The following is a 55943-nucleotide window of genomic DNA, read 5'->3' as shown; positions in this document are numbered from 1 at the left end:
TCGGCGAACGAGATAATGTCGCCTTGCCGGACGATGTCAAAATGACCGTGATCACTGGCCGGGAAACTGTGGTCGCCGACCGGCAGACGGTGCTGACCTTCCTTCCCGACGGCAGCGCTTCCGGCATGGACATCGCGCTGCAGCAAAAAGGCCGGACCGCGCGCATCGCGGTCAACTGGCTGACAGGGCTTTCGACATGGCGAACATTGCCATGACCGGGCCATCGTCCCCATCCTCATCCGAAGATGGCTTCTCGATCCTGGAGATGATCGTCGCCATGACGATCCTGGCGCTCGTGCTTGGCGTCGCCAGCCAGTCGATCGTGCTGGCCAGCCGCAGCATTGCCGCCGCCAAGCGCCAGGTCGAAGCGGCCAGAACGGTCCGCGTCATGCTGGCCGACTACGAGGCGCGGGCGCAAACCGTGGCACAGCCCGGCTGGACCCTGAAGACCCGCATGATAGACGTGTCGAAGGCGAGAGTGACCGCCGTTCTCATCGAGAAGCCGGGCGGAGCGTTTCCAAGCGGACCGTTCCTGACCTTCGTGCCCGCGCAAGGCCCGGCTGCGCCATGAGCTGGCTGTTGTCCTGCGCACGGCTGAAAGCCCGCGCCGTTTGCCGTCGTCTTACAGGCGCTGCTTCGTCGGACGGCAAGTCGCGTCCGGAACCCTCGGCATCGCTGGCGGGTTTTGCACTCATCGACGTACTGGTGGGGCTGGCGCTGATCGGCGTCATCTCATCGCTGATGATGGTCTTTCTCGGCCAGGCGCGAACGATGATGCGCATCGAAAAGGCAACCGAGTTCCAGATGGAGGTCGATGCCGCGTCGCGGTTCCTCGAGACCGCGATCAGCCACGCCGAACCCTTGCCTCTGTCGAAATCATCGCCCGACCAGGTGCTTTATCTCAGCGGCGATGGTGCCCGGATCGAATTCAATGCCGTTCAGGCGATCGGCTTCAAATCCTCCGCATTGCGTGAAATCCTCGTTTCGCTTGGCGATGGTGGCCAGTCGGGAGGTGCTCTGGCGATCGTCCAGAAAACGCGGCGCGGCAGCAAACCCGGCGCATCGGTGTCGAGCGAACCGGTGCGGCTGATCGGCGCCGTGAGCGCGATGAAATTCGAATATCTCGACAGCACGCAGGCATCGCCATCGTGGCTGCCGGTCTGGAATGCGCCACGGCGGCTGCCTGCTGCCGTGCGTTTCACCGTCTCGGTTGTGCGCGATGGCGCGGCCTATTCATCGCGAGGTTTTGCCCGCCTCGATCTGGCAAATGCCCAGGTGCCGCGCACGAACTGAGCAGCGCGCCCCTGTCCCAGCCGAATCCGGGCAGCGTCAGTTGGTGACGTCCTGGTCTTCGCCGATTCCGTCGGGTTTGCCGTCCTTGCCAAGGGTGCGGATGACCACGCCGCTGGCATCGGCCTTCACTTCGTAGGTGTAAGGCCTGCCCCATGGATCCTTCAGGCCGGTGTTTCCTTTGAGATACGGCCCGTTCCAGCGCGCCTCGCCGGCAGGCTGCGCGACCAGGGCATTGAGCCCTTCTTCATCGGTCGGGTATTTCGCATTGTCGACATAGTAGAGCTCAAGCGCGCTTTCGATGTTGCGGATCTGCGCCTTGGCCGCATTGGTCCTGGCCGCGCCGAGATAGCGCAGCACCTGCGGTGCCGCGAGCGTCGCGATCAGCGCGATGATGGCGAGCACGACCAGAAGCTCGACCAGCGTGAAGCCGCTTTCGCTATCATCGCGTCTACGGTGGGATCTTTCGGAGGGTTGAAGAAAGCGCATCATCAGAGCAGTCCCATGTCTAGACCTGCAAATTGCTCCAGCGCCCAGCTGGAGCCGAGGCCGATGGCGATAAACGGGCCGAAGGCGACGCGGGCCCGCGCTGCCGCCGGCCCTGTCGCGACCATCTGCCCGCCGACGAACAAAAGAGCGCTGGCGCTGGCGATGAACAGCAGCACCGGCAGGAGCAGCGGGCTGATCCAGCATGAAGCGGCCGCCAGCATCTTGACGTCGCCGAGGCCAAGGCCGATCCGGCCGGTCAGGAGGAAATGGCCGCGCCGCAGCAGCCAGGCAGCGGCGAACGTCACGGCGGCAAACAGCAGGTGCAGCGGCAGACCGGCGGCGTCGGCCGCCTGATAGAACAGGCCGATGCCGGCCAGCGCCAGGTTGAGCCCGTCCGGGATGATCTGCCGGCGGAAATCGGCGATCGCAATGGCGCAGAGAACGGTCATCAGCGCGATCGTCGCAGCCAGCACGAGAGAGGGGTGCGCAGCCATCGTCAATACGCCAGCCTCTTCAGATCCTGCTGCAGCTTGGTGCCGCCGCGCCGCTTCTGGATCGGCGTCTGCAGGCTGATCTTGCCGCGGAATTCGTCCGTCACCTCGCGCGCTTCATTGATATCGCGCACGACATGCGGCCGGATGAAGATGATCAGTTCGGTTCGTCCGATACTGTCGTCTTTCTGCTTGAACGCATTGCCGATGATCGGGATGTCGCCAAGGATCGGCATCTGGGTCCGGTCGACATTGTTGCGCTGCTGGATCAGGCCGCCCAGCGCCAGGCTTTCGCCGTCATTGACCAGCACCCGCGTCTGGATCTTGCGCTGCTGGATGGTCGGCGAATCGATGCCGGAACTGGTCGTCTTCGTCACATTGCTGACCTCCTGCTCGATGTCGAGCATGACCCTGCCGGCAGCATTGATGCGTGGCGTCACCGTCAGGATGACGCCGGTATCCTTCATCTGGATCGAGTTGATGATCGGCGCGTTGCCGGTCGTCGTGTCCTGCTGTTGCTGGGTGGCGATCGGCACCTGGTCGCCGACCTGCAAGACCGCCTTCTGGTTGTTCAGCGCCATGATCGTCGGCGCCGAGATGACATTGACGTCGGTGATGCTGGACAGCGCGTTCAGCGTCACCTGGATGTTGTCGGTCGCATAGCTCCAGCTGAAGCCGGGGAGCGCGGCCGCGGCGGCGCCCTTGGCCACGTCCGACAGCGAGATCTTGGTGCCGCCATTTTCGAAGAACCAGCGCAGGCCGTATTTCAGATCGTCGTTGAGCGTCACCTCGGCGATGACGGCTTCCAGCATGACTTGCGTCGGCAGCACGTCGACCTTGGACAAGATCTGCTCGATGCGCTCATAGTCGCGCGCCGTGGTCTGGATCAGCAGCGCATTGTTCTCGACATCGGCGACCACCGTGGCGTGCGCGGGCGGCTGTCCATCCTGCATTTCGGGCATGGACGGCGAGGGGCCTGTCAATGGCGCCGGCGTGACGCCATCCGACTGCATGGCGATCGGCGTCTGGTTGGGCGACACGTTCGTGCCGCCCGATCCGCCTTCGGTCTTCACCGTGGTGCCGAGAACCGAGCTCAGCACCGCGGCCAGTTCCTTGGCCGGCCGGTTCTGGATCTGGTAGACGAAGAGCTGGCTTTCATTGGTCTCGGCCAGCCTGTCGAGCTTGTTGATCCAGGTCGAGGCGCGCGCCAGATAGGCCGGGCGCGAGGTGATCACCAGCACCGAATTCAGCCGGTCATTGGGGATGAACTGGATGAGCTTGGCGCCAGGCCCGTCCTTGGTGCCGAAGATCGAATCGAGCTCGGCGGCGACCGCTTCCGGCTTGGAGGTCTTCAACGGGTGCAGCGCCACCGACATGCCGCGCATCCAGTCGACATCGAACACCGAAACCGCTTCCCGGATGGCATTGAGGTCGCTGTCGCTGCCGGCGACCGTGATGATGTTGCGGGTGGAATCGACGCGCAGCACCGAGCCCTGGCGGGTGATCGGTTCGAGAATGGTCTTCATCTCGTCGGCGGCGATGAATTGCAGCTGCAGCACCTGCACCTTGACGCCGGGGCCGGAGGGCGAGGTCGACGGCACGCTGACCGGCGGCGTCGAGGCCATGATCTCCGACAGCGGCACGATCTGGTAGGTGCCGCCGCGGCTGGTGATGCCGGCGGCGTTTACAGCCAGCGCCGATTGCAGGATGTCGACCAGCGCATCCTGCGACACCGGCTGCGAGGTCTGCAGCGTCACCGTGCCTTGCACGCGCGGGTCGACGATGTAGTTGAGGTGCAGCGCATCGCCCAGCACCGCCTTGGCCGCGTCGGCAATCGGCGCATTGACCAGATTGAGCTCGAACTTGCCGGCGCCGTCGCTGGTCACCTTGGTGACCGGCGCGCCCGACGACACGAACTGGCCCGAGCCCTGATACTGCGCGCCGTTGAAGCGCTGTGCCGCACTCTGCGCCGAGGTGACGGTGGCCGGCCCTGTATATCCCGCCCGTAACGGCGAGTTCTTGGCATGCAGGCTGTCGATGGTCTCGGTGAAAAAATCCTTGCCCGGCGAAGACGTGCAGCCGGCAACAGCCAGCAGCGTGCACAACACGACGCAATGACTAGGCTTGCTCGACATCCACCCGATTCCCCTAGGCTTTTACTCTAGGGCTTCTTGCAGGCCGATGTCGGGAATGATGGCGGTGTTTGGGGTCTATCCACAGGGTAGGTGGGGTTGCTCAGGCAGGGCGGGAGCGTTGCCGATCTGGATATCGATGGAGGACGCTTGCGCTGCAGCACAGGAGCGCGATCTCGGTCGTGACTGCTTGGGCTATAGAGGCGGCGTGGCCTTGGCCTGGGAGGTCAAGCCGACCTCGCGAGAAAGTGCACTGTCACCGTAATTCCGTAATTGCCGTATGGGCTCATTAATTAATTGGTCGTTTGAATTGCATAAGAATATCTTCGGGCACCGATGAAAGCCCTTTTTCTTCATAACTGCCGCCATATTTTTCTGCGTTTTCACTAAAGACAGCCCACGTTTCGCCCTTAATTTTTAAGCCGACAAAAATTTCAGAATGACTCCAATACACATCAACGTCGTTCTGTTCAAATGGCGCGTCTCCTGAAAATATCCAAATAAATGATATAATCTTATTTCCCTCATTTTTAGTGTTGTCATATAGATAAAAGTACCCAGTCTTTCCATCATATTCAAAAACACCAGCGAGATCCCCACTGCGGCGAACAGAGCTTTCGAAAATCTCACTACTCATTTTTTCTTCCCGAGCCATGGATGATTCTCTGTGTAATTCGGGCCAAGCCGGTGCTCGGTCCGCGTCATTGGAGTTAATCCGCCCTCTGGGGTACCGCTTACATGATGCAGCTCCATAGGGTAACCGTCTTCCCCGATAGGCGCCATCCCAGCCTTCATCCTCTCCAGGTTTTCCGGTGTATACCCTTCTGGATTTGATCGAGCTAAACCCTTCCAGAATGCCGGCCGCTCGGTATTAAACGTATTGCGGTTTATCTTTGAGCTGTATCGTGTCGGTACATCGTTAGACATATGCGATGGACCAAAAAGTGCTTCCTTGAGGTCCTTTATCGCATCGGCCATCAGACCAGTGCCCAATAAAGTCCCCGCGACTGCGGGCGCTGTGGTCACCGGCACTGCCGCGCCATCGGTGACCACATCCGATCCAACCCCGAAACCTATTGAACCGGCAGTGATCACCGCCCCAAGCGTCAACTTTCCGTGCGCAAGGTATGCTTTTCGAGCATTGTTGAAGAGCGACGGGGGGCCGGATGTATCGTCTGGAGGGCCTAATGATTGGGGGTTAGAATTGTCCGTGCCTCCCTGTCTGTCATTGCCTCCTAATAAGCTTCTCGCGGCATTGTAAGCATTAACCGCATCTAGGGCGCCGTGCCCATTTTGATCGCTCTTATTGACCGGATCGTTCTGGGCATAGGCGTATCGATTGGTCCCAACGCCCGGCATCGTCGGATCCCAATCATCGGGCGAGATGAACCGCCCCAGCATCGGATCCATATACCGCGCATTGAGATACAGCAGTCCGATCTCGGCATCGAAGCGCTCGCCAATATAGCCCTTCTGCGTCTGGAAGCCGGTGTTGAGGCTCTCGCCATAGGTGGCATAGGTGGTTCCCTCAACCACGGCGCCCGATATGTCGGTGACCAGGCGCACCGAGGCTAGATGCTCGCGGTGCAGGAAGTATTTGGCCGTGCCCACCACCTTGATGTCGGGATGCGGGTAGCGCGTGTAGATCTCCGCGCCCGGCGTCGCCGGATTGATCTCGACATTGGCGTCGGGATAGAGCGTCGTGGCGAAGCTCGATGTTTTCTTCGACCGCGCTCCGTCAGGGCCATAGGCGAGATTGACGGTGTTGGAGGCAAGGCTGACCGTCTTCAGCCGGTTGGCCTCGTCCCAGCTCAGCGTGCGGCTGCCATCGGAGGTGAGATTGCCGTTGGCGTCATAGGCCATCGCATTGGCGCCGACGCTGACGGGTGCATGCGGACGCGCGGCACTCGCCGCGGGATAGACATAGGTGCCGGCGACACGGGTGCGCGAGACCATGTTGTCGTTGGCGACATAGACGAAGGTCTCGTCGAGCGTGTTGTCGCCGAGATTGTCGGCCGAGATCAGCCGGTCGGCATTGTCATAGACATAGTTCCAGCTGCCGGGCGCTGACGCCCCGACAATGTTGGTGATGCGGCCAAGGGTGTCGCGCGTGTATTGCCGGTCCATCAATGTGGTGGCGCCAAGTGCCGTGGTGATGCGCGTCACCCAGCGCCGTGTCGGCGAGTAGGTGAAGGACGTCTTCACGCCGTTGGCGTAGGTGATCTCCCTGGTCTGGCCATCGGCCTCGTAGATGGTCGAGGTGATGAAGCCGGGCGCCGAGGCAAGCCTGTTGCCGGCGGTGTATTGCAATGGTGCGGCAGACGTGCCGAAGTCGAGCTGCACCGGCAGATATTGTGTCGCCAATGTCTGCCCCGAGGCATCGCTCATCGCCGTTGTGGTGTGGGTGAGCGTGCCGATGGTGGCATCCTGGCGCGCGACCTTGCCGAAGCCATCATATTTGTAGCTCTGCGTGGCAGCCGGGTTGGTCGACGTCGTCAGCTGGCCGACGTTGTAGGAACCAGCGGCGGCTTGGTCATAGGTGTTCTGCGTCAGGACAACCGGGCTGCCGCCGGGAGCCGTTGCTGTCTTCAGCGTCAGCCGGTCCATCTGGTCATAGCTGAGCGTGGTGACCGTACCCCTGGCATCGGTCTGGCTGACCAGCCGGTTGGCGGCGTCATAGACATAGGTCCAGGTGCCGAGATCGGGATCGGATGCCGACAGCCGGTTGCCGAGCAGGTCATAGGTGTAGGACCAATTGGAACCGCCGGGATCGCTGACGCTGATCAAGCGTCCCAACCGGTCGTAGTTGCGTATCTCTCGCAAAAAGAGGCCGGTGGCATCGCTGATGACGACCACAGGGTCGCCATGCACCCAATTATAGATGGATGTCCTGTGGCCGAGTTCGTCCTGCATGAGCACGCCGGAGAAGACCGGGTTTACGCCGACGGTGCCGGGATCGAGAACTTGATTGTAGGTCCGTTGGCTGGCATCCGGATTGACCGTCTTCACCCGCCGGTCGGCCCAGTCGTAGCTGTTGGTGGTCCATTGCGCGGTGTCACCGGCGAACCTTGGGAAAGCGGTGCGCAAAATATTGCCGCGAAGGTCGTAGTCCGTGTCGGCAATGCGGTGGGCACCAGCCGCCGTTTCTCCAGGCGTCTCCACCCGATAGACGCGTCCGAGCCCGTCATAGTAGGACCGGGTAAAGTCTTCTCCGGCGCCATTGGGCAGCGGCGCGTATTTGACCAGCGCCTGGGTTGCCGGATTGCCTTCGTTCTCGAAGCGCGTCTTGGCATAGGCGCCGGTCACACTCTGCGAGACTTGGTAGGGCCGGCAAAACGGATCGTAGGTAAAGGTTCTCACCAGGCCATTGAGGTCGGTCTTGGTCGCCGGCAGGCCGCAGACGGGATTGTAGGTTGCGCTCGAGACGAAGCGCGTGTCGGCACTTTGACCGCCGGTGGCAAAGTACTTCGGCGCCCGCTCGGTTACGGGATAGAGGTGATAGGTGGCGTCGTAATCCCATTCGGTTTTGTGGCCGAGCCCGTTGGCGGCCGAGACCTTGTTGCCATAGGTATCGTAGGCAAAATACTGGTAGGTCGCTTTCGGCGGGGTCGAATAATAGTCGCTGAAGCTCTGCACCTGTGTCAAATTGCCTTTGACCGGCGGCAGCGTATTATCTGTCTGGCCATCGTAGTTTTTGGAAACCACGCTGATCCACGGGAACGAGCCATCGAAGCCGGCCGCCACCGCCTCGGAGCGCGGCAGCGAGACGATATAGGCTGATGTGTTCGGAGCGAACCATCGAGCGGTGCGTGTCTCGTCGCCGCTGACGTCGGTGCGGCCGTAGTCGTCCTGGATGGCGACATTGTTGTAGGCATCGAAAGTGCGCACGACCCGAGTGGCCAGCGAAATGTTGGTGGTCAGTCCCGTGTCGGTCTCGGTCAGCGTCGTATCGGTCGCCGTGTTCTGCACGGTGTAGGGCTTTGTCGCCACATTGACCGCATAGGTCTCGGCCACCTGCTTGTGCACGGTGCCGGCACCATCCTTCCACACCGTCAGCGACGGCAGGCCATAGCTTGCCAGGTCCTGGCGATAGGTGGTCGTCACTGTCGAAGGCGCCGTCTCGCCATTGGCCAGCGGTTTGGTCTCGACGATCGAGGCAAAGCCCAGGAATTTGCGTGCCGCGGGATCGTAGGTGCCGCCGGCATAGGCATACGTGCTCACCGCCGTCTGGCCCCGGCCGTCACCGACCGAAAGCTTCGTCACCGCATGCACCAATTGCGGCAGGTAGTTGTTCGTCCACGTCGATGACGGCGTGTACTCGACCGCAACCGTCCCGCCGAGTTCCGTGGTGATCTGCTTCAGCAGGTTCGGGTTGCCCGTGCCTGCGTTCGAGATGAACATGTTGTTATAGTCGGTGAAATCCGGCAGACCGTCACCGTTGAAATCGCCCACCACCGTGCCGGCGCTCAGCGAAACCGGTAACGTGAACTCGACCGGCGTCATTGCCGTCGACGACGGTCGCAGCGAAAACACCCGCACAGGGCCGGTGCGGTAGGGCTGCGACGTGATGGTCCCACCGATGGTAATGACGGAAGCCTTGCCGCTGTTGTCGAAGTCGCGAAGGACCGAGGTCGGGCCTGGGAGAGATCCAACGCTGTAGCTCTTGAATCCCGTCCCGGTCGACAGCCAAACAGTCGTGCTGCCGTTGGTGCCGTTGTACTGAACAACGTCCGTCGCGCCGTCGCCATTGACGTCGGCCAAAACGCAGCTGCCAGGTGTTCCTGACCCCAAGAAGCACCCGATGGGGAACGAGGTCCCGCCGGGCTGCCAAGTGCCGTTCGAGAGTGCACCCTTCTGCATATATCCGCTTAACTTGAACAGCGGCTGCTGTTTTCCATTGCCGAGGAAATCACCAACGCCGTATACGGGGTAACCAGAGGCGTTGGGGTTCAGGGTGTCGACCCCGTCACCGTTGGAGTCGGCGACGATAGGATCTGGTGGCGGCTGCCGGCTGGCTTGAAATCCGTGGCAGACTGCCTGGTAGTCAGCTGGGGGCGCTGGCCACCCACAGGAAACATTCGTCAGCCCCAGCGAAGCATCCGTCTTGGCGATTGAGGTGGAGCCGCCGTAGATCGTCCGGTTATTATTGCCCCCTGATTCTGTCGTTGTGGTGACTGAACTTGCAAAGTCCAACGTGTTCTTGGCCGAAATAAAGTGGCCGGGCTGCGAAAAAAATGTCGTATTAGCTTGAGTGGCGTCATTTATCGTGTCGGACAATGAAACGGTTGCACTCAGCGCGCCGCTCGAATTGAACTTGTATATGTATTTGGTCCGCGACATGGCAGTGCAAGGACCTTGGTTTGGGTGACAGGGGTCAAACTGTTGAATGAAGTCCCCGAAGATCTCATCCCGGCCGTCGAGGTTCAGATCGCCAACCTGGTTTGGGGCTCCCGGGCGCTTCGCGGGCGCGCCACTCACCGTCGAATACACCCCATCTGTATTCTGATAGGTCATCTGGGCGATGACCTTCGAGGTACCGCCTGATATTGTGCCGTCGGCGGCAATTGTCGCATCGGTGCCGTAGCGAGAGACGGCGGTGAGGCGCGAGGTGTTGGAGAACGGCGCCTGGTCGTAGGTCAGCTTGTAGGCGCTGCGAAGTGTGCCTGAGACCGAAACGCCGACCGCCTTGATGCGCTGGCTGGTCTCCGAGATGTCACGGCCATTGCCCATCAGGATCATGTCCGGACGGGTCTCGTAGTAGAAGGTGATGCTGGCGCCGTTGTAGGAGACGCTTGAGGGATAGCAGACCGGGCTGGCCGGACAGGTGTAGCTGTAGCTGACCGTGTTGCCGTTGGTGTCGGTGACCGACGTCAACAGCCAGCGGTAGCTCATCGCCAGGTCATAGGCCGGCGTGCCGGCGGTGGGATTGAGGTTGGCGACCGCACCCACCGAGCGGAAGGTCGAGACCGTGCCGTCGCGGTCCGTAACCTTCCACTCATTGGTGGTGCTGTTGAGCGCAATGCGACGATAGCTCTCATTCTCGGTCGCATGCGTGCCGCCGGTCGCGCAGGATGGCGAGACCATGCCGGCAACGCAGGCGACCATCGCCTGGCCGTCGAGGAGATAAATGTCATTGGCATCATAGGCCGGCATGCCGTAGCCCGGCGTCGCCCGTTCGATGACATCAAAACCATCGACACCCCAGGCATAGCCGAGCCAGCCCTGATAGAGGCCACCGGTCTTGGTTTTGCGCGACGAATTGTAGTTGAGCGCGATCTGCGGCTCGATGCCGTGGAAGTCCGGCACATCGATGCCAATGGCATAGCCGAGATTGCCGTTGCCGGCTGCCTTGGGCAGATCCACCTTTGGCGTGCCGACAGCCTCCGGATCGGTGTCGGTGCTCGTCGTGGTGGCGGCCGCAGTCGCTGCGGCGGCCTGTGCCTCGGGCGTTTCTGAAGCCGCCTCGGTATCGGTCGTCTTCGCCGCCGCACCAGCCTTGGCGTCGGTGGTCTTGGCATCCGTGCCGTCGGCGGCTTTGGCATCGGCGGGCTTGGCGCCGACCTTGGCCGCCGCATCAGGACTGCCAGTCCCTGATGAACCACCTTCGGTTGATGGCGTCTGCGCCGACGAAGAGCTCGACGGGCTGCCCGCGGCCGGTCCGCCGGCTCCCAGCGCCGCCCCGCCATTGCCGTAGCCTGCAGCGGAGTTTCCGGCGGCCGCCGAAGAGCCCGGGCTCTCCTGCGCAAGTGCTGCCATCCCTGCACTTTGGCTAATATAAGAGACGACAGAAATGTCCGCGCCCACGACACTCGCGGCAAGCACTGCCGCGCCAACAAGCAACCGTTTCATGAATCCCCCGAGCCAGATTGCTTATCGTTACTCGTCTTTCATTTGATGGATACGAAACGCTCCCGTCACAAAGCCAATATTCACAGACTTATTTTTCGGAGAGGCAAAGCAGAACACTGCGCAAGCCCAGCGAATGTTAGCCGGGTCGAGCACAGTTTCGGACGATGCAATCCATCGCGCTGCGGCAAGCGTGGAAAGCAGCGGAGAATTTCATGATCTCGGGCACGGCACTTGGCATGAACTGAGGGCTGAGCACGGACACCCCGTCAGTTGCCCTATCGCCTGCGAGCGGAAATGACCCATGCGCGCGGGCCAAAGAGCACGCGTGCGCGGTCATATGCGCCTCCAACAAATCGCGCAGCCGCCGCAGTGTCTTGTTGGCGCTTCATCGGTTCGAGCTACGGCTGCAGTCCGGGCAACTCGGCAGGTCTAGCCCGGTTCCGTCTCGTCCATCATCTGCTTGACGGCATCGGCCGCCTTGCTCATCCCCGCCTCGTCGATGGCCCAACCCGCGAAGCGTTCCAACAGGAGAGCGAACGTCACTAGGTCCTGTTCATCCCACTGCGCCAGAGTGCCGGCGAAAATCCGCCATTTGGTCTGACGAACCGCCGTCACGAGGCGCTCGCTCCTGGCGGTGAGTTTGAGGCAAATGCGCCGGGCATCGAGTTGCGATGCGACGCGGACGGCGTAGCCGCGCTCGACGAGGTCGGCGGAGATGCGGCTGGCGCGGGAGGGGTCGATCCCCATGCGCTCGGCTATGATGCCGACCGTCACCTCGTCCCGTGCGGTGTCGCCGACGCCGGCGCCGAGTGCGATAATCGCATCGAGATGGCTCACTTCCAGCGAGGGATCGATGCGGGCCAGGATCAAACGGCCGAAGTCCCGGCGCTGGATCGAGCGGCGCACCTTGGTCATCACCGCATCGATGGCGGCAACGGCGTCGGCTGCAGCTTCGGACAGGCCACTGCTGCGCGCCAGATCCGCGAGGTCCTGATCGCCGTGCGTTTGACACAGGGCGGAAAATCGGTCCGGATTGCCTGGCTCGGTATCGTTGCTGCTCATACCCCAGCGCGCTAGCAAAAATATATGCGAATGTCAATTATGTGCTGGCAGCATATATTTGATATTGACATATATCTGCCATGGGCACATAAACCGCGCCCAGTCTACGGAGAACCCAATGACTCTCGACTCGACCCTTCCAGAGGCGGCACCGATAGAGGCCGAAGCCGGACCCGACTTGACGACATTGATCGTCTATTTCGGCGCACTGATTGCCATGTTCATGGCCACCATCGACATGCAGATCGTCGTCACCGCCTTGCCGACCATTGCCGGCGAACTCGGCAATCTGCATCTGTTCGGCTGGGTCGGCGCCGCCTATCTGCTGTCGACGGCCGCGGTCGCGCCGTTCTACGGCAAGCTCGGCGACATGTATGGCCGCAAGAACGTGGTGTTGACGGCGATCACCCTGTTCCTGCTGGGGTCGCTGGTCTGCGGCATGGCATGGTCGATGGAGAGCCTGATCGCGGCGCGTGTCCTGCAAGGTATCGGCGGCGGCGGCCTGATGGTCTCGGCCTTCGCCATGATCGGCGAACTGTTCGGGCCGCGCGACCGCGCCAAATATCAAGGCTACAGTTCGGCGGTGTTCGCGCTGTCGTCGGTCCTCGGTCCGTTGGCCGGAGGCTATATCACCAGCCTGTTCGGCTGGCGCTGGGTGTTCCTGGTCAATCTGCCGATCGGCATCGTCGTGCTGGCGATCCTGGCATTCGCCATGCGCAGCCGGTTCAATGAGAAGAGGCACCGCATCGACTATCTCGGCGGCTTGCTGCTGGCCATCGGCACCACGGCAATCGTCTATTGGGGCTATCATGTGCTCGACCCCGCCGGGCCGGATCTGCTCACCTTCGTGCTGCCGGTCGTCGCGCTGGCGGCAATCGCTTCGTTCATCATGGTCGAGCGGCGGGCCGAGGAGCCGATCGTGCCCTTGCGGCTGTTCGGCATTTCGACGGTCCGCGTCGTCACCGGCGTGTCGGTGGTCGCCGGATCGGTGACGCTGGGCATGTTCTTCTATTTCGCGCTCTACATGCAGACGTTGACCGGGCTCAGCCCGGCCGAAGTCGGCTTCCTGTTCCTGCCGGCTTCCATCACCTCCATGGTCATCTCGATCGTCGCCGGGCGGGTGATTGCCGCAACCGGCCGCTACAAATGGATGCCGGTGGTGGCGATGGGTATTGGCGGGCTGCTGATGATCGGTTTTGTCTTCATCACATCGCACACGCCGATTTGGGTGCTGGCGGTGATGATGGGCCTGTTCGGCATCAGCATGGGTCTGCAATTCCAGGTGCTGATCGTGGCGATCCAAGCCGCGGCGCCGCTGCAGGATATCGGCGCGGTGACCTCGCTGATCACGCAGGCGCGGACGATAGGCGCATCGCTGGGTCTGGCGCTGAACGGCGCGGTGATGACCTGGGCCCTGAACCGGCAGACATCAGAGCTTCCCGCCGATGCCGCCGCCCTGCTGCCGGACGGCCTGACCGGACTGACCCCGCATCTGGCGTCAAGCTTGCCGGCCGCGATCCGCGACGTGGTGCTCGGCCACTATTCCAGTGGTTTCAACGTGATGTTCCTCTGGGTGGCGGCGCTCTACTTCGTCGCCATGGCGCTGACGCTTCTGCTCGAGGATATCCAGATCCCGAAGCGGGGCTGAGGCCAAGCTTCCCGGCGCGGCCTCAAAATCTCCCGCGCCGGGCGCGACATATGTTAGGAGACAGGCGAACCAATCGGTCTCGGCGTGTCGCTTCTTCCGCCGCAGCTTTCGCGCACGATCAGTCTCGGCATGATGAACTCCATTCCGAATTTGACTTCGATCTTGCCCTCGACCAGGCCGATGAGGTGTCTGGTCGCGCTGCTGCCCAGCTCTTCGGTCGGCTGGGCGACCGTCGTCAGCCGCGGGACGGTGTATTGGCCCTCCAGAATGTTGTCATAGGCGACGACCGCAAGGTCTGCCGGAACGCTGAAGCCGAGATCCGCCGCGGCGCGCAAAATGCTGATCCCGGCGAGATCATAGGTGGCGAAGATGGCGCTTGGCCTTTCCGGTGCTGCCAAAATGTGGCGCGCAAGTTCATGGGATGACTGGCGGTCGTACTCCTGGCTGTGATGCAGGACCGGCTTTAGGCCCGCATCGGCCATCGCGTGCGCATATCCTCGCGCGCGCTCGCTTGGCACCCGAACCGGACCGCAAAGCGCTGATATGTCGGTGTGGCCGAGAGAGAGCAGATGGCGGGTCGCGGTGACCGCGCCGGCAAAGCTGTCCGTGGCCAGCAGAAAGGCGTTCGGCGCATAGTTGATGCGGCGGTCGAGCAGGATGAAGGGAACGGCGATTTCCGAAAACAGGGCGGTCAACTCATCGGAGCTGCTGCCGCTGATCAGGAAGAGCCCGTCGACCTGCCGGTCGAGAAAGGTGCGGACATAGCGCAGCTCGCGCTGCGCATCCTGCTCGCTGTTGCCGAGCACAAGCGTATATCCCGAGAGGTCGGCGCAGTTCTCGATCACCCGGGCCAGCTCGGCGTAGAACGGGTTGGAAATGTCGGGGACGATCAGGCCAAGCACACGCGACCGCTGCCCCCGCAAGGCCTGTGCGACGCGGTTCGGGCGGTAGCCGAGCGCGGCGATGGCGTCGAGCACGCGCTGCCTTGTTTCGGCAGCGACTGGCCGCGGCCCGTCATTGACGACATAGCTGACGACGGCTGTCGAGGTCCCGGCGCGCCTTGCAACATCGGATCGAGTGACCATTACACCTGCCTTGCCCCCGAGAAACCGGCCGAATTTTCCGTGCCGTCAAGTCCAGCATTCATGCATGTGGTTCATGACATGCCTCAAGAAGGCGCTTTCCTTGTCGGCATAGGCGCTGATGGCCGTGAAATGATCGCAGCCCTCCTGCGGATGGGCCTGGACCCTGTTGCCCCCAGCCTGCCAGGCCGCGCAGAACGTCTCCGACTGCCGCCAGAATTCTTGGCTCTCGTTGGAGCCCCAGCTGACGAGCAGCGGTATTCCGTTCTGCGGCACATGCAGTATCGGGCTGTTGCGCCTTATCTGCTGGCCGTTGAACTGTATCTTCGGTTGGATCCACGTGTACTGGAAGGGCTCGATATCATAGAGCCCGCTGATCGGGCAGCCCCCCTTGATGACGTCTGCCGACAGCCCGTAGTCGTTGACCCAATCGGTCACCGCCATCATCGCGGTCAGATGGCCGCCGGCGGAATTGCCGGTCACATAGATCCGGTTGCCGTCGGCGCCGAATGTGGCGGCGTTCTTGTAGGTCCAGGCAATCGCGGCCCGGCACTGGCGCACGATCTCGTCGACGGTGACTTTTGGGCAAACGTCGTAGTCGATGATGACGGTGGTTACGTCATTGCCGGTAAAACCCTTGGCCACCCAGATGTAGTTTTCCTTTTTCAGGCGACCGTCGAACCAGTAGCCGCCATGGATGAAGACCACGATCGGCGCGCCGGTCGTGCTGGCGGGATAGATGTCGAGCTTCTCCATGCGGGTTGGTCCGTAATGGACGTCGGGCGTGCGGTTGAGGGTTTTTCTCGCCTCTTCGGCCTCCGCAATGCGGCCGGCGATGATTTTCTCGAACGCTTTGGGGTCGTCTATCCTGAGCTCAGGCCTGTACTCCCAGTCGAGCTGTTCCTGCGTTTCGAACTGACGGTACAGCGGCATTCGACCACCCTTTCCCTCTCATCTGCGCACGCAGCGTGGCGCAGACGTCCTGTCGCGTCCAGCCCGTGGCATGACGCTCTTTTTGCGCCGGCGCTTCGGCCAACTATGCTTGCAAGACCAATTCTACTCGTGTAGATACCATTTAAACGAGGCAATGTCGAGCATCTGGCCAGCCCGCCCATGCGCGCATCAGCCTCCGATACGCGACCGCGACCAAGTCTGGAGAATGCGATGAGTGGCAAGAGGATCCTGATCGTCGGCGAGACCTGGTTCACCACGGCGACGCACACCAAAGGCTTCGATTCCTTCACCACGACATCGTTCGGCGAGGGCTATTCGATCCTCAAGGCCGCGCTCGAGGCCGGCGGTTACCAGGTCGATGTCATCCAGAACCATGCCGCTCCGACGGATTTTCCCGACACTGTCGACGGGTTGCGGAAATACGCGACCGTAATCCTGAGCGATATCGGGGCCAACACGCTGCTGCTCGCGCCAAAAACCTGGCTGCACGCGCAGCGGTCGCCCAACAGGCTGGACGTGATTGCCGATTACGTGAAGGGCGGCGGCGGACTGGTCATGGTCGGCGGCTATCTGACCTTCACCGGCATCGAGGCCAAGGGCTGTTGGAAGGATACGCCGGTCGAGGCCTGTCTTCCCGTTCGCCTGATGGCGACGGACGACCGGCGCGAACATCCCGAAGGCGTTGTCGGCACAATCGTGCGCGATACCCATCCTGTCTTCAATCAGGTGCAAGGGCCGCTGCCGGCATTGCTCGGCTACAATCGCGTGACGCTGGCCGAAGGCGCGGAGCTCCTGGCGACGATCGGCAACGATCCGCTTCTGGCCCTGACCGAGCATGGCCAGGGCCGCACGGCCGCCTTCATGTCGGACTGCAGCCCGCATTGGTGTCCCGCCGAATTCACCAACTGGCCCGGCTACAAGGCCATGTGGTGCAATCTCGTCGCCTGGACGGGTCGCGGTTGACGGCGCCGATGCTTGACCTTCTGCACGACTGCGACCCCGGCAATGACGACGCACTCGCCATCCTGGCCGCGCTGGGACATCCGGCGGTCCGGCTTCTGGCGGTGACCACGGGGGCTGGACATCTTGCGAGCGACCGCACCGCGATCAATGCCGCGATCACCGTCGCCGCGGCGCATCCGCTGATCGCGCCCGTCTGCGAAGGCTCGGCCGGGCCACTGCTTCGCGAGCGCCTGATCGCCCGCATTCTCGATATGGAGAGCGCACTCGACCCCGCTCGCGACGATCTGGCGCGCGTCGAGCTGGACCCGCAGCATTCCGTTGATAGGATCGCGGCCGAGGCTGCCGCGCATCCCGGCCTGACGATTGTCGCCACCGGACCGCTGACCAATCTTGCCCTTGCCTTGCGCCGCTACCCGCAGATCCAGCCGCTGATCGGCAGGATCGTCACGCTCAGCGGTGCGTGGGGCCTGGGGACGAAGACGGCGGCGGCCGAATGGAACATCCTGTGCGACCCCGAGGCGGCGGCGATCGTCTACGGCTCGGGCATTGCGTTGACCATGGTCCCGGTGGACGCCAGTGGCATCGTGCCGATCACGAATGCGCTGATCGATCGCGTCGCGGCACTTCGCACGCCTGCCGCGAAACTGGCCGCGGAATTGCTGGCGTCGCTGCGCGCAACGCACCGGCCGAACATCCTTACGCCGACCGAGGCGCCGCTGCATGATCCCTGCGCCGTGCTCGTGGCGGCGCAGCCTGGGATTGCGAAGACCGTCAGGGCCAGAGTCGACGTCGAGACGTCACCGGGACTGAACTATGGCCGCACCGTCGTCGATTTTCTCGGCAGGTCCGACAAGCCGGCCAACTGCGACGTGGTCATCGAATTCGACGTCGAGGCGACGCAAGAGGCCCTTTTCGCGTCGATCGCATCGATCGCGGCGCTGCAGCGCGGCGATGTCGAAGCAGGCAGCATAATTCCAGCAGCAGCACATCAAACGAAACAACAACAGGGAACACGATGATGATGAGAATCCTTTCGAAGTTACTGGCCGGCGTTGCCGGCGGATTGCTGTCCGTCTCGATCATGGCGGGCGCGGCGAATGCGGCCGACAAGCTCAGCGCCGTCTACGTGATGAGCGACAATCTGGGCGACATGGGTTTCAACGACAATGCCGCAACCGGCTTTGCCCGCGCGGAGGCGGATGGCGTGCGCACGCGCCTGCTGCAGGCCTCGCCGAGCGATCCGCAATTGTGGCGCCAGAAATCTTGAAGCGGTCTCCAACTCCGGCGAATGGAACATCATCTTCACCGGACCGAACATGCACGACAATCTGGCGGCGGTCGCGCCGCAGCATCCCGAACAGAAATATGTCTTCTTCGACGATCAGCTGGATTTGCCGAACGTTCTTTCGGTGAAGTACGCACAGAACGAGGGATCCTATCTCGCCGGAGCGCTCGCGGCGATCGCGGCGACGGACAAGGCGGAGTTCCCGCTTTCCTCCGGTGAGCCGAAGATTGCGGTGGTCGCCGGCATGGATCTGCCGGTCATCCAGGACTTCATCGTCGGCTTCAAGCAGGGCGCCAAGACGGTGGTGCCGAACATCGAAGTGCAGGTGATCTTCATCGGCAATTTCAACGATGCGCAGAAGGCCTACGACCTCACCAAGACCGCCGTCGAGAATGGCGCCAACGTCGTCTACAACGTCGCCGGCCCCGCTGGCCTCGGCATATTGAAAGGCGCCGCCGATGCGAAGAAATATGCAATCGGCGTCGATTCCGACCAGAACGGACTGCACCCCGACAACGTCCTTGCCTCGATGCTGAAGCAGATCGGCAACTCGATCTACGACTCCATCGGGCAGGTCCGCGACGGCAAGGCCGAGTTCGGCAAGCTCAAGATCTACGGTCTCGCCAACAACGGCGTCGGCCTGGTCTACAACGATGCCCTGGTGCCGGCCTCGGTAAAGGCGAAGATCGATGAGGCGAAGGCGAAAGTCGTGAGCGGCGCGCTTAAGGTCGAGACGGCCTTCAAGTAGACTTGGAAGCAGACGGGCGGGTTCGGTCCCGCCCGTCATCTCGTTGGTGGACTTGTGCCATGACCGGCTCGGATGAAATCCTGCACCTTTCGGGGATCGCCAAGACGTTCGGCGAGAAGGTTGCGTTGCGAGACGTCGCGTTGAGCGTCCGGCGCGGCGAAGTCCATGTCATCTGTGGTGAGAATGGCGCGGGCAAATCGACCTTGATGAACATTCTGGCCGGCATCCACCAGCCGAGCGCGGGTGTCATCCAACTCGATGGCAGCAAGGTCGAGATCGCCAGCCCGATCGCCGCGAGCCGGCTCGGCATCGGCATGGTCCACCAGCATTTTACCTTGGTCCCCTCGATGACGGTCGCGGAAAACATTTTCCTCGGCCGGCACCTCACCCGGCTGGCGATCTTCTCCGACCGCAAGGCCATGGTCGCGCGGGCCGCAGCACTCATAGAGCGCTACAATTTCGGACTCGATCCGCATACGCCGGTCCGCGACCTGTCTGTCGGACAGCGTCAGCGTGTCGAGATCCTGAAGGCACTCGCCTTCGACGCGGAACTGCTGATCCTGGATGAGCCAACCGCGGTGCTGACGCCTCCCGAGGTCGATGAACTGATCAACGTCATCGATGGCTTGCGCTCACGCGGCCGGACGATCCTCTTCATCACCCACAAGCTTCGCGAGGTGAAGGCGGTGTCGGACAGGGTGACGGTGCTGCGGCACGGCAAAACCATATCGACGCATCTGACGCGCGACGTCAGCGAGGCGGACATCGCCCGCGACATGGTCGGCCGCGATGTCTTCTCGTCGGCCGTGCCGGCCAGTCGCGCAAGCGCGCCTTCGGCGAGACCAAGCTCAGGCTTCGCCATGTCGCGGTGGCAAATGCCGCCGGCAGGCGGCTGCTCGACGACATTTCACTCGAGGTCCGCTCCGGCGAGATCGTCGGCATCGCCGGTGTTGACGGCAACGGGCAAACCGAGCTGTCCGAAGTCATCGCCGGGTTCACCGATATCCAGGCCGGAACGATCGAATTCGACGGCCGGGACGTCACCACCGTCGACGTGCCGGGTCGCCAGCAAGCCGGCCTCGGCTTCGTCCCGGAAGATAGGCTGGATCGTGGCCTCAGCGTCACCATGAGCGTCGGCGAGAATCTGGCCGCGACCAATTACAGGCTTGCCGGCCTGATCAGGCACGGACTGGTGCGCACCGACAGGGTCGACACGTTCGCGGCGGGCAAGATCGCTGAGTTCGACATTCGTGGCGCACAGCCGTCGACGCCGGTCGGCAGCCTGTCGGGCGGCAACATGCAAAAGGTCGTCATCGCACGGGAGTTGAACCGCGATCCCACGCTTCTGGTGGTCAGCCAGCCGACACGCGGCCTCGACATCGGCGCCGCCGAATTCATCTACGAGCGCATCATGGCGGCGGCCGATCGCGGCCGCGCCGTGCTGCTGATCTCGTCCGAACTGTCGGAGATTTTCGCACTCTCTGACAGGATCGGCGTGATGTATTCAGGAAAGCTCTTGCGGGTCCTCGAGCGCGGCGATGCCGACGAAGTGACAGTCGGTGCGCTGATGAACGGTTCGCTCGGGGCGGTCAACTGATGCGTAGCACTGTCATCGACCTGTTGAAGGCCATCCGCGCGCCGGTCGCCGCGATCGCGCTGACGCTCGCTATCGGTTTCGTGCTGGTTGCCGCCATCACCGACGAGCCGGTCCGTGCCTATCGCGACCTGCTTCTGGCCAATTTCGATTCACTCGGCAATTTCGCCCTGTTCCTCAATCGCGCAACGCCGTTGACGCTGATCGCGCTCGGCGTGATCTTTTCGTTCCGGGCCGGCGTCTTCAATGTCGGCGGCGAAGGCCAGCTCTATGCCGGTGCCATCACGGCGACCATAATCGGCGTCTCCCTTTCCGGCCTTCCGGCGGTGGTGCTCTTTCCGCTCGTGGTCGTCGGGGGCATCCTGGCCGGCGCGTTGCTCGGCTGGATACCCGCGGTCCTCAAGGTCAGGCTTGCCGTCGACGAGGTCGTCACGACGCTGATGTTGAACATCATTGTGCTGTTGTTCACGTCCTATCTTGCCAATCAGGTGATCCGCGATCCGACCAGCTACGGTGCGGTAAGCGCGGTGCTGCCACAAAAGATATGGCTTCCGGCGTTTCCCGGCGTGCCGGGCGCCACCAGCGGCATCATCGTCGCTGCCCTGCTGTCGGTGGTGAGTTGGGTGGTGCTGTTCAGGACGGAATGGGGCGCGCAGCTGCGTGCATCCGGCACCAATCTGCGCTTTGCCAGGACCATCGGCGTTCCCGCCGACAGGCGCATCGTCATGGCCATGCTGCTGGCCGGCGGGTTCGGCGGTCTGGCGGGCACGCTCTATGTGCTGGGGATCGGCCATCGCTTCGAGCAGAATTTCTCGCCCAACTATGGTCTGGTCGGGCTCACATGCGCCCTGCTGGCGCGCATCCATCCGATCGGTGCGCTGGCGACGGCGTTGTTCTATGCCATGATCATCAACGGCGCTGCGTACATGCAGATCTCCACCGACGTGCCGCGTTCGCTGGTCAATCTCCTCACGGGCCTCCTCGTGCTGTTGATGACGGCGCGGCTCAACGCCCGGGCGCGGGGCTAGAGCCGATGGCATACATCTCCTTTCTCGCCTCGGTGCTCGAACAATCCTCGCCGATCGTGCTGGCGGCCTTGGCCGCAATGATCACGCTGCGCGCCAACATCCTCAACGTTGCCGTGGAGGGGATGATGCTGGTGGCCGCGTTCACCGCCATTGCCGTCGGCAATGCATCCGGAAGTGCGGCACTTGCGCTTTTGTGTGCGCTGGTTGCGTCGATCCTGATGTCCCAGCTTCTGGCGCTGATGACCTTGCGGTTTTCCGCGGATTTCATCGTCGCCGGCCTTGGCATCAACCTTCTGGCCGCCGGCGGCAGCCTGTTTGCGCTGGAGTGGTTTTACCGGAGCCCGGGTGGCTTGCGTCCGATCATCTTCCCCGATCTCTGGCACATTCCGGCTGGTGCGCTTTCCCTGTTGCCGCTGCTCGGTCCGGCGCTGGAGGGGCAGAGCGTCATCGTTGTCCTGGCATTCCTGGCCGTGCCGGCCTGTTTTATCTTCCTCTACAAGACGCCGGTCGGCTCCTATTTGCGCGCCGCGGGCGAAGACGAGCATGCGGCGCGCTCCGCCGGTATCGATGTCGCGCGCATGAAGGCGCTGGCGCTTGCCATCAGCGGCCTCCTGGCGGGTCTCGCCGGCGCTCAGATCTCGATGGACAAGCTGCACTTCTTCCTCCCGGAGATGACCAGCGGCCGTGGCTTCATCGGCCTTGCCGCGACGCTGTTCAGCGGTGGCTTGCCCTGGACAACGGCTGCCGCTGCGGTGCTGTTCGGCTTCTTCGGAGCGTTGGGTGACCGCCTTCAGGCGCTCGCCATCCCCTCGCAGTTCGTCCTGATGTTGCCCTATCTCGCGGCCATTCTTGGGCTGACATTCGCGCGCTGGCGGCTTCACCTGCGCAACCGTCCGGCCAGGATTCTCGAACCAGCACCGGCAGGCGGGTCATCCGATCCGCAACGTTCAAACCTTTGACCACCATGACGCAAGGGCCAACCCATGCAGCGAGAAGATGACTTCGTGTTTCATTTCGGCGGCCATGCACCTCGCAGGACCGTGCGTCCCGGGGAGGTCTTCACCGTTTTCACCGAGGACTGCTTCTCCGGCAGGTTGACCGATGTCGACGGCCGGCCGCGTGAGGTTGCGCCGTACCCGAAGGTCAATCCGCTGACCGGGCCGATTGCCGTCGACGGCGTTGTGGCCGGAGACATTCTCGCCATCCGCCTGATCGCGCTGGAGCCCGCGCGCGACTGGGGCGTCGCGACGATTTCGCCGGATTTCGGCCTGCTCTCGGGCACGCGTGCCAATCCCAACCTCCAGCAGCCGCAGGACGAACGCGTCTGGATCTGGACCTTCGACGCAGACCGCACTTCGCTGGCGACGCCGACGCGTTCCGGGGCTCGGCTGCAAGTCCCTTTCCGGCCATTTCATGGCACTCTGGGGGTGGCGCCGGCGCATGGCGAAGTCCGCCTCGGCGTCGTCCCGGGTGACTTCGGCGGCAATCTCGACATTCCGGATCTCGGCCCCGGCGCCACGCTCTACATCAGGGCCAATGTCGATGGCGGGCATGTCTATATCGGCGACGGGCACTATTCGCAGGGCGACGGCGAGATCGCGGGCACCGCGATCGAAGGCGCCTTCAACACGACATTGTCGATCGACCGGCTTGCGCCCGAAGACGGGTTCGATTGGCCGAGGCTGGAGACCGAGAGCCACATCGGCGTCATCGGCTGCGCACGGCCTGTCGACGACGCCGTCCGGATCGCCGCATCCGGCCTTGTCAGGTGGGTCGCTCGGCGGACGAAACTGGATCTGATGGACGCGCACCAGCTTGTCAGCCAATGCTGCAAATTGCGCGTCGGAAACCTGGTCAATCCGTCCTTCAGCGTCCTTTGTTCGATTCCAAGGAGCGCTTTGCCCTGAGCGGCGGTTCAGGGCGTCCCAGTGGCGCGGCACATTCAGACGACAGTATAAGGGATCGACGTCGCGCGAGAATCTCGGCCCGATAGCGCCAACCGCTCTTCGCGTGGAATGCCGTTCGAAGGGAGTATCCAATGTCGACTGAGACGAACAGCCGCATCGTGCTGGCGGCACGACCGCAAGGCCGGCCGAAGCCGGGCGATTTCCGCGTCGAGTCCGTGGCGATCGCCGAGCCGGGCGAGGGCGAACTGCTGCTCCAGATCCTCTATCTGTCGCTTGATCCCTATATGCGCGGCCGCATGAACGCCGCCAAATCCTATGCCAAGCCGGTCGAGATCGACGGCGTGATGGAAGGCGGCACCGTCGCGCGTGTCGTCAGATCCCGCCATGCCGATTTCGCTGAAGGCGATATCGTGCTGTCCCACTCGGGATGGCAGAGTTTTGCTCTGTCGGACGGTGTCGGGCTGCGCAAGCTCGATCTCGCGGCGGCGGCAACCGTCACGACCGCACTTGGCGTGCTTGGCATGCCGGGTTTCGCCGCCTATGCCGGCCTGCTGACGATCGGACAGTCAAAGGCCGGCGAGACTGTGGTCGTGGCGGCGGCCAGCAGCGCGGTCGGCTCGGCCGTCGGCCAGATCGCGCGCATCAAGGGCGCGCGCGCCGTTGGCATCGCCGGCGGCGCCGACAAATGCGCCTTCGTGCGGCAGGAACTCGGCTTTGACGCGGTCGTCGATCACCGGGCCGAGAATTTCGCCGAGCAGTTGAAGGCGGCCTGCCCGGATGGCATCGACGTCTATTTCGAGAATGTCGGCGGCCCTGTCTGGGATGCGGTGTTTCCCCTGCTGAACGAGTTTGCGCGTGTGCCGGTCTGCGGGTTGATCGCGCAATACAACACCATCGCCGCTTCCGGCACCGACCGGCTGCCGACGCTGATGCAGCAAGTGCTCCACCGCAGCCTGACGATCAGGGGTTTCATCCAGCGCGAATTTGTCGACCAGCGTCCGGCCTTCTATCGCGAGATGGCAGGGTGGATCGCGTCCGGGCAGGTCCGCTACCGGGAAGATATCGTGGATGGCCTGGAGAATGCGCCACAGGCTTTCCTCGGCCTTCTCGATGGCAAGAATTTCGGCAAGCTCATCGTGCGGGTCGCGCAATAATTGCGTCTCGCAGTAGAGTCGGGCGTCAAAACAAAGATTAAGGCGCGTCGCGTGAATCCGTTTCGACGCAACGCGCTTTAGTCGGGTTGGCGATCCGCCGCCGGACGGCGCCCGTCGATCCACAGGGCGAGCAATGTGCAGGCAGCACCCGACAGCAGATAGGCACCGGCCGCGATGAGGCCGAAATTGCCGGCCAGCAGCAGGGCTGCCAGCGGCGCGAAGCCGGCGCCGAACATCCACGCCAGATCCGAGGTGATCGCTGAGCCGGTATAGCGATGCTGCCGGGAAAAGCTCGAGGCGACGACGCCCGACGATTGCCCGAAACTCAGCCCCAGCAGGATGAAGCCCAGCACCATGAACAGCGCTTCGCCGACGGTGCCGCCATCCAGAAGCTGCGGGGCAAAGCCGCTGAACGTCGCGATGGCGATCGCCGAACCGCCGAGCAGCGCACGGCGTCCGACACGATCGGCCAGCGGGCCCGATGCGACGATGGCCGCAATACCGAACAGCGCGCTCACAGCCTCGATCGCCAGGAAGCGCGCCGGCCCCTCATTGGTGAACAGGAACACCCAGGAGAGCGGAAACACCGTCACCATGTGGAACAGGGCGAAACTCGCCAGTGGCGCGAAAGCGCCGACGACGACGTTGTGGCCCTCGGCGCGGATCGTGTCCCTTATGCGCGTCGGCTGCAGGTCGCCGCTCTCGTACAGTTTGGAGAATTCGGGCGTGACGACAATGCGCAGCCTGGCGAACAGGGCCACGACATTGATGGCGAAGGCGACGAAGAAGGGATAGCGCCAGCCCCAGGCGAGGAAGTCGTCGGCCGACAGATTGGCGACGAAGAAGGCGAAGAGAGCGCTGGCCACGATGAGGCCGATCGGCGCGCCCAATTGCGGGATCATGGCATAGAAGCCGCGCCGATTCTCAGGTGCATTCAGCGCCAGCAGCGAGGGCAGTCCGTCCCATGTGCCGCCGAGCGCCAGCCCCTGTCCGATGCGGGCAAGCGCCAGCAGCCAGATCGCGATCGCACCGATGTCGCCATAGGCCGGCAGAAACGCGATGGCGACGGTCGAGGTGCCGAGCAGGAACAGCGCGATGGTCAGTTTCGCGCCGCGGCCATAGGCGCGATCGATGGCCATGAACAGCACTGAGCCGAACGGGCGCGCGACGAAGGCCAGCGCGAAGATCGAGAAGGAATAGAGCGTTCCGGCAAGCGGATCATGCGTCGGAAATATGAGCTTGGGGAACACGATGACGGACGCGATCGCATAGACGAAGAAGTCGAAGAATTCCGACGTCCTGCCGACGATCACGCCGACCGCGATATCGCCGGCGCTGACCTGGCCATGATGCGAGCCGATCAGCTCGCTGTTCGTTTCGGCAGTCGAAGTCTGAGCCATCTTATCCGTCGCCACCGCGTGGAATGAAGTGTCCGGGACCCAATTATGGGAATTCCCCAAAGGTTCCATTGTGCACTGCACACTGCGCCAAAGCCATGCCGGCTGGGCATTGGACAAATTGTCCAATGTTGCCGCGCCGCCGCGAGCAGTAGCCCTTGGATCGATACCGCACTGAAGGTTGCCGCGGTCCATCGAGGGCAGCGTTTGATGAAACGATTTGGAGCCTTGCTTCTGTTCCCCCTGGCCGGGCTGTTGAGCGGCTGCGATCTGGTCGTGCTCGCGCCCGCCGGCGATGTCGCGGCCCAGCAGCGCGACCTGCTGGTGGTCTCGACCCTGCTGATGCTGATCATCATCGTGCCGGTCATGGCGCTGACTGTCTTCTTCGCCTGGCGCTACCGGCAATCCAACGCCGCGGCGACCTATGCGCCGGACTGGGATCATTCGACCAAACTGGAACTGGTGATCTGGGCGGCGCCCCTGCTGATCATCATATGCCTTGGCGCCTTGACCTGGCTCGGCACGCATCTGCTCGACCCATACCGCCGGATCGACCGCATCGAACCAGGCCAGCCGGTCACGGAGCTGCACCAGCCGCTGCGCGTCGAGGTCGTGGCCCTCGACTGGAAATGGCTCTTCATCTATCCGGATTACGGCATCGCCTCCATCAACGAACTGGCGGCGCCGGTCGACCAGCCGATCGACTTCCGCATCACCTCGTCGGCGGTGATGAATTCCTTCTACATCCCAGCCCTTGCCGGGCAGATCTATGCCATGCCTGCGATGGAGACGAAGCTGCACGCCGTCATCAACCGGCCGGGCACCTATAGCGGCTTCTCTGCCAATTACAGCGGCGCCGGCTTTTCCGGCATGCGCTTCGCCTTCCACGGCCTGTCCGAGCAGGCTTTCGAGCAATGGGTGGCACAGACCAGGACCGCGTCGGCGGCGCTTAGCCGCGAGACCTATCTCGACCTTGAAAAGCCGAGCGAGAACGAGCCGGTCCACCACTATGCCTCCGTCGATCCCGACCTCTTTGGCGCCATCCTCAACCTGTGCGTCGAGCGCGGCAAGATGTGCATGAACGAGATGATGTCGATCGACGCCAAGGGCGGCCTCGGTCTTGCGGGTGTCCGCAACACGCTGCCGCTGCAATACGACAAGCTCGCCCGGCGCGGCGCGGTGTTCGGCAACGAGCCGTCCTATGTCGCCAGCATCTGCACTGCGGAGGAGGCGGCTGCCGCGACGCGCGCGGCCAGCAATGCCACGCCGACGGATTGGCCGGCGAGGAATCTTCCCCGCTGCGCGGGGCAGGGCTGCTGAGGCCAGGCACCGAGAGCCGTCGCGCTGAGGCGAATACGCCGTCGCTCGGCCTGCTGCGGCGCGATTTGTGAGAGACAGAAGATGCCCGATACGCTGACCAAATTCATCTTCGGCCGTCTCACCTGGGACGCGTTGCCGCTGCACGAGCCGATCGTCGTCGCCACCTTCGCCGCGGTGGCGCTCGGCGGCATCGCCCTTCTCGGCGTCATCACCTATTTCAAGCTCTGGGGTTACCTGTGGCGCGAATGGTTCACCAGCGTTGACCACAAGAAGATCGGCATCATGTACATGGTGCTCGGCCTGGTCATGCTGCTGCGCGGCTTCTCCGACGCCATCATGATGCGCCTGCAGCAGGCCATCGCCTTCAACGGTTCCGAGGGCTACCTCAATTCGCATCACTACGACCAGATCTTCACCGCGCACGGCGTGATCATGATCTTCTTCGTGGCGATGCCCTTCGTCACCGGGCTGATGAACTTCGTCGTGCCGCTGCAGATCGGCGCGCGTGACGTCTCCTTTCCCTTCCTCAACAATTTCAGCTTCTGGATGACCGTCGGCGGCGCCATCCTGGTCATGGCATCGCTGTTCGTCGGCGAATTCGCCCGCACCGGCTGGCTCGCCTATCCGCCGCTCTCCGGCATTGGCTACAGTCCGGATGTCGGCGTCGACTATTACATATGGGCGCTGCAGGTGGCGGGTGTCGGCACGACGCTGTCGGGCATCAACCTGATCTGCACCATCATCAAGATGCGCGCGCCCGGCATGACGATGATGCGCATGCCTGTCTTCACCTGGACGTCGCTGTGCACCAACGTGCTGATCGTCGCGTCCTTCCCGGTGCTGACGGCGGTGCTCTCGCTGCTGGCGCTCGACCGCTATGTCGGCACCAACTTCTTCACCAACGACTTCGGCGGCAATCCGATGATGTATGTGAACCTCATCTGGATATGGGGTCACCCGGAAGTCTACATCCTCATCCTGCCGCTGTTCGGCGTCTTTTCCGAGGTCACCTCGACCTTCTCCGGCAAGCGCCTGTTCGGCTACACCTCGATGGTCTACGCCACGGTGGTCATCACCATCCTGTCGTACCTCGTCTGGCTGCACCACTTCTTCACCATGGGTTCCGGCGCCAGCGTCAATTCCTTCTTCGGCATCACCACGATGATCATCTCGATTCCCACGGGAGCGAAGATCTTCAACTGGCTGTTCACGATGTATCGCGGCCGCATCCGCTTCGAACTGCCGATGATGTGGACGATGGCCTTCATGCTCACCTTCACCGTCGGCGGCATGACCGGCGTGCTGCTTGCCGTGCCGCCGGCGGATTTCGTGCTGCACAACAGCCTGTTCCTGATCGCCCACTTCCACAATGTCATCATCGGCGGCGTGCTGTTCGGCCTGTTTGCCGGCATTGCCTACTGGTGGCCCAAGGCCTTCGGCTTCAAGCTCGACCCGTTCTGGGGCAAGGTGTCGTTCTGGTGCTGGGTGGTCGGCTTCTGGTTCGCCTTCATGCCGCTCTATGTCCTCGGCCTGATGGGCGTGACGCGCCGCATGCGCGTCTTCGACGACCCTTCGCTGCAGATCTGGTTCGTCATCGCCGCCTTCGGCGCGGTGCTGATCGCCTGCGGCATCGCCGCCTTCCTGATCCAGATCTTCGTCTCCATCCGCAAGCGCGAGGCTCTGACCGATCCGACCGGCGATCCCTGGGACGGCCGCACGCTCGAATGGTCGACCTCCTCGCCGCCGCCCGCCTACAACTTCGCCTTCACGCCTGTGGTGCGCGACAACGACGCCTGGTGGGACATGAAGAAGGCCGGCTACATCAGGCCGCTCTCCGGCTTCAAGCCGATCCATATGCCCAGCAACACCGGCACCGGCGTCATCCTGGCCGCCTTCAGCGTGGCGCTCGGCTTCGGCCTGATCTGGTACATCTGGTGGCTGGCGGCGCTGAGCTTCGTCTGCCTGATCGCCACCGCGATCGGCCACACCTTCAACTATATCAGAGACTTCCACATTCCGGCTGCCGAGGTCACGCAGGCGGAGGCGGCGAGGACGATGCTCCTCGCCGCCCAGGGTTAGGGTTTGAGCATGGCTTCGATAGCAACCACGGCCGGCACCGAACCGGTCTTCCACCTGGAAGAAGAGCATGCGCACGCTGAAGGCAGCAGCACCATGCTCGGCTTCTGGCTCTATCTGATGAGCGACTGCCTGATCTTCGCCATGCTGTTCGCGGCCTATGGCGTGCTCGGCGGCAACTACGCGGCGGGACCTGCGCCGAAGGACCTGTTCGATCTCGATCTGGTGGCTGTCAACACCACCATGCTGCTCTTTTCCTCGATCACCTATGGCTTTGCCATGCTGACCATGGACAAGGGTCGCGTAGCGGCGACCCAGGCCTGGCTTGCCGTGACCGGCCTGTTCGGCCTGGCCTTCCTGTCCATCGAGCTCTACGAGTTCTCCCACATGATCCACGAAGGCGCCACGCCGCAGCGCAGCGCCTTCCTGTCGTCCTTCTTCACGCTTGTCGGCACGCACGGCCTGCATGTCACCTTCGGCATCGTCTGGCTGGTGACGCTGATGACGCAGGTCGCCCGGTTCGGCCTTACCGAGGCGAACCGCCGCCGGCTGATGTGCCTCTCGATGTTCTGGCATTTCCTCGACGTCGTCTGGATCGGCGTCTTCACTTTCGTCTACCTGATGGGGATGTTGCGATGAGCGCTCATGATCATGCCGAGGGTCACGGCGACGCCCATGGCGGAGCCGCGCACGGATCGTTCAGGGGCTATCTGATCGGCTTCATCCTGTCGGTGATCCTGACCGCCATTCCGTTCTGGCTGGTCATGAGCGGCGCCATCGACAACAAGCAGGCCACGGCCATCGTCATCATGGCCTTCGCGGTGGTGCAGATCGTCGTCCACATGGTCTTCTTCCTGCATATGAACACCGCTTCGGAGGGCGGATGGTCGATGCTGGCCCTGATCTTCACGCTGATCCTGGTCGTCATCGTGCTGACCGGCTCGCTCTGGGTGATGTACCACCTCAACGCCAACATGATGCCGGGGCTGCACGACATGCGCGAGATGCCATGAGTCCGGCGCCGGGCGCGGGGAGGACCATCGCCGAGGCACGGATCGGGTCGGCCGGCATTGGCTTGCCCGCCGCGCCAGGAAAGGACGCCGGCAGATCGCCCGCGTCGCGGCTCTTCCTCGCACTGCTCGGGCTCCTCGGCGTGCTGGTGTTTCTCGGGCTCGGTATCTGGCAGCTGGAAAGGCGCGTCTGGAAACTCGACCTGATCGCCCGCGTCGACCGGCGCATCCATGCTCCCGTTGTCGATGCGCCAGGTCCGGGGAACTGGGACGGCATGACCGCGGCCGCCAACGAGTACACCCATGTGCGACTGGCCGGGCGGTTTCTGGGCGGCGAGAACACGCTGGTGCAGGCGGTGACGGAGCTTGGCGGTGGCTATTGGGTGCTGACGCCGATGCGAACCGACCGCGGTTTCGTCGTGCTGGTCAACCGCGGCTTCATTCCCCAGGAGCGCAAGGCCGAGTTCGAACAGGAGAACGGCGGCGGCACATCGCCGGCCGTCATTGACGGGCTGTTGCGCATGAGCGAGCCCGGCGGCGGCTTTCTGCGCAACAACGACGTGGCGGGCAATCGCTGGTATTCGCGGGACGTCGCGGCAATCGCCACCACGCACGGCCTGACCGACGCCGCTCCCTATTTCGTCGATGCGGAGGCATCCGGCGACTGGCCGCGCGGCGGCCTGACTGTCGTCAATTTCCGCAACAGCCACCTTGTCTATGCTTTGACCTGGTTCACGCTCGTTGCGATGCTCGCCGCAGCCCTGGCCGCGCCGATCATCGGCCGCCGCTGGCGGCGAGGACCGGCAAGATGAGCGTCCCGACGCAAACCCTTCGCAACGACAAATCCTTCGCGGTATCCCTTGCGGGCAACGGCGCGGTCTCGGATCCCGACGCGGCGAACAGTAAAAACCTGCTCCTGCTCATCCAGCTGCGTTGGCTGGCGGTGGCCGGTCAGGTGCTCACCATTCTGGCGACGGAATACTGGTTCGACATTCCGCTGCCGCTGCCAGAGATGGCCGGCGTCGTGCTTTTCCTGGTCGGGCTGAACATTTTCAGCCTGCTGGCTTCGCGCGGCCGGCGCCCGATCAGCAACGCACAGCTGTTTGTCGCGCTCATTTTCGACATGGCGGCGCTGACGACCCAGCTTTACCTAAGCGGCGGTGCCTCGAACCCGTTCGTGTCGCTCTACCTGCTGCAGATCACGCTGGGCGCCGCGCTGCTGACACCCTGGTCCACCTGGATCCTGGTGGCGGCCGCTTCCGCCTGCTTTGTTTTCCTCACCTTTCAGTTCCAGCCGATCGCCATTCCGCATCACGGCGGCAGCGACCTGCTGGCCCTGCATATCAGGGGCATGTTCATCTGCTTCGTGCTGGCGGCGGGCCTGATCGTCATCTTCATGACGCGCATCAACCGCAATCTGCGCGAACGCGACGCCTATCTCGCTGATCTGCGCCAGCATTCCGCCGAGGAGGACCACATCGTGCGCATGGGCCTGCTCGCCTCGGGTGCCGCGCATGAACTGGGCACGCCGCTTTCGACCATCTCCGTCATCCTCTCCGACTGGCGCCAGACGCGCAGCGTCACCCGCAACCGCGAGCTGGCCGGGGACGTGGCCGAAATGCAGGCGCAGATCGAGCGCTGCAAAAGCATCGTGTCGGGCATCCTCATGTCTTCGGGGCAGGCGCGGGGCGAAGGCACGATCCGCACCAGCATCCGCCATTTCATCGACGATCTTGTCCGGGAGTGGCGCGGCAGCCGCCAGCCGCTCAATCTGGAGTACAGCAACGATTTCGACCCCGACGAGCAGATCGTCTCCGACACGGCGCTGAAGCAGGTCATCTTCAACGTGTTCGACAACGCCCAGGAAGCCTCGCCCGATTGGGTCGGCGTCACTGCCGAGCGGCAGGGCGAGAAACTGGTTATTTCGGTGCGCGACCGTGGGCCGGGTTTCGACGAGGCTATTCTGGCGGCACTGGGCCAGCCCTATATGTCGAGCAAGGGACGGCCGGGCGGCGGCCTTGGCCTTTTCCTCGTCGTCAACGTGGTTCGAAAGCTGGGAGGCGACTTTTCGGCGCGTAACATGGAGCAGGGGGCCTGTGTTACGCTCTCGCTGCCGCTGGCGGCACTGACCGATGGAGATGATCATGAGGCCTGATCGATCCCTGTTTATCGTCGAGGACGACGCCACCTTCGCGAAGACGCTGAAACGCTCCTTCGAAAAGCGCGACTACGACGTTGTGGTCTGCCACGGCAGGGAAGAGTTGGCTCGCGCCCTCGAAACAGCGGTTCCGGCCTACGCCGTCGTCGATCTCAAGCTTGGCGCCGGCGGCTCCGGGCTGGAATGCGTCAAGCTGCTCAGCGCCCGCGATGCTTCGATGAGGATCGTCGTGCTGACCGGCTTCGCCAGCATCGCCACGGCGGTCGAGGCGATCAAGCTCGGCGCATGTCACTATCTGGCCAAGCCCGCCAACACCGACGACATCGAAGCCGCCTTCGGCCGCGCCGAGGGCGATGTTTCCGTGTCGCTGAGCAGCCGTCCCACCTCGATCAAGAACCTCGAATGGGAGCGCATCCACGAGACGCTCGTCGAGACCGGCTTCAACATCTCCGAAACCGCGCGCCGGCTCGGCCTGCACCGGCGCACTTTGGCCCGCAAGCTTGAGAAACGCGTGGTGCGATAGCCGGAAGCGCTGCGCCCACGATCGGGCTAAGACCGATTGGTCCATCGGCCAATTCGAGCGGGAGCATTCAAAGCTTTCCTGCGTGGCCCGGGATGCCTATCTGTGTGCACAGACACCGGAACAGGCAACGGATTTGGCGCAACGATCGGGCAGTGCGGATCTTCCACTTCACGGCGGACGCGTGCCGAAATGGCTGGGTGACCGCATGACGCGCCTTGGCGCCGTCATGTGCGAGGCGATCATCCATCACTATGGCCGCAACGAATTGCTGCGGCGCCTGGCGCATCCGTTCTGGTTCCAGTCCTTCGGCGCAGTCATGGGCATGGACTGGCACTCGTCCGGCATCACGACCAGCGTCGTCGGCGCCCTGAAACGCGGCCTCACGCCGCTGTCGGGCGAACTCGGCATCCATGTCTGCGGCGGCCGTGGCGCGCACTCGCGCAAAACCCCGCATGAACTGGCCGCCATCGGCGAGCGCATCGGCTTCGACGGAGCGCGCCTGGCAACCGTCAGCCGGCTTGTCGCCAAGGTCGACAGCGCCGCCGTTCAGGATGGCTTCGACCTCTATCTGCATGGCTTCATCGTCACCGATGACGGCGACTGGGTGGTGGTGCAGCAAGGCATGAACGGCGACAGCAAGGTGGCGCGCCGCTACCATTGGCTGTCCGAAGGTCTGAAGAGCTTCGTCGATCAGCCGCACGCCGCCATCGAGGGCGCCAACCAGGGCGAGATCGTCAACCTGACCGACCGCCGCGCCGAGGCCTCGCGCCAGGGACAGCTGGATCTGCTCCAGGATCTCGGCCCGGATCGCATCCTGCGGGAATTCGCTGCTTTGCATCCCGATACCGCTTCGGCTCCGGAGCAGCCGCTGCTGCCGCATCTGGTCATGCCGGCTCACCATGATGTGCGCGAAAGCGATGTCGTGATGCGCCGCCTGCATGGAAACATGGCGGCGGCCGCGGAGCGTGGCCCGGCGGATTTCTCCGAGCTTCTGCTGGTTCCCGGCGTGGGCGCGCGCACCGTGCGCGCATTGGCCCTCGTTGCTGAAGTGGTGCATGGCGCGCCGTGCCGTTTTTCCGATCCCGGCCGTTTCTCACTCGCCCATGGCGGCAAGGACAGGCATCCGTTTCCTGTTCCACTCAAGGTCTATGACGAGACGATCGGCGTGCTGAAGTCCGCCGTGCAGAAGGCCAGGCTTGGCCGCGAAGAGGAGATCGGCGCGCTGAAGCGGCTTGACGACCAGTCGCGACAGGTCGAGCACTATGTCACCGGCCCCAGCCTGAAGGAAATTGTCGCCGGCGAATTCGACCAGTCGCATCTGCTTGGCGGCCGCAGTGTCTTTGGTTGGGAACCGGCGCCGGACAAGGCGCCCGCGGAGCTCAACAAGAAGGCGTGACGGGCTGACCCTGCTTCCGCATCATGCCACGCGACGGTAGCTGTAGCGATCGCGGATGAACTCATTGAAGAAGCGGCCTTTCGAGGCAGCCTTCTTGAAAGCCGCATAGGTTGCCGGGGCAACGTCCGCATAGTCATAGCGATGGCCGCTCGGCACGAACCAGACGGAGAGCGTTCTGGTAGCGGGATCGTATTGGGTGTTTCGGATCGCGGTCGATGGCATGCTGGCACCTGACTGCTCAGCCAGATAAATCCGCCAGCCATGGTCCGGTTCCCTGCCGTTACCCAGCGCACTATCTGTCGCGCACCAAGCGTGGCTCCGTATTGCCTTGTGGTCCGGCCCTCACCATCTAGGCGGGATGTCGCCGCTCAAATCGAAAGTCACCGGCCCCGCTCTGGCATTCCAGCACGATCTCTTTGGCGATGCTGAGGAGTTGCCGAAGGTTTCGCCTACCAACCCGGATTGATCACGCCGCAGGAAGAAGCAGAGCTCGCCCGGCATCTCGAAGGATTGCCGTTCGAGGCGTTCGATTTCCATGGCCATCTGGCAAACCGGCGTGTCGTCGGGTTTGGCCTGCGCTACGATTATGACCGGCGTGAAGTCGTCGAGGCGGCGCCGATCCCTGATTTCCTGCTGCCTGTGCGCGAGAAGGTCGCGGCCTTTGCGCGCCGGCCAGCCGAGGCCTTCGCGCAGGTGCTGATCAATGAATACCGGCCTGGCGCCGGTATCGGCTGGCATCGCGACAAGCCGCATTTCGAGGACGTCGCCGGCGTTTCGCTGCTGGCGCCTTGCGGCTTTCGGCTGCGGCGAAAGAGCGGCGACAAATGGGAGCGCCGGACCATCATCGTCGAGCCAAGGTCGGCCTATCTCATGACCGGGTCTTCACGGATCGAATGGGAGCACAGCATCCCGCCGCTTGCCGAACACCGCTATTCGATAACCTTGCGGACACTGCGCTCCCAAAACCCCTGAGCATCGTGCCGGCGGTGAAGGCCATGCCGATCGTCATACGTCTACTTCACGCCGATGCCGGCGGTCAGGCCGCCATCGATCTTGTAGTCGGCGCCGGTGCAGAAGCCGGCCTTGGACGAGCACAGGAAAGCGATGAGCTCCGCGACTTCCTCCGGCTCGCCGATGCGGCCAAGCGGATGCGCCGCGCCGAAGCGCCTGTAGGCCTCTTCGACATCGGCATCGCTGCCATTGTCGCCGCGCGCGGCCTTCTCCAGGATCGGCGTGCGGATCGATCCTGGGCTCACCGAATTCACCCTTATGCCTGATGCCGCGTAGTCGAGCGCCAGCGAGCGGGTCAGCGTATGGATGGCGCCCTTGGTCGTGGCATAAGCGGCGACGTTCTGCTGGCAGGCAAAACCTTGCACTGAGGCGACGTTGACGATGGCGCCGCCGCCGCGCTTGATCATTTCCGGGATGCCGAAATGGGCGGTCAGGTAGATCGATCCGACATTGACCGTCATCGCCCGGTTCCAGGTCTCCCAATCCGTTGTCGTTGCGGTTCCGTAGGGATGGACCGCGGCGGAATTAACGATGACGTCGATGCCGCCGAATTTCGCGACGCCGGCCGCGACCGCATCGCGCACCTGATCGGAAACGGACACGTCCACAGTCTGCACCAGCGCATTCGCTCCGGCTTTGGCAAGGCTGTCCTGCATGGCGGCATTGGCGGCCCGGTCGATGCCGCAGGCGATGATCGCCGCACCGCCTTGCGCCAGCCGTCTTGCGGTGGCGAGCGCGATGCCGGTCGTCCCCGTCACCAATGCCACCTTGCCGTCGAAATCCTTCATCGCGGGAACTCCTTCATGCGCTATCGAAAAACCTGGTTCTGAGTTTGACACTCATCGTCGTCAAACAATAGGTTGCCGGTCTCTCGCAAAAAGGAAAGTGGCAATGGAACAGTGCTGGCGCTGGTATGGTCCGGATGATCCGGTGACACTCGATCATGTCAGACAAGCTGGCGCCACCGGCGTGGTTTCAGCACTTCACCACATCTACGATGGCCGGGCCTGGCCCGAAGCCGATGTGCTCGAGCGCAAACGCATCATCGAGGCCGCCGGCCTGACATGGTCTGTCGTCGAGAGCATCCCGGTCCACAATTCCTTCAAGATCGGCGCGCCCGAACGCGAGCGCTATGCCGGCTACTATCGCGACAGCATCTGCACGCTCGCCCGGGCCGGCATCAAGACGATCTGCTACAATTTCATGCCGGTGGTGGACTGGACGCGCACCGACCTCATGTATCGCCTGCCGACAACCGGCTACGCCTTGCGCTTCGACGCCATCGACTTTGCCGCCTATGATCTCTTCGTGCTGCAGCGCAAGAACGGCGCCGCCAGCTATACGCCGGCGCGTATCGCCGAGGCCGAGACGCGGCTGAAGGCGCTGACATCGGAGCAGGTCGACCAGATCGAGCGAAATCTGATTGCCGGCCTGCCGGCAACCGAGCGCAAATATGACCGCGACAGTTTCCGCGAGGCTTTGGCGGAGTATGATGGGATCGGGCCGAAGGAGTTGCGCGATAACCTTGCCTGGTTTCTGCGCGAGATCATCCCGGTGGCGGAAGAGGAAGGGGTGCGCATGTGCATCCATCCCGACGACCCGCCCTTTTCGCTCTATGGCCTGCCGCGCGTCGTCTCGACCGCGCAAGATGCGCGTTTCATCCTCGACGCCGTCGACAGCCCGGCCAATGGGCTGACCTTCTGCACCGGTTCCTACGGCACGCGCGCCGATAACGACATTGTCGCCATGGTCAAGGAATTCGCCGACCGCATCCATTTTGTCCATCTGCGCAACATCACCATCGAGGAGGACGGCTCGTTCTATGAAGCCGAGCATCTCGAGGGTGGCACCGACATGGCGCATGTCATCCTCGCTCTGATGCAGGAGGAGGCACGCCGCCGCAAGGAGGGCCGTGCCGACTGGCGCATCCCGATGCGGCCGGACCATGGCCATCTGCTCGCCGACGACATCGGCAAGAAGAAGATCAATCCCGGCTACTCGCTGATCGGCCGGCTGAAAGGCCTCGCCGAACTGCGTGGCATCATGCGCGCCGTGGAGAAGTTCGGACTGGCTTGACGCTTAGTGAAGATGCCTGAGCTTGTCGGGGTTGCGCACGACATAGATCGCCGCGATCTTCCCGTCCTCGATGTCGAGTGCGGTGGTCTGGAGTTCGCCATCGGCTTCCAGGGTGACGAACCCCGGCAATCCGTTGATGAAACCGACGCGGACAAGTTTCGAGCCGTGCGTGCGCAACCAGGCCGCCACGCGTTCGTACTGCGTCATCACGGCATCGAAGCCCAGGGCCGGTTCGGTGGCCGCCGGACGCTTGCCGCCGCCGTCGGCATGGGCGATGACATCGGCGCTCAACATGGTGCCAAGCGCCTTCATGTCACCGCTGCGCGACGCCGTGAAAAAAGCCTCGGCGAGTTCGAGGCCATGTTGCCGTTCCACCGCAAAGCGGGGCCGTGCCTCGCGGACATGGCCGCGCGCCCGGGCCGCCAACTGGCGGCAGGCCGCCGGGTCGCGCTCGACGGCGGCCGCGACCTCGTCAAATCCCAGCCCGAACACATCGTGCAGTAGGAAGGCCGCCCGCTCGAGCGGCGACAGGCGCTCCAGCGCCAGCATCAGCGGCAAGGTGACGTCTTCCACCTCGTCCTCTTCCACCACGGGATCGGGAAGCCAGGGGCCGACATAGGTCTCACGTTTGTGCCGCGCGGATTTGAGCTGGTCGAGGCAGAGCCGCGTCACCGTGCGGCGCAGAAATGCCTCGGGTTCGCGCACCGCGGCGCGATCGGCCTTCATCCAGCGGATGAAGGCCTCCTGCACCACATCCTCGGCGTCCGACACCGAGCCGAGCATGCGGTAGGCGACGCGCATGAGCTTCGGGCGTAGCGGGCCGAAGCCCGCTGCCGCATCGTCGGGCGCTGAGCTCGTCATCAGGCTGCGGCCGCCCTGGCAGCCTTGATGGAAGCCGGGTCGGCATACAGGCCGAAACCGACGGCGATACGGTTCCAGGCGTTGATGATGTTGATCGTCAAGGTGAGCTTGATCTGCTCCTCCTCCGTGAAATGCGCCTTCAGCTCTTCATAGGCGCTCGCATGGCCAGCACCTTCCGACAGGCGGGTCAAGGCCTCTGTCCAGTTGAGTGCCGCGCGTTCGCGGTCGCTGTAGCAGGGCGCCTCGCGCCAGGCCGGCAAAAGGTAGATGCGCTGCTCGGTTTCCCCGTTCTCGCGCGCCTCGGTGGCGTGGAGATTGATGCAGTTGGCGCAGCCATTGATCTGCGAGGCACGCAGCTTCACCAGTTCGGTGAGGCTGTGCTCGAGGCTGGCGGCGGCGGAGAGCTCGATCGAGGAGCGCTGCCAGTTCTTCATCAGCACAGGGGCAGCGGCAAAGAGGTCGATTTTTGCGGTCATGGTTGGCTTCCTTCTGTTGGTGCCGACCCCATGACGAGTGAGGACTAGCTGGTGTGACATAGACGCCAAGATTTTTGTCCGCCATGCGCCATTCCCGTCAGTTGCTCCAGCATGCTTCGCGGCGTCGGCCAAGTCACCTTCGACCGTTCGCCGCCGTTGATACGCATCAAGCGGCGGCCCACCATCCGGTTCGAAGCCTGCATAACTTGCGCAACATCTAATATAAGAGCAGAATTAAAGGCGTTTGAAGGAGATCGGCTCATAAGCAAATCGGGAGGAAACCATGAACACCATGAGCCTCACCACGCTTGATCGCGGCAAGACGACAGTCGACGCCGAGGCAATAGAAGCGCTTTCGGCACAATTGCGCGGCATACTGCTTCAGCAGGGAGACGCCGCCTACAACGAAGCCCGCACCGTCTGGAATGCCACGGTCGACCGGCGGCCCAGGCTGATTGTGTGTTGCGTCGGCGCCTCCGACGTCATCCGTGCCGTGAATTTCGCCAGGGAAAACAGGCTTCTCGTCTCCGTGCGCGGCGGCGGCCATAGCATTGCCGGCAGCGCCGTCTGCGATGGCGGTCTGATGATCGATCTGTCGCCGATGAAGTCGGTGCGAGTCGATCCCGCCGCACGGCGGGCATGGGTCGGACCTGGCGCCACGCTCGCCGATGTCGACCGCGAAACGCAGGCCTTTGGGCTGGCGGTGCCGACAGGCATCAATTCGACCACCGGCATATCAGGCCTGACCCTGGGTGGTGGCTTTGGTTGGATCACCCGCAAATTCGGCCTGACCATCGACAACCTTGTCTCCGCCGATGTGGTCACCGCCGACGGCAAGTTGCTGCGCGCCAGCCAGACGGAAAATCCGGACCTGTTCTGGGCGCTGCGTGGCGGCGGCGGCAATTTCGGCATTGTCACGGCATTCGAGTTTCAGCTCCACCAGATGGGTCCTCAGGTTCTGTCGGGACTTGTCGTGCATCCTTTCGCCGATGCCGAGAAGGTACTGGAGGAGTATCGCAAGGCGCTCGAAACGGCTCCCGACGAACTGACCTGCTGGGTGGTCATGCGGCAAGCGCCGCCGCTGCCCTTCCTGCCGGCCGAGTGGCACGGCAAGGATGTTCTGGTGCTGGCCATGTGCTATTGCGGCGATCTCCAGGCAGGTGAAAAGGCGACGAAGAAGCTGCGCGCCATCGGCTCGCCGATTGCCGATGTCGTCGGCCCCAATCCGTTCACCGGTTGGCAGCAGGCATTCGACCCATTGCTTACGCCCGGCGCCCGCAACTACTGGAAAAGCCATGACTTCACCCAGCTTCCCGACAGGGCAGTTGAGATCGTCACCGAAGCGATACGTGAGCTTCCTGGCCCGGAATGCGAGATATTCATCGGCCATGTCGGCGGTGCGGCGGGCCGTGTGGAGCAGAACGCAACGGCGTTTCCACAACGCAGCTCACACTTCGTCATGAATGTTCATGCCCGCTGGCGCGAACCGGCAATGGATAGGGCCTGCATCGGTTGGGCGCGCAGCCTCTATGAGGCGGCCAAACCCTATGCTGCCGGCACAGCCTATGTGAACTTCATGCCTGAGGACGAGGTCGACCGGCTGGAAGCGGCCTATGGCGGCAACTACCAGCGGCTTCTGGAGATCAAGCAGCGCTATGACCCGCTGAACCTGTTCCGCATGAACCAGAATTTGCAGCCCAAACAAGGCCAGCGCGCCGCCTGAAGAGCCCGCATGACAGTGACAAAAAGCCCGCGCCTCCGCTAGGGGCGCGGGCTTTCGCATATCCTGCGAGAGATAGGACCGATCCGCCGGCGCAAATTGATGGAGCGCGCGGCGCCCGTCACCACATCATGAACGACGCGACATCCGCATCCGACACTTTGCCGGCATTCACGTCGGCGATCGCCTGGTCGACGATGGCCACGCCCTCGGCCACTTCGTCTTCGGTCAGCGTCAGCGGCGGCATGAATTCGAGCACATTGGCCTACAGCCCGACATAGGTGAAGGCAGCCCCCAGCTCATAGCCACGATAGATGATCTTGGCCGTGGTCGTGGCAGGCACCGGCTCGCGCGGTCCTTGACCAGGTCGACGCCGATGGCAAGCCCGCGCCCGCGCACATCGCCGATGATCTCGTGTTTGACGCCAAGCGCCCGCAGCGCATCGGAAAAGAGTTTGCCGATCCGCGCGGAGCGTTCGACCAGGCCTACGCTCTCGATCGTCTTCAGCACCGCGTTGCCGGCCGATGTCGCCACCGGATTGCCGGAGGTCGTCTGCAAGGCGAAGGCCGGTGCATGGTCCATGATTGCCTTCGGTCCGACCACGGCCGACAGCGGCAACCGCCGCCGATACCCTTACCGAACACGACAAGGTCCGGCGTCAGCCCTTCATGCTGGAAGCAGTGCATCATGCCGCTGCGCGCGAGCCCGACCTTGACCTCGTCGAGCACGATCCTGATGCCGTGCTTGCGGCAACGCTCCTGCAGCGCTTTCAGGAATCCCGGCGGCGGCACGATCAGACCGCCGTCCGACATCAGCGGCTCGATGAACACGGCCGCGACCTGGTGCGGCGGGCAGGTGGTCTCGAACTGGTAGTCGAGCAGGGCAAGCACATCCTCGCCGCTGAAATTCGGCCGGAACGGATCGGGGTAGGGCAGCAGCACCACGCCCGGCCGCGGCAGCGTATGCGTCATGGCGGTGTGGCCACTGATGCCCATCGAGCCGGAAAGGTTGCCGTGATAGGAGCCGATGAAGGAGATGAAGCGCGACCGGCCGGTGGCTGCCTGCAGCACGCGCACCGCGCAGTCATTGGCGTCCGACCCGGAATGGCCGAACCAGACGCGTCGTTCGCCTTCTCCAGGCGTGATCGCGAGCAACCGTTCGGCCAGCGAGACCGCAGGCTCATTGGGATAGAGCAACAGACTGGCGCCCGCCATGTTGCGGATCGAGGCCTCGACTGCCTCGACGATGGCCGGATGACCATAGCCAAGCACGGCCGGGCCGGCCGATCCCGACAGGTCGAGCAGCGAGCGGCCGCCTTCCTCGATCAACCGGTTGCCCTTGCCCCCGACGACGCTGAGCGGTGAGAAGCGCAGCTTGCCGATCTGCGCGATGGTCACGGCATCGCGCTCGCGCAGGCTGAGATTGCTCATGAGACCGTTTCCGTCCGTGCCGGCAGCGCCGCCGCCAGCCGATCCGTCCATTCCTCGATGCCGGACCTTGTCGACAAAAGGTCCTGCCGGATCTCGACGAGGACGGCGGGGATGCCGCGATCGTCGCCATGAATGGGCACGGCATAATCGGCGTCGCGGCTGATCACATAGGGCACGTTGGCCGCGACGTTGAGTGCCGTGTCCGTGCGCAGGCCAGAAAGGATCGCTTCGGCGAGATCGGCTGCATGCGCATGCAGCACGCCCGCATGCCACGGCCTGGCGACACCCAGGAAGACCGGCGTGAAGGAGTGGATCGTCACGATCAGCGTTGGCCGGCCTTCGGCCATCCGGCGATCGAGATGTGCGGCGACCCGCTCATGGAACGGTGAAAACATGATTTCCGCGCGTCGGTCCCGTTCCGCTGTATCGACGCCGACATTGCCGGGAATGTCGGTGTCTTCCGACAGCACCGGAATGCTGCCCGGGGTGCCCAGTGGCCGGTTGAGGTCGATCAGCAGCCGTGAATAGCCGCTGAGGAAGGCCGCTGCATCGAGCCGTGCCGACAACAGGCGCGTCACCTCCGCGGCGCCGATATCCCAGGCGATGTGGCGTTGCAGATGGCTGGCATCGAGCCCGAGCTGCCGATACTCAGTCGGCATGTGGTTGGACGCATGCTCGCACAACAGGACGATATCGCTACGTCCGCGCTCGTTGAGAATCTCGACCGCGTCGGGCCAATCTTTTTGAGGCAACAAGTCTTTTTCAGTCCGCGCAGTCATCAATAAAGCGTCCGGTAGAGATCGCAGATGGCAGCCGGATCGAGGCCGGCCAGCCGCTCGGCCTCATGTCGCTTCAGCCCGACGAAGGTCTCGATGAAGACAGGCGCGAACCATCCGGTGACGGTCTTGTCGGCGAGAAGCGCGTCCAGCGCGGCGAGCAGCGTCTCGGGCAGCCGCACCAGGCCAAGGTTTGCCCGTTCCGCCTCGCTCATCAGCGTCGGGTCGCCGGTGACCAGCGGCGGCGATGGCAGATCTGCCTTCAGCCCTTCAAGGCCGGCGCGGATGATCGCCGCCAGCGACAGATAGGGATTGCCGGTGGCGTCGGCGGCCCGGTATTCGACATTGTATTGCCGTGCCGGATCGCGCCCGCCGATCGTCACCGTCGGACAAATGCGCAGCGATGCTTCACGGTCGCGGTCGGCAAGCCAGGTGTAGGACGAACTCCAGCTATGCGGCTTCAGCCGGTAGAAGGACGACACGCTCGACGCTGTCATGGCAGTTATCGCCGGCAGATGGCGCAGCACGCCGGCACAGAAGGCTCCGGCCTTGGCGGAAAGGCCGCCAGGTTGCGTCGCATCGTAGGTCACCGGCTTGCCGGCCTCGTCGACGAAGCTGAAATGGATGTGCACGCCGTTGCCGACGGCATTGGGGGCGATCTTCGGCGCGAAGCTCGCGCGCCAGCCGGCATTGCGCGCCATTTCGCGCGTGATCTCGCGGATGGCGACGGCGCGATCCGCCGCCGTCAGCGCGTCGGCAGGCTCGTGCGTCACTTCGAACTGCTCGTCGCCGAATTCGGCGATGACCACTTCGGGTCCGACATCAGCCTCCTCAAGTGCCGCCATTAAATTGGGGGCGAACGGATCGGTGCGGCGCAGGGCGGCGAAGGACATCGAATGCGCCGGCGCGAAGCTGCCGCCGGCGATGTGGAATTCATGCTCGAAGGCGGCGATGACGGAAAGACCGGTTGCGGCCTTCAGTTCCGCCAGCGCGTCCCTGAGCATGGTCCGTGTGCAGCCGAGCCATGGGCTGCCGTCGAGCTCGACAATGTCGCCGGCCACCATGTCGAAAGGCGTCGGCGATCCGGTCCGTTCGGTGCGGAAGCGCGCCTTGAGATCGGGGATCAGCCGCAGGTCGCCCGACGAGCCCCAGGGATTGGGATCGACGATCGAATTGAAAGGCGTCATCGATAGATTGGCCTGCAGCCAGCCGACACCGGTCGTGGCGGTTTTCTGCAGTCTGCTTTCGACAACGAAGCGGCCCCGCGTGATGGCGGAGAGATCCGTGGTGACGACGGCAACGAGAGGCTCGACGGTCGATGTCATGCAGTTTTTCCCAGAGCGTTGAAACGGTCGACGACAGTGTCGGTGTCGGCGACCCAGCAATAGCCGCCGAAGGCTTTGAGCGCGATGTCGTGGCGCTCCTGGGTGATGGTGGCACAGGCGTCCGCGACACAGGTGACGAGATAGCCGCGGTCGGCGCCGTCGCGCACGGTCATGTCGACGCATTGGTCGGTGAGCACGCCGACCACGACGAGATAGCGGATGCCGAGGTTCTTCAGGAGATAGTCGACATTGGTCGAGTTGAAGATGCCGGACGAGGTCTTCGGCAGCATGATCTCGTCGCCGACCGGCGCCAGCGATGCAACCGGCAGGCCCTCGGGGAGGCTCGGCGGGACATGGATCGGTGTCAGCTTGTGGTCGAGCGAGCGGTCGCGGCCGTCTTCGGTCAGGCTCTGGATGATGGTGTGCAGCACTTCGACGCCATTGGCCCGCGCCGCCGCCAGCAGGCGTTCCTGGTTGGGGATCGTCTGCGAAGATGTCTGGCGGTAGAAATAATGGTCGGGGCCGCGCTCGGGATGCGAGGGATCGGCGCCCGGCTCCAGCCAGATGCGCTGCATGTCGACGAGCAGCAGCGCGGTCTCGCCGGCACGGAAGGCTTCGTCTCGCTTGGGTAGGGCCTGTTTGGATAAGGCTTGGGTCATGCTTTGTCGTCCTGCTTTGCTGATTTGGGTCCGGGTGTCTTGCGTGGCTCGGATGTCTTTCCTGGCCCAGTCTGGCGCTTGCCGTTCTCTTGCGGGTCGCTGTCGAGCGTCACCGCATTGGCGTGCCGCACTTTCTCGATCCTCTCGATGCGCGCCCGGGCGTCGTCGCCCAGCGTCGAAACGATGTGGGCGGTAAGCGCCTCCATCTGGGCGATCGCCGGCGCCAGCGTGTCGTAGGGCGAGGCGACCTCAAGCGGGCTGACGATGGTGACCTCGGCGAGATCTGATATCGGCGACAGCCATTGGTCGGTGAAAAGCAGGATGCGCACATCGAGCGCCGCCGCCTGGCTTGCATAGGCCATCACGTCGAGCTGGTAGCGGCGATAATCGAAGACGACGAGCACGTCGCGGCGGCCGAGGTCGGCCAGCGTGTCGAATGCCTGGGGAGAAAGCACGCCAAGATCGCGGACCCCGGAGCGGAACTGCCCGAGATATCCAGCCAGCATGCCGGCGATGTGGCGGCTGAACCGGCCGCCGACAAGCACGATCTCGCCCTTGGCTTCCATCAGCAGGCGGGCGGCCCGTTCGTAGGTCTGCACCGGCGTCGCGGCGGTGGCTTTCTGCAGCGCGGCGGTGACGGAATCGAGATAGGCAAGCACGGCGCTGTCGCTGGAGCCGCTTTGCCGCTTCGCCTCCATCATCAACAAAGGCGAATGCAGCCTGGCTTCGACCTCGGCCAGCAGCTTGGCCTGGAAATCCGGAAAGCCTTCATAGCCGAGCTTGACGACCAGCCTGACCACGGTCGGATCGCTGACGCCGGCACGCCGGGCAAGCGACGAAGCGGTGCCGAGGCCGGAGGTCGGATAGTCCGTCAACAGCAGTCGGACGATCTTCTCTTCCGACGGCGTTAGCGCCAGATCCCCGCGCATCAGAACATCGCGTATCGCCATTGGCCTCCCCCGAAATACCTGGTCTCTTGTTTTGTAGAGTTTATTACAAAAATTTGTATTTCTGTCAATAATGAAGAGATGATTACATTGCCCGATCGCTGGCTTTACCGCGTTGGAAAGCAGCCAGCCGGCACCCCCGGCATGGCGTTGATCGGCAACGGCGCCATTGAGGGACTTTCGGCGCTGGGCTATTTCAGGAATCAGGTGAAGTCGACCGGCCTTTGCCGGGAGTTCGACATTCTGGCCGACCCGGACGAGGCGTGCGACCTGCTGCTCAGAGCCGGTCCCTCGAAAAAGCCGCTCGTTTGAGCCTCGGCAAGCAGACCTTGCAGATTCTCGGGCTATCGCAAATCATGGCGGAAGTCCGCCCGACCTGCGAGCACACAGGATGCAATCGCCGAACGCCGGCCGATATTCAGCTTCGCGAAGATTCGCCTGATATGCTCGCGTACGGTGTAGCCGCTGATGCCGAGCTGCCGGGCGATCTCTTTGTCCAGCTTGCCGTCAGCGATCAGTAATGCGATCTGGAGTTCGCGCCGGGTCAGTATTTCGGCGGCCGAAGGCGGAAGGTCGGTGGCAACGTCCGGCATGTAGACGGCGTCATAGATCAGGTAGTGCGTGCCGGCGCACACGATGCGTCCCACCGGCTGGCGCTGATCGGTATGACCGTTTGGATCCCCGCGATCGTCGTCTGCGTAACGGATGGCGACCAGCGAATGGCCGTTCACGACAAAGTTCGATGTATCCGGTTCCGGATCGCACTTTCTCCGTGACGCGGAAATCTCATCAGCGAAGTCGGAAAGTCTCTGCAAGTTCTCGGCACGTGCAACCATGGCCGAACGCCCCAGTTGGCAGGAAACTCAGTACAATCACAAGCCCTGGCGCACCAACAAAACTGCCACGCCGCCGATCCCCGGCGCAACCAGTATGAAAGCTGCATAGATGGTTTCGACTATAACACCTTCCGAAATATTAGCATTCCAAAAATCATCATTGGGCCGCCAATTTTCACCTTTCAGCGCCTGAATCCGGCGTGGATCGAGCGCAAGAGGTCAGGGGTAAGCCTGACGCCTCGGTTGAACAGGCCGGCCGGGGCGAGCGGCACCCCGGGCCGGCACCCCCAGGCACCACCCGAATGTGGACGTGGACCGGCGGTGTGAACCGCGATCACGACCGGTGGGCCGGCCTGCTGGCGATGGATCCAGACCGGAGCGCCGCTATGTCCCGGACAGGTATCGACGCTGTAGAAAAGCTGCCGTTCCGTGATCCGGTCCAGGCGCTCGGAATGCTCCCATTGCGTGCCGTCCGGCTTGTCGGCCGGATAGCCCGAAATGTGAAGGAGCCGGGAGCTGCGAAGCCTCACGAGATCCTGGCGGTTCGGCGACCAGAGCCGGAAGTGCCCGGGCGATGGCGAAAACGGCCGCTCAAGCTCGATCAGCCCGACATCGTGCAGGCCAGACGGACGGCGGCGGTATGGCGGGTTGACGTGCCATTGCTTGGCCCACTGCCAGCCGAACGGCCGCGCCTCGCGCGAGGCTCGACCCGGCGTGACACGGATGCGCACGGCGAGATTGGGCAGGCCGAGCCGTTGCCGGATCGGACTGGTGATGCAGTGCGCCGCGGTCAACAGCCGCGTCGGCGAAATCAGGAAGGCGGTACAGCCGGTCATCCTGCCGTCGCCGAAATCGCGCTCGATGTGGCAGACCGCGCTGTGTGGAAAGCGGTTGGTGTGCGTGACCCTGGCGCGCCCGTCGGTCGGCCCGACCACCGCATAGTCCGCTTCGTCGGCTAGCCGGTCGAGTTCGAAGGGGGTGGGCGAAAACAGCATCATGTGTCTTGCTCGCGTTCGGACTCCGCCGGCGCGGCATCCACGGGCATGGCCCCCGGTTGCGCCGGATCATCGATCCCAGCCTCATCCGCGGGCTCTTGCGACGCCTCAGCCTGATCCGCGCCCGCACTTGCAGTCAGGCCGAGCAAGCCTCGCAGTCGCTCCATCAGGAGACGGGCCTCTTCGCCGCGACCTTCGAGATAGGCCATTGTGCGATCCATGAACTCGTCGTCGGAACTGAATGGCGTTTCAGCCGGGCGCGGCTGTGGGGAACGCAGAGCCCTGACCTCCTGAAGAACGATGGCGTCGAGGTCGGCCCATACCGACCTTGCATGAGGTGCGACTTGCCCGTGCATGGGAATCTCCCTGGTTCAATTGTTGCGCATCAGTGCCATTTCATCGAATGTCGTGCTGTTGGGGTCGTAGAGCAGCGGGCGCTCCCGGTCCTGCAGCCAGCCTTCGTAGTTCCTGGCCCGCCTTGGATGCATGGCCTGGCGGGTGAGCCGGGCTGCCTGGACCAGGATCTGGCCCGGCTGCAGGTTGCGGATCGCGGTGTTTACCCGAGGGTCGGCTCGGCTCGGCTGCCGGTAGTGTTCGATAATTCTCTGCGCGATCGAATTGTTGCCCTTGGTCATGCCGATGCTGAGCGGACGGTCGCGGTCGATGCCGGCGCGGGTGATGCGATAGACCTGCGGCCCCGGCGCCAGGAACGGCCGCAACAAAGCATCGACGTGTTCGCCCCGGCTCGCGGCGGTGCGCGCCGCGTCGATCGCAGCCAGCGAGACCGGCGGCGTCCAGCCGCGCCAGCCCGGCAGTTGTGACCCGCGCGCCCGCACCGACGTCTGGCCACGCGCTGAACGCAGGGCTCGACCGCGCCGTATGGCTGTCTCGTCGAAGGAAGAGGCATCGCCGCAACTGCCGCAGCCACAGCTCGGAAAATGCCGGCGCCTGACCTCGACGGCGCGAAAGCCCTGCTGTCGGCGACAGCGCGGGCAGCCGCATGGCGAGCGGTGAGCGACGGTTTGCGCGGCCTCGTTGACCAGCGCGTCGAGTTGTTCGTCGAGATATGACATGCCGATCCCTTTCTCGTAAATCGTTTCTCCGCCCGGGCTCGGATCTAGCCGGATCCGGCCACCATGCTTGGGTCCGATGCCGTCGCCCGCCGACGCAGCCTTGCCACGGTTCGTTCCCTTTGCTCGACGGTTGGCAAGGGAACCGATGGCCGTGCCGGTCGGGGTGGGCGAATGTCCAGATAGCGCGCGATGTTGGCGTCCGGGCTGAGCTCCAGCTGAAGCACCGAGGCCGGCGCCGAAAGCAGTGAGACAACGCCCGGACCATGACCCGCGACGGTGCTGTCGCTGTGCACGATGACGCCCACCGACACATGCCCTCCCAGCCGCGACCGGCCATAGCGGTTGTCGGCATCCATGATCCCGACAATGTCGCCGAAACGCAGCGAGCCGAGCTTGTAGCGCCGCACCATGCCGGGATCGGACATCTGGATGTCGTAGTCGCCGCGCAGCACATTGTTGCGGCCGAGGCCCGAGCCCATGACGCGGGCGGGGATGCGGTGCGTAACCTTGACGTGGATCCTGCCGTTGCGCTCGACCGGCCGCCAGCGGGCGAGCAGCCGCGGCGAGCAGTTCCAGATCGCGACGTCGGGATAGTCGGTCAGGCGCAGGCCAAGCCCATAGGCCCAGACCTGGATGCGGTCGCCGATCGCCATCTGCCGCATCGCCGGCAGCGGAAAGTCGATCAGCACGGTGTCGACGCCGCCATGTTTGCCGGTCACCACGCCGCGCGCGCCGGCGGCGCGGCCTGTGGTGACGATGGCGTGGTTGCCGACGCAGGAATAGCTCTGCAGCGCCTGGTTGGCGGCGTCCGGGCTGCCGCCGGCGGCGCGCGCCTCGTTGCGGATCGACACGGCCGGTTCGACATGGTCGCCGGCCAGGCCGACACAGGGGTCGCCGACACGATGGTTGAGCACGATACCGCCGGTGCCCGGCAGCGAGCGTGGTCGGCCATCATAGCCGATACGCCATGGCGTCCCCCTCTCGGTCGGCGAGGCGACCTGTCCCGCGACGCTGATCATCACCAGGTCGCGCGCATTGGTGCGCAGGCCATGGACCGGGTGGATGCGAGGCGGTTTCATGCCGCAGCCTCCTTCGGCACCAGCTCGTACCAGAGCGCGCAGGCATTGCGCCAAGGATCGTCCGGCGTCCCGTCATCGTGGTCGGCCGGATCTTCCAGCGCCCAGTCGGTCTCGCTCCAGCCGTCGGGCAGCGCCAGGATGACCGGGGCGACCACCTGCACGATCGCGGCATTGCGGCCGCTCGCGGCGATTGGAGCAGCAGCGGGCCAGAGCGCCGGGCCGGACCATCCGGGGATTGCTCCAGGATGGCGTTTGGTGGGAAATGCCAGCCGTTCGAGATAGTCGCACAATGGCGGCCTGGCGCCGTCATTGCCGGCGATGGTGAGAACATAGGTGCTGTCGGGCTGAAGCGCGGCGGAGAGCGCGACCACGTCGCGCGCGCACTCGTCGAGCGGAGCTGCGGTGCCGGCCACATCGCCGAAACGTGTTTCGAGCGCGGCGCAGCAACCTTCAAAGCGCGGCAACAGGGCTGTTTCCTCACGCTCGGGCAGCGCGCTTTCATACTGGGCGTCACCAATCCAGTGCACCCGGGATGACAGGCGGCCGTTCTGCCACGCCCGGCGCCATGGTTCGAGCTCCAGCGTCAATTCCTTGAGGATGACATCGCGCGTGCCGGGGGCGAGCCAACCGCCTCCCATCTGATCGGGCCGACGCCGATAGTATTCGTCGTTGTCGAGCAAGGTGTAGAAGCTGCGCGGCAGCCACACCCGCGCTGATTGCGAAAGCGTTACCGTCACAAGCAGCCCCATCGGTGACAACGCCAGCGGGGCGTCGATGACGATGTTCGGCGGCTTGGCCGCGAAACGCCCCGCAAGAGCAAGTTGGTGGTCCATCGCTGACACCCTTCAGGCCCGGCGAACGGTTCAGGCGGCTATTCGCGACGCGGTGTTGCGGTTCAGCCCATATGACCAATGCACGCGATCGCCGTCGAGGCCAGGGAAGCGCCGCCCTTCGCGTGTCAGCCGGTAGGCGGCCAGCCATGCGTCGGCCTGCGCGCCCATCTTCTTGGCGTCCGCGTCGAACTCCGCCGGCGTGATCGTCGTGCGGAAATCGTTTTCGGCGATGTATTGCAGGATTCGCCGCCCCGCATCGGCCATCTTGGCGCGTTCCGACATCTCGGTGGCGCCGCCCAGATGACGGTTGGCGACGGCTTCGATAACGTCCCATTTGGTGTTGGCGTCGAAGGATTTCTTGATGTCCGGTGCATCGAACAACTCGAAAATCTGCTGCACATACTGTCCGGTTTCACGGGTCAGAGCCAGGATGTTGCCATAGCTCGAACGGTCTAGGTGATAGCGCAGATCGGTGCCGACGCGCTGCACCGTGGCCAGCGCTGCGAAAGGCCGGTCGTTGATGGTGGAGCTGCCGCGAATAACCTGGCCGATCGTCAGATCCTGGAAGTACTGCGACATCGCATTCATGAAGGCGACCAGCTGGAAGTGGAAGCTGCGGTTGACGATGGCTCCGGCGGGCACCGGTGCGCGGCCATAATTGAAGACGCGGCGATAGGCGATCAGCCGGTCGCGGCGCTTGTAGCGGATTGGCCGCCATTTCTCGAGGATGTAGAGCCCGCGTGCGCCGGGGCCACGCTGGATGCGGATCTGGCCGTTCTGGAACAGCCGGCGCAATACATCGACCACCTGGAACAGCTTCATGCGGTCCATCTGGTAGATGTAATAGAGTTCGGCCGAGGCCTGCAACTGCGGTGGGATGATCGATTCATCGAAATCGTTGCGCAGCAGCGGCATCTGCAACGAATCGAACGGCTTGATCGGCCCGTCGCCGAAGCCGACCAGATCCGCGAAGCTGGTTGTTGTCTTGCTGGACGAGCGGTCGAGCAACTCTCCGTAGCGACCCTCGAATTCGCTCTCGAAAGCGGCGCGGTCCGCCGGCGACAATCCCGACAACTCGTCCCTGAAGAAGCGCTGGAACAGCCGCTGGATGACCTGGTTGGATTCACTAGCCATAATCAGACCTCATCTTGCTCGAATTGGCGGCTCATAGTTCTCAGGTAGTTGGGTTCTCAGGCACTTGGCGGCTGTTGCCCGCCGGACGCCGGGTCCTGGCTGGCGGCAATCGCATTCATCACTGCTGGCGCGAGGTCGAAGAAGCGCACCAGTTCGCTATCGGTGACGACCGAGGGCAGGCCGCTGCTGAACGTGTTGGCATCGCGAAGGCGCTTGAGGAACTCGTTGCGGCGATTTTCCTGCGGCTTGCCCTTCTGGAATGTCACGATGTCCTGCAACGACATGAATTTCGCGTGGTTGAACCAGAGCCCGGCGTTCGTCCGGCCGACAATGTCGCCCGACGTGTCGACAGCGGCGGCATAAAGCGCCGTGACATTGTCTTTGTCGCGCAGGCCAAGCGACTGCACCGTTTCATCCAGCCTGTCGATCGCTTTGCCGATCTCGCCAAGCTTCTTGTCGATGGTGTCGCCATTGGGCTGGTTCTTCAGCGCGGAGGCTATGGTTTCGATCGCGACGGTCAAGCGGTCTAAGGTCTTCGATTGTTCACCATCGGAGTACCCCTTGATTGCCTTGGCAACGTCGCCGATGGCCTTCTGGGTCCCCTTGCTGCCGCTGTCGACCTTGTCGGTCAACAGATCGATCGACTGCGGCGTCTCGGCCTCCACTTCGAAGCGGGCTTTGACTCCGGCGTGGAACTTGTTGGCCGGGTGGTAGGGGAACGGAATCTTCGCAGCCATTGTCGTGCTCCTCTCCTGCCCGCTCAGGCCGACCAGTAGTCGGGACGGTTCTGACCCATGCTCGCCATCGAGCTTGCGATCGGCGACGGCATCTGGACCGGGCTCGGCAGATTGGTGCCAAGACCGAACGTATCCTGGAGGATCGCGCGGATCATCCAGCGGATCAGCGACTGATTGTTGCGGAAATTGAAGACGTTGAAGTCGCATTGCGGCGTCAGCGAACGCACCAGGCGTTCCGTCTGGTCCTCCGCCTGATAGGCGATACGCAGCTCACGCACCATCAGCGACTTCAGGCCGGGGTCCCAGGCCAAGGGGCCGCCGAACGGGTCCAGCAACTCATCACGGATGACACCGAGCTTGTTTTTCAGCTTGTCGCTGAATTCGCACAGCAGCACGCCCGGATTCTTCAACTGGTCGGTCAGATCCAGCACCGCACTGATGGCGAGGCCGACGGCGGTGGCCCGCCTTTCCTGTTCGCCGAGGCCGTCCGGATCGGTGCCGACCGCATAGAGGTCGATCGCCCGGTCGAGCAGGAACAGCATGTAGTCCAAGAGCACCTGGCAGCTGATGTCGTCGTCGTCGCAGCCGCAGCCGGCGAAGCAGTCGACCTGCTCAAGCAGGAAACCGCGCGCGATGGTAAGGTTCATCAGGCGTATGGCCCCCTGGTCGGGTCCGCCGGCGCCGTAGAGGCCGTAGACGATGATCGGCGGGCGCGCGACATAGAGCAGCCGCGAGCTGCCTTTCGAGACGAAGGCGTCGACAAACAGCTGCAGGCTAGAGACGAATGCCACCAGCGGCGGCGATTCCGGCGGGCCAGAAGTAATCGGCACGTCGATCGGAACCGGGATGCTCTGGCCGAACTGGATCAGGCGCTGGAAGCGGTGAACGAGCATCGCGGACGCCGTCGACAACTCACGCAGGCCCTCGACACTTGCTCCTGTCGACAGGTCGACCAGATCGTCCATCGCCTGTGACAGCGCGTTCTCCTCCAGCAGCGCGCGCAGGTCCGCCTGGCCACCGGCTTCCAACTGCTGCACCAGATTGCGGTAGGCTTCGATGCCGCGTGGCCAGTCTTCCTGGCCAAGCGTGCTTTCAACCGAACCGGTCAGGCTGCGCAGCGCCATGATGACGGCGTTGCGGCGTGCCTGCAGCTCTCCGGCCGCCGAACGTACGATCGAGGTGCTGCGGGTGATGCCGTTGGACGCCAGCCCTTCGCCGATGGCGACAAGAATGAGCCCGGCCAGCACATCGCAGCTCTGGGCAAACCGCCTGAACAGGATGGCGCTGCCGTCGGTGAGCGTGCCGACATAGCGCGCCAGGCGCGAATACTCGCCGAGCTGGCGCCGCGCCGACATGGCACGGTCGTGATTGACTGAATCGAGAGCGAGCCTGGCGGCAGCCAGTCCATCATTTGCGAGCTGCCGGATCGAGCGGCCCCAGCCAATCATCTCGATGCGGATGTCCTTCAGTGGCGAGGAGGTCGAAAGCGTCTGCAGGTCGCGTTCGAGATCGTCCTGCGCCTGCGCCATCTCGACGGAGGACGGGCCCGTGTTGCGGGCTTGCGGCACATAGTCGGGCACGCTCGAATAAGGCAGGCCGGCTTGTTCGCGTCGATCCCTGTCTGCTTCCTCGGGATAGAAGTTCAAGAGAGCGGTGGCGATCTGGTCGGGATCGCGCGGGTCACTGACGCGCAGCGTCTTGCGCAGCAGATTGTCCACGGCAACCGTGGCAGGAGACCGAAACTTCGAGACCGGGCTGGCGGCGGCTGTAAATACGTCGACCATGACATCTCACCTCATGCAACGAGTGCGGCTGGGGACGGTTGCGCAGTGGGCCGTCGGTTTGCCTGACGCTGGGCCAGGTTTCTGATGACAAGCTTGGCAATGGCGTCCGGTTCGGCGCCGGCTTCCAGCGCGAAACGGCTGGCCGACACAAGAAAACGTGGCGGCAGGTCGGGCACTTGCCCGGCCGCGATCAGGATTCCGCCACGGCGGATGCGGGCTTCGTCGGACCGCGTGAAAGGGATGGCGTCGGCCAGCGCGTGCTGCCCAAGACCCCGGCGCGGCTGGTAGGCGATCTCATCGACCACCGCCGGAATGAGACGAGGGACCGAAGCAAGCAGGACCGGAGGCAGCCTGTGGCCGCGCGCCGGATTATAAAGGCCACGCCAGACACGTTCGGCGCGCGCCGCCTCGGCGGCAAAGCCCATGCGCCGCAGCATCTGGGTCAGGATCAGAACCCGGATCCAGCCGGTTGGATGCGCCCCGCCGGGGCGGTAGGTGAGGGCACGCGCGCCGGGATGGGCGAGGAACTCCATCATGCCCCAGACCGACGCGGTGCCGCCGAGCAGCAGTGCCGCGAGATCGGCGAAGATTTCCTTATGCCAGCGGCGCAGGATCGTCACCACCAACGGATCGAATCGCATCGAGGCCAGGCGGTTGGCGACGGCTTGCGCGTTCTCCTGCCACAGGCCCATGTCGGCCTGCAGATTGTGGGCGACTTCATGCAGGAAGACCGACTGCCAGGGATTGTCGCGATCCCAGGGAACACGGATGACCGGGAACGGATTGCTGTCGCCGAGCAACCGGGCGAGTGCGACGCCGCGACGCTGCGTCGCCGGCGAATAGCCATGTTCCATATAGGTCAGCGGCTTCAAGAGAGGACCGCCGAAGACGCCAGGCAGGGCAGCGCGGACGACCGTGTAACAATCGAGCGCGATCGCGTCATGTGCTGCGAGCGCCGGCGCAAAGCCTGAGCCGCGCTGCGACATGACCTCGAAGAACATGCCGAAGGTCCGGCGCAGCCGATCGATCCTGCGATCGAGCATGGCCATCTGGGTGAGCGCGGCCTGGGCGGTGGCAGGCGGCCAGCCGCGCTCGATCTCGATGATATGCCGGTTGATGGCGTTGCCGATGCTCGCCAACCGCTTGTTGGCGGCATGGAAGTGAGCCCGCGACGGCGCATAGGGCAGGTCCTCGGGACGAAGCCCGATGCGCCTCGGTGTCAGGCGGTTGAGGCGCTGGGCGCGGGCTTTAAGGGCCCGCAGTTTGGTGTCCAGGAACCGCCTGGTCGAAGAACCCGTGCGCATCGCCACGATCCTTCCGTTGCAAGTCGGGGCTTCAGTTGGACCGGATGGTGATGCTGACCGGACCGCGGATGACGATATGCCGCCGGCGCCCATGATTTGGGCCATGTCCGCCTGTCCAACCGCCTGGCCAACCGCCGGCAGCCCGCCCCACAGCCCGCCCGGCGATACGCGCCAGATTGCGTCCCGGGGCCATGCCGGCGCGAACCGCCGCCGCGGTGCGGCGCACGATCTGGCGCCCTCGCTGCAAGGGCCGCGTCAACTGCCGGCGCAGACCCTGCCCGCGCGCCGCGACACGACGCGCGGTGCGTGCCAATACCAGCGGCCGCACGGA

52 protein-coding genes and 3 pseudogenes (2 of these 55 running past the window's edge) are annotated in these 55943 nt (G+C 63.6%); 26 read left to right on the top strand and 29 right to left on the bottom strand.

All coding sequences use genetic code 11. The features are described 5' to 3' along the window. The 3 genes in view from AC0V7N_RS34015 to AC0V7N_RS34005 are tightly spaced (each overlapping or abutting the next) and all read left to right on the top strand, a layout consistent with a single transcriptional unit that may run on beyond the window. Positions 1-215, top strand: partial view of a GspH/FimT family pseudopilin gene (locus AC0V7N_RS34015; protein WP_475453114.1) — the final stretch only. 256 nt of this gene lie to the left of the window's left edge; 215 of the gene's 471 nt are visible here — the last part of the coding sequence; the start codon falls outside the window, past its left edge; it ends in the stop codon at positions 213-215. Then, positions 197-571, top strand: a complete 375-nt coding sequence (locus tag AC0V7N_RS34010) for a PulJ/GspJ family protein (protein WP_475453112.1) — start codon at positions 197-199, stop codon at positions 569-571. The genes AC0V7N_RS34015 and AC0V7N_RS34010 overlap by 19 nt, the downstream gene beginning before the upstream one ends. Continuing rightward, on the top strand, positions 568-1293 hold the full coding sequence (locus tag AC0V7N_RS34005; RefSeq protein WP_475453110.1) for a hypothetical protein: 726 nt from the start codon (positions 568-570) through the stop codon (positions 1291-1293). The genes AC0V7N_RS34010 and AC0V7N_RS34005 overlap by 4 nt, the downstream gene beginning before the upstream one ends. Positions 1294-1329: 36 nt before the next feature. Here the strand turns inward: AC0V7N_RS34005 and gspG are convergent, their stop codons facing one another. The 6 genes from gspG to AC0V7N_RS33975 all read right to left on the bottom strand — a co-directional run bounded on the left by gspG (position 1330) and on the right by AC0V7N_RS33975 (position 12313). Next, entirely contained in the window at positions 1330-1782 is a 453-nt protein-coding gene (gspG, locus tag AC0V7N_RS34000) for a type II secretion system major pseudopilin GspG (protein ID WP_475453108.1), read from the bottom strand. Then, positions 1782-2273, bottom strand: a complete 492-nt coding sequence (locus AC0V7N_RS33995; protein WP_475453106.1) for a prepilin peptidase — start codon at positions 2271-2273, stop codon at positions 1782-1784. Before AC0V7N_RS33995 ends, gspG begins: the two co-directional genes overlap by 1 nt. A 2-nt stretch (positions 2274-2275) precedes the next feature. Further along, complete coding sequence (gene gspD / locus AC0V7N_RS33990) at positions 2276-4405, bottom strand: type II secretion system secretin GspD (RefSeq protein WP_475453104.1); 2130 nt, start codon at positions 4403-4405, stop codon at positions 2276-2278. Between the two features lie 286 nt (positions 4406-4691). Further along, on the bottom strand, positions 4692-5057 hold the full coding sequence (locus AC0V7N_RS33985; RefSeq protein WP_475453102.1) for a DUF2251 domain-containing protein: 366 nt from the start codon (positions 5055-5057) through the stop codon (positions 4692-4694). Continuing rightward, the gene (locus AC0V7N_RS33980; RefSeq protein ID WP_475453100.1) at positions 5036-11158 is read right to left on the bottom strand and encodes an RHS repeat-associated core domain-containing protein; all 6123 of its coding nucleotides are present in this window, start codon (positions 11156-11158) and stop codon (positions 5036-5038) included. Before AC0V7N_RS33980 ends, AC0V7N_RS33985 begins: the two co-directional genes overlap by 22 nt. 522 nt (positions 11159-11680) lie before the next feature. Further along, entirely contained in the window at positions 11681-12313 is a 633-nt protein-coding gene (locus tag AC0V7N_RS33975) for a MarR family winged helix-turn-helix transcriptional regulator (protein WP_475453098.1), read from the bottom strand. 118 nt (positions 12314-12431) lie between these two features. Here AC0V7N_RS33975 and AC0V7N_RS33970 point away from each other — a divergent pair, with 118 nt between their 5' ends. Then, positions 12432-13961: an MDR family MFS transporter gene (locus tag AC0V7N_RS33970; protein ID WP_475453096.1), complete on the top strand. Its 1530-nt coding sequence runs from the start codon at positions 12432-12434 to the stop codon at positions 13959-13961. A gap of 53 nt (positions 13962-14014) precedes the next feature. Here the strand turns inward: AC0V7N_RS33970 and AC0V7N_RS33965 are convergent, their stop codons facing one another. Both AC0V7N_RS33965 and AC0V7N_RS33960 read right to left on the bottom strand, forming a co-directional pair. Beyond that, positions 14015-15046 (bottom strand): LacI family DNA-binding transcriptional regulator, encoded by a 1032-nt coding sequence (locus AC0V7N_RS33965; protein ID WP_475453094.1) that lies wholly within the window; start codon positions 15044-15046, stop codon positions 14015-14017. A gap of 45 nt (positions 15047-15091) precedes the next feature. Beyond that, a complete protein-coding gene (locus AC0V7N_RS33960) occupies positions 15092-15976 on the bottom strand; it encodes an alpha/beta hydrolase (RefSeq protein ID WP_475453092.1) in 885 nt (294 codons plus the stop codon). 231 nt (positions 15977-16207) lie between these two features. Here AC0V7N_RS33960 and AC0V7N_RS33955 point away from each other — a divergent pair, with 231 nt between their 5' ends. From AC0V7N_RS33955 to curA, 10 genes and pseudogenes are all read left to right on the top strand, one after another. Further along, the gene (locus AC0V7N_RS33955) at positions 16208-16960 is read left to right on the top strand and encodes a glutamine amidotransferase (protein ID WP_475453090.1); all 753 of its coding nucleotides are present in this window, start codon (positions 16208-16210) and stop codon (positions 16958-16960) included. Positions 16961-16968: 8 nt separating this feature from the next. Next, entirely contained in the window at positions 16969-17979 is a 1011-nt protein-coding gene (locus AC0V7N_RS33950; protein WP_475453088.1) for a nucleoside hydrolase, read from the top strand. Continuing rightward, on the top strand, positions 17979-18227 hold the full coding sequence (locus AC0V7N_RS33945) for a hypothetical protein (protein ID WP_475453086.1): 249 nt from the start codon (positions 17979-17981) through the stop codon (positions 18225-18227). Before AC0V7N_RS33950 ends, AC0V7N_RS33945 begins: the two co-directional genes overlap by 1 nt. Before the next feature lie 49 nt (positions 18228-18276). Next, positions 18277-18993 (top strand): BMP family lipoprotein, encoded by a 717-nt coding sequence (locus AC0V7N_RS33940; RefSeq protein ID WP_475453084.1) that lies wholly within the window; start codon positions 18277-18279, stop codon positions 18991-18993. A 59-nt stretch (positions 18994-19052) separates the two neighbouring features. Further along, positions 19053-19511: pseudogene (locus tag AC0V7N_RS33935) on the top strand (ATP-binding cassette domain-containing protein); the annotation flags it as partial. A gap of 350 nt (positions 19512-19861) precedes the next feature. Beyond that, a complete protein-coding gene (locus tag AC0V7N_RS33930; RefSeq protein ID WP_496627587.1) occupies positions 19862-20590 on the top strand; it encodes an ATP-binding cassette domain-containing protein in 729 nt (242 codons plus the stop codon). After that, positions 20590-21615 carry an ABC transporter permease gene (locus AC0V7N_RS33925; RefSeq protein WP_475453080.1) on the top strand — a complete coding sequence of 342 codons (1026 nt, stop codon included), beginning with the start codon at positions 20590-20592 and terminating at the stop codon, positions 21613-21615. The genes AC0V7N_RS33930 and AC0V7N_RS33925 overlap by 1 nt, the downstream gene beginning before the upstream one ends. Before the next feature lie 5 nt (positions 21616-21620). Next, entirely contained in the window at positions 21621-22574 is a 954-nt protein-coding gene (locus AC0V7N_RS33920) for an ABC transporter permease subunit (protein WP_496627586.1), read from the top strand. 24 nt (positions 22575-22598) lie between these two features. After that, a complete protein-coding gene (locus tag AC0V7N_RS33915; RefSeq protein ID WP_475453076.1) occupies positions 22599-23522 on the top strand; it encodes an acetamidase/formamidase family protein in 924 nt (307 codons plus the stop codon). Positions 23523-23653: 131 nt separating this feature from the next. After that, positions 23654-24676, top strand: coding sequence for an NADPH-dependent curcumin/dihydrocurcumin reductase (curA, locus tag AC0V7N_RS33910; protein WP_475453074.1), 1023 nt, complete (start codon positions 23654-23656; stop codon positions 24674-24676). Positions 24677-24753: 77 nt separating this feature from the next. Here the strand turns inward: curA and AC0V7N_RS33905 are convergent, their stop codons facing one another. Further along, positions 24754-26076 (bottom strand): MFS transporter, encoded by a 1323-nt coding sequence (locus AC0V7N_RS33905; protein WP_475453072.1) that lies wholly within the window; start codon positions 26074-26076, stop codon positions 24754-24756. Between the two features lie 207 nt (positions 26077-26283). Between AC0V7N_RS33905 and cyoA the strand changes: the two are divergent. From cyoA to AC0V7N_RS33865, 8 genes and pseudogenes are all read left to right on the top strand, one after another. Further along, positions 26284-27464 (top strand): annotated as a pseudogene (cyoA, locus tag AC0V7N_RS33900) (ubiquinol oxidase subunit II). 10 nt (positions 27465-27474) lie between these two features. Further along, positions 27475-29472, top strand: coding sequence for a cytochrome o ubiquinol oxidase subunit I (cyoB, locus tag AC0V7N_RS33895; protein ID WP_475453068.1), 1998 nt, complete (start codon positions 27475-27477; stop codon positions 29470-29472). Between the two features lie 9 nt (positions 29473-29481). Further along, the gene (gene cyoC, locus AC0V7N_RS33890; protein ID WP_475453066.1) at positions 29482-30108 is read left to right on the top strand and encodes a cytochrome o ubiquinol oxidase subunit III; all 627 of its coding nucleotides are present in this window, start codon (positions 29482-29484) and stop codon (positions 30106-30108) included. Next, positions 30105-30482 (top strand): cytochrome o ubiquinol oxidase subunit IV, encoded by a 378-nt coding sequence (gene cyoD / locus AC0V7N_RS33885; RefSeq protein WP_475453064.1) that lies wholly within the window; start codon positions 30105-30107, stop codon positions 30480-30482. Before cyoC ends, cyoD begins: the two co-directional genes overlap by 4 nt. Continuing rightward, the gene (locus AC0V7N_RS33880; protein ID WP_475453062.1) at positions 30479-31291 is read left to right on the top strand and encodes an SURF1 family protein; all 813 of its coding nucleotides are present in this window, start codon (positions 30479-30481) and stop codon (positions 31289-31291) included. Before cyoD ends, AC0V7N_RS33880 begins: the two co-directional genes overlap by 4 nt. Continuing rightward, positions 31288-32634, top strand: coding sequence for an ATP-binding protein (locus tag AC0V7N_RS33875; RefSeq protein ID WP_475453060.1), 1347 nt, complete (start codon positions 31288-31290; stop codon positions 32632-32634). Before AC0V7N_RS33880 ends, AC0V7N_RS33875 begins: the two co-directional genes overlap by 4 nt. Then, complete coding sequence (locus AC0V7N_RS33870; RefSeq protein WP_258585623.1) at positions 32624-33160, top strand: response regulator transcription factor; 537 nt, start codon at positions 32624-32626, stop codon at positions 33158-33160. Before AC0V7N_RS33875 ends, AC0V7N_RS33870 begins: the two co-directional genes overlap by 11 nt. A 133-nt stretch (positions 33161-33293) precedes the next feature. Continuing rightward, on the top strand, positions 33294-34556 hold the full coding sequence (locus AC0V7N_RS33865; protein ID WP_475453058.1) for a DUF763 domain-containing protein: 1263 nt from the start codon (positions 33294-33296) through the stop codon (positions 34554-34556). 21 nt (positions 34557-34577) lie between these two features. Here AC0V7N_RS33865 and AC0V7N_RS33860 read toward each other — a convergent pair whose 3' ends face one another. Then, the gene (locus AC0V7N_RS33860; RefSeq protein ID WP_258585622.1) at positions 34578-34778 is read right to left on the bottom strand and encodes a KTSC domain-containing protein; all 201 of its coding nucleotides are present in this window, start codon (positions 34776-34778) and stop codon (positions 34578-34580) included. 240 nt (positions 34779-35018) lie between these two features. Here AC0V7N_RS33860 and AC0V7N_RS33855 point away from each other — a divergent pair, with 240 nt between their 5' ends. Continuing rightward, positions 35019-35528 carry an alpha-ketoglutarate-dependent dioxygenase AlkB gene (locus tag AC0V7N_RS33855; RefSeq protein ID WP_496627585.1) on the top strand — a complete coding sequence of 170 codons (510 nt, stop codon included), beginning with the start codon at positions 35019-35021 and terminating at the stop codon, positions 35526-35528. A gap of 41 nt (positions 35529-35569) precedes the next feature. On the opposite strand, the gene AC0V7N_RS33850 is transcribed toward AC0V7N_RS33855, so the two are convergent. Beyond that, on the bottom strand, positions 35570-36355 hold the full coding sequence (locus AC0V7N_RS33850; protein WP_475453054.1) for an SDR family NAD(P)-dependent oxidoreductase: 786 nt from the start codon (positions 36353-36355) through the stop codon (positions 35570-35572). A gap of 103 nt (positions 36356-36458) precedes the next feature. Here AC0V7N_RS33850 and uxuA point away from each other — a divergent pair, with 103 nt between their 5' ends. After that, positions 36459-37643 carry a mannonate dehydratase gene (gene uxuA / locus AC0V7N_RS33845; RefSeq protein WP_475453052.1) on the top strand — a complete coding sequence of 395 codons (1185 nt, stop codon included), beginning with the start codon at positions 36459-36461 and terminating at the stop codon, positions 37641-37643. A 3-nt stretch (positions 37644-37646) separates the two neighbouring features. Here the strand turns inward: uxuA and AC0V7N_RS33840 are convergent, their stop codons facing one another. Continuing rightward, positions 37647-38504 carry a sigma-70 family RNA polymerase sigma factor gene (locus AC0V7N_RS33840; RefSeq protein WP_475453050.1) on the bottom strand — a complete coding sequence of 286 codons (858 nt, stop codon included), beginning with the start codon at positions 38502-38504 and terminating at the stop codon, positions 37647-37649. After that, positions 38504-38980 (bottom strand): carboxymuconolactone decarboxylase family protein, encoded by a 477-nt coding sequence (locus AC0V7N_RS33835; RefSeq protein WP_475453047.1) that lies wholly within the window; start codon positions 38978-38980, stop codon positions 38504-38506. Before AC0V7N_RS33835 ends, AC0V7N_RS33840 begins: the two co-directional genes overlap by 1 nt. A 283-nt stretch (positions 38981-39263) precedes the next feature. On the opposite strand from AC0V7N_RS33835, the gene AC0V7N_RS33830 reads away from it, so the two are divergent. Next, entirely contained in the window at positions 39264-40703 is a 1440-nt protein-coding gene (locus tag AC0V7N_RS33830) for an FAD-binding oxidoreductase (protein ID WP_475453045.1), read from the top strand. 118 nt (positions 40704-40821) lie between these two features. On the opposite strand, the pseudogene AC0V7N_RS33825 reads toward AC0V7N_RS33830, so the two are convergent. From AC0V7N_RS33825 to AC0V7N_RS33805, 5 genes and pseudogenes are all read right to left on the bottom strand, one after another. After that, positions 40822-42130, bottom strand: a pseudogene (locus AC0V7N_RS33825) (aspartate aminotransferase family protein). Beyond that, a complete protein-coding gene (locus AC0V7N_RS33820) occupies positions 42127-42909 on the bottom strand; it encodes an N-formylglutamate amidohydrolase (RefSeq protein ID WP_475453043.1) in 783 nt (260 codons plus the stop codon). Before AC0V7N_RS33820 ends, AC0V7N_RS33825 begins: the two are co-directional and overlap by 4 nt. Continuing rightward, complete coding sequence (locus AC0V7N_RS33815; RefSeq protein WP_475453041.1) at positions 42909-44231, bottom strand: type I glutamate--ammonia ligase; 1323 nt, start codon at positions 44229-44231, stop codon at positions 42909-42911. The genes AC0V7N_RS33820 and AC0V7N_RS33815 overlap by 1 nt, the downstream gene beginning before the upstream one ends. Further along, positions 44228-44890, bottom strand: coding sequence for a cysteine hydrolase family protein (locus AC0V7N_RS33810; protein ID WP_475453039.1), 663 nt, complete (start codon positions 44888-44890; stop codon positions 44228-44230). Before AC0V7N_RS33810 ends, AC0V7N_RS33815 begins: the two co-directional genes overlap by 4 nt. Continuing rightward, complete coding sequence (locus AC0V7N_RS33805; RefSeq protein WP_475453037.1) at positions 44887-45840, bottom strand: MurR/RpiR family transcriptional regulator; 954 nt, start codon at positions 45838-45840, stop codon at positions 44887-44889. The genes AC0V7N_RS33810 and AC0V7N_RS33805 overlap by 4 nt, the downstream gene beginning before the upstream one ends. An 87-nt stretch (positions 45841-45927) precedes the next feature. On the opposite strand from AC0V7N_RS33805, the gene AC0V7N_RS33800 reads away from it, so the two are divergent. After that, positions 45928-46149: a hypothetical protein gene (locus AC0V7N_RS33800; protein WP_475453035.1), complete on the top strand. Its 222-nt coding sequence runs from the start codon at positions 45928-45930 to the stop codon at positions 46147-46149. Positions 46150-46181: 32 nt separating this feature from the next. Here AC0V7N_RS33800 and AC0V7N_RS33795 read toward each other — a convergent pair whose 3' ends face one another. From AC0V7N_RS33795 to AC0V7N_RS33745, 11 genes are all read right to left on the bottom strand, one after another. Then, a complete protein-coding gene (locus AC0V7N_RS33795) occupies positions 46182-46673 on the bottom strand; it encodes a LuxR C-terminal-related transcriptional regulator (protein ID WP_475453033.1) in 492 nt (163 codons plus the stop codon). Positions 46674-46855: 182 nt separating this feature from the next. Continuing rightward, positions 46856-47671: a trypsin-like serine peptidase gene (locus tag AC0V7N_RS33790; RefSeq protein WP_475453031.1), complete on the bottom strand. Its 816-nt coding sequence runs from the start codon at positions 47669-47671 to the stop codon at positions 46856-46858. Further along, positions 47668-48024, bottom strand: coding sequence for a hypothetical protein (locus AC0V7N_RS33785; protein ID WP_475453029.1), 357 nt, complete (start codon positions 48022-48024; stop codon positions 47668-47670). The genes AC0V7N_RS33790 and AC0V7N_RS33785 overlap by 4 nt, the downstream gene beginning before the upstream one ends. 15 nt (positions 48025-48039) lie before the next feature. After that, complete coding sequence (locus AC0V7N_RS33780) at positions 48040-48741, bottom strand: hypothetical protein (protein WP_475453027.1); 702 nt, start codon at positions 48739-48741, stop codon at positions 48040-48042. Positions 48742-48785: 44 nt separating this feature from the next. Next, a complete protein-coding gene (locus AC0V7N_RS33775; protein WP_475453025.1) occupies positions 48786-49820 on the bottom strand; it encodes a DUF4438 domain-containing protein in 1035 nt (344 codons plus the stop codon). Continuing rightward, complete coding sequence (locus AC0V7N_RS33770; RefSeq protein WP_475453023.1) at positions 49817-50653, bottom strand: hypothetical protein; 837 nt, start codon at positions 50651-50653, stop codon at positions 49817-49819. The genes AC0V7N_RS33775 and AC0V7N_RS33770 overlap by 4 nt, the downstream gene beginning before the upstream one ends. Positions 50654-50683: 30 nt before the next feature. After that, the gene (locus tag AC0V7N_RS33765; protein ID WP_475453021.1) at positions 50684-51787 is read right to left on the bottom strand and encodes a hypothetical protein; all 1104 of its coding nucleotides are present in this window, start codon (positions 51785-51787) and stop codon (positions 50684-50686) included. A 56-nt stretch (positions 51788-51843) separates the two neighbouring features. Further along, positions 51844-52524, bottom strand: coding sequence for a hypothetical protein (locus AC0V7N_RS33760; RefSeq protein WP_475453019.1), 681 nt, complete (start codon positions 52522-52524; stop codon positions 51844-51846). Between the two features lie 23 nt (positions 52525-52547). Further along, entirely contained in the window at positions 52548-54308 is a 1761-nt protein-coding gene (locus AC0V7N_RS33755) for a hypothetical protein (RefSeq protein WP_475453017.1), read from the bottom strand. 11 nt (positions 54309-54319) lie between these two features. Next, a complete protein-coding gene (locus AC0V7N_RS33750; RefSeq protein WP_475453015.1) occupies positions 54320-55612 on the bottom strand; it encodes a hypothetical protein in 1293 nt (430 codons plus the stop codon). 31 nt (positions 55613-55643) lie between these two features. Then, on the bottom strand, positions 55644-55943 hold the end of the coding sequence (locus AC0V7N_RS33745) for a serine/threonine-protein kinase (RefSeq protein ID WP_475453013.1). 750 nt of this gene lie beyond the right edge of the window; the window shows 300 of its 1050 coding nt (coding positions 751-1050); its start codon lies off the right edge, out of view — the gene reads right to left on this strand; the stop codon is at positions 55644-55646.

The sequence above is a fragment of the Mesorhizobium kamtschaticum genome (genome assembly GCF_056174585.1).
Note: the sequence above shows the minus strand (reverse complement) of the source record. Positions and strands in the feature narration are given on the sequence as shown.

What these genes read in the sequence shown, in the direction of transcription:
- AC0V7N_RS33905 (WP_475453072.1), bottom strand. Translation starts at nt 26,076, where the DNA reads ATGGCTCAGACTTCGACTGCCGAAACGAACAGCGAGCTGATCGGCTCG.
- AC0V7N_RS33925 (WP_475453080.1), top strand. Translation starts at nt 20,590, where the DNA reads ATGCGTAGCACTGTCATCGACCTGTTGAAGGCCATCCGCGCGCCGGTC.
- AC0V7N_RS34010 (WP_475453112.1), top strand. Translation starts at nt 197, where the DNA reads ATGGCGAACATTGCCATGACCGGGCCATCGTCCCCATCCTCATCCGAA.
- AC0V7N_RS33960 (WP_475453092.1), bottom strand. Translation starts at nt 15,976, where the DNA reads ATGCCGCTGTACCGTCAGTTCGAAACGCAGGAACAGCTCGACTGGGAG.
- AC0V7N_RS33985 (WP_475453102.1), bottom strand. Translation starts at nt 5,057, where the DNA reads ATGGCTCGGGAAGAAAAAATGAGTAGTGAGATTTTCGAAAGCTCTGTT.
- cyoD (WP_475453064.1), top strand. Translation starts at nt 30,105, where the DNA reads ATGAGCGCTCATGATCATGCCGAGGGTCACGGCGACGCCCATGGCGGA.
- AC0V7N_RS33875 (WP_475453060.1), top strand. Translation starts at nt 31,288, where the DNA reads ATGAGCGTCCCGACGCAAACCCTTCGCAACGACAAATCCTTCGCGGTA.
- curA (WP_475453074.1), top strand. Translation starts at nt 23,654, where the DNA reads ATGTCGACTGAGACGAACAGCCGCATCGTGCTGGCGGCACGACCGCAA.
- AC0V7N_RS33770 (WP_475453023.1), bottom strand. Translation starts at nt 50,653, where the DNA reads ATGGACCACCAACTTGCTCTTGCGGGGCGTTTCGCGGCCAAGCCGCCG.
- AC0V7N_RS33805 (WP_475453037.1), bottom strand. Translation starts at nt 45,840, where the DNA reads ATGGCGATACGCGATGTTCTGATGCGCGGGGATCTGGCGCTAACGCCG.
- AC0V7N_RS33815 (WP_475453041.1), bottom strand. Translation starts at nt 44,231, where the DNA reads ATGACATCGACCGTCGAGCCTCTCGTTGCCGTCGTCACCACGGATCTC.
- AC0V7N_RS33775 (WP_475453025.1), bottom strand. Translation starts at nt 49,820, where the DNA reads ATGAAACCGCCTCGCATCCACCCGGTCCATGGCCTGCGCACCAATGCG.
- AC0V7N_RS33785 (WP_475453029.1), bottom strand. Translation starts at nt 48,024, where the DNA reads ATGCACGGGCAAGTCGCACCTCATGCAAGGTCGGTATGGGCCGACCTC.
- AC0V7N_RS33940 (WP_475453084.1), top strand. Translation starts at nt 18,277, where the DNA reads ATGCACGACAATCTGGCGGCGGTCGCGCCGCAGCATCCCGAACAGAAA.
- AC0V7N_RS34005 (WP_475453110.1), top strand. Translation starts at nt 568, where the DNA reads ATGAGCTGGCTGTTGTCCTGCGCACGGCTGAAAGCCCGCGCCGTTTGC.
- AC0V7N_RS33880 (WP_475453062.1), top strand. Translation starts at nt 30,479, where the DNA reads ATGAGTCCGGCGCCGGGCGCGGGGAGGACCATCGCCGAGGCACGGATC.
- gspG (WP_475453108.1), bottom strand. Translation starts at nt 1,782, where the DNA reads ATGATGCGCTTTCTTCAACCCTCCGAAAGATCCCACCGTAGACGCGAT.
- AC0V7N_RS33810 (WP_475453039.1), bottom strand. Translation starts at nt 44,890, where the DNA reads ATGACCCAAGCCTTATCCAAACAGGCCCTACCCAAGCGAGACGAAGCC.
- AC0V7N_RS33795 (WP_475453033.1), bottom strand. Translation starts at nt 46,673, where the DNA reads ATGGTTGCACGTGCCGAGAACTTGCAGAGACTTTCCGACTTCGCTGAT.
- AC0V7N_RS33965 (WP_475453094.1), bottom strand. Translation starts at nt 15,046, where the DNA reads ATGGTCACTCGATCCGATGTTGCAAGGCGCGCCGGGACCTCGACAGCC.
- AC0V7N_RS33955 (WP_475453090.1), top strand. Translation starts at nt 16,208, where the DNA reads ATGAGTGGCAAGAGGATCCTGATCGTCGGCGAGACCTGGTTCACCACG.
- AC0V7N_RS33835 (WP_475453047.1), bottom strand. Translation starts at nt 38,980, where the DNA reads ATGACCGCAAAAATCGACCTCTTTGCCGCTGCCCCTGTGCTGATGAAG.
- AC0V7N_RS33750 (WP_475453015.1), bottom strand. Translation starts at nt 55,612, where the DNA reads ATGCGCACGGGTTCTTCGACCAGGCGGTTCCTGGACACCAAACTGCGG.
- gspD (WP_475453104.1), bottom strand. Translation starts at nt 4,405, where the DNA reads ATGTCGAGCAAGCCTAGTCATTGCGTCGTGTTGTGCACGCTGCTGGCT.
- AC0V7N_RS33860 (WP_258585622.1), bottom strand. Translation starts at nt 34,778, where the DNA reads ATGCCATCGACCGCGATCCGAAACACCCAATACGATCCCGCTACCAGA.
- AC0V7N_RS33840 (WP_475453050.1), bottom strand. Translation starts at nt 38,504, where the DNA reads ATGACGAGCTCAGCGCCCGACGATGCGGCAGCGGGCTTCGGCCCGCTA.
- AC0V7N_RS33870 (WP_258585623.1), top strand. Translation starts at nt 32,624, where the DNA reads ATGAGGCCTGATCGATCCCTGTTTATCGTCGAGGACGACGCCACCTTC.
- AC0V7N_RS33780 (WP_475453027.1), bottom strand. Translation starts at nt 48,741, where the DNA reads ATGTCATATCTCGACGAACAACTCGACGCGCTGGTCAACGAGGCCGCG.
- AC0V7N_RS33970 (WP_475453096.1), top strand. Translation starts at nt 12,432, where the DNA reads ATGACTCTCGACTCGACCCTTCCAGAGGCGGCACCGATAGAGGCCGAA.
- AC0V7N_RS33760 (WP_475453019.1), bottom strand. Translation starts at nt 52,524, where the DNA reads ATGGCTGCGAAGATTCCGTTCCCCTACCACCCGGCCAACAAGTTCCAC.
- AC0V7N_RS33850 (WP_475453054.1), bottom strand. Translation starts at nt 36,355, where the DNA reads ATGAAGGATTTCGACGGCAAGGTGGCATTGGTGACGGGGACGACCGGC.
- AC0V7N_RS33830 (WP_475453045.1), top strand. Translation starts at nt 39,264, where the DNA reads ATGAACACCATGAGCCTCACCACGCTTGATCGCGGCAAGACGACAGTC.
- AC0V7N_RS33920 (WP_496627586.1), top strand. Translation starts at nt 21,621, where the DNA reads ATGGCATACATCTCCTTTCTCGCCTCGGTGCTCGAACAATCCTCGCCG.
- AC0V7N_RS33975 (WP_475453098.1), bottom strand. Translation starts at nt 12,313, where the DNA reads ATGAGCAGCAACGATACCGAGCCAGGCAATCCGGACCGATTTTCCGCC.
- AC0V7N_RS33755 (WP_475453017.1), bottom strand. Translation starts at nt 54,308, where the DNA reads ATGGTCGACGTATTTACAGCCGCCGCCAGCCCGGTCTCGAAGTTTCGG.
- uxuA (WP_475453052.1), top strand. Translation starts at nt 36,459, where the DNA reads ATGGAACAGTGCTGGCGCTGGTATGGTCCGGATGATCCGGTGACACTC.
- AC0V7N_RS33950 (WP_475453088.1), top strand. Translation starts at nt 16,969, where the DNA reads ATGCTTGACCTTCTGCACGACTGCGACCCCGGCAATGACGACGCACTC.
- AC0V7N_RS33995 (WP_475453106.1), bottom strand. Translation starts at nt 2,273, where the DNA reads ATGGCTGCGCACCCCTCTCTCGTGCTGGCTGCGACGATCGCGCTGATG.
- AC0V7N_RS33945 (WP_475453086.1), top strand. Translation starts at nt 17,979, where the DNA reads ATGATGAGAATCCTTTCGAAGTTACTGGCCGGCGTTGCCGGCGGATTG.
- AC0V7N_RS33980 (WP_475453100.1), bottom strand. Translation starts at nt 11,158, where the DNA reads ATGGCAGCACTTGCGCAGGAGAGCCCGGGCTCTTCGGCGGCCGCCGGA.
- AC0V7N_RS33765 (WP_475453021.1), bottom strand. Translation starts at nt 51,787, where the DNA reads ATGGCTAGTGAATCCAACCAGGTCATCCAGCGGCTGTTCCAGCGCTTC.
- AC0V7N_RS33790 (WP_475453031.1), bottom strand. Translation starts at nt 47,671, where the DNA reads ATGATGCTGTTTTCGCCCACCCCCTTCGAACTCGACCGGCTAGCCGAC.
- cyoB (WP_475453068.1), top strand. Translation starts at nt 27,475, where the DNA reads ATGCCCGATACGCTGACCAAATTCATCTTCGGCCGTCTCACCTGGGAC.
- AC0V7N_RS33820 (WP_475453043.1), bottom strand. Translation starts at nt 42,909, where the DNA reads ATGACTGCGCGGACTGAAAAAGACTTGTTGCCTCAAAAAGATTGGCCC.
- AC0V7N_RS33915 (WP_475453076.1), top strand. Translation starts at nt 22,599, where the DNA reads ATGCAGCGAGAAGATGACTTCGTGTTTCATTTCGGCGGCCATGCACCT.
- cyoC (WP_475453066.1), top strand. Translation starts at nt 29,482, where the DNA reads ATGGCTTCGATAGCAACCACGGCCGGCACCGAACCGGTCTTCCACCTG.